We start from the raw sequence: 57671 nt of genomic DNA on the forward strand, positions 1-57671 counted from the left end.
GAACGATGAAGTCTGGCTGAATCCGGAACGGAAACCGCCAGAGCAATTAAGAAAAGCCGCATGACTTGACGCGACATCTTTGTTGACAACTACCGAGAAGCGTGGTCTGACGGAGGGTGACGCCTGCATTTCTCGCTGGCCCAACTCAGCCGCTCGGTGCCAACAGCAGTATCAAGGCTGTGGAATTCAGCCATTCAGCCGGCATGAAAACGCATCTACACCCACATCCCATTCTCAGCACATTGACGCTCACCGTATGTGCATGAGATTTTCAAGAATATCTGAAGCCCGAGGCGCCCATGCTTGCGAAGACATTCAAGTCAGGGTTGGCGTATGCGCTGATATTTGCAGCAGTCCCCCGTCGAGCATCAACCTCTTCAAGGAGCAATGGATGAACAAGAAACTGGCTACCCTGCTGTTTGCTATTGGTATCGGCGCCAGCACTTCGGTGTTTGCGTGGCAGGACGTTGAAGCGTGCGTCCGCGGCTGCGGCCAGGTACTGGACGCCTGCCTGCAATTGAGCACGAACGCCGAGGAATCGGCGCACTGCCGGCAAGAGTTCAACGAGTGCAGGGACTGGTGCGGCTTCTAAGGTCGCTGGCAAGACATGCCGTCCGGATGGGCGGCATTTTCCGGCACACGTTTTCGACTATCGTCGGATGCGCCCTGCTCCGCTAGGAACCAGGATGCAGAATCACCTTGGTCCAGCCGTGATCTCGCACGTCGAAGTGCTTGTAGGCGTCCGGCGCCTGGTCCAGCTTCAACTCATGCGACACGATGAACGAAGGTTTCGCTCGGCCGGCGTGGATCAGGTCGCGTAGCTGCCGGTTGTAGGCCTTGACGTTGCACTGGCCGGTGGCGACGCGCTGCCCCTTGAGCCACAGCTTGCCCCAATCGAGCGCGATCTTTCCTTCCTTTTCCAGGGCGTCCGGGCCGTTCGGGTCCTCCGGCACGAACACGCCCACCACGCCGATCCCGCCGGTGAACTTGACCGAATTGACCAGGTTGTTCATCGTGAGATTGGGCCGCTCTTGCCGGTGATGGTGGTGGTCGTGGCACTGGTAGCCGACGCACTCACAGCCCACGTCCGCGCCCTGCCCATGGGTCAGGTCCATCACCCGCTGCACCGGGTCTTCCCTGGAAAAATCGATCGCGATCGCGCCGATCGACTCGGCCAGCTTGAGCCGGTCCGAGTGGCAGTCGACCACCATCACACTGCACGCCTCCTTGATCATCGCAGAATGCGCGGCCATGAGGCCGACCGGTCCGGCGCCGTAGATCACCACCGCGTCGCCGGGCTTCATGCCGGCCAGTTCGGTCGCGTGCCAGCCGGTCGGGAAGATGTCGGCGCACATCACGTAGTCGGACTGCTTTTCCTCGGCGTCGGGCGGCAGCTTCAGGCACATGAAGTCGGCCCAGGGCACGCGCAGGTATTCGGCTTGCCCGCCCTGCCATGGTCCCATGTCGGCGAAGCCGAAAGCGCCGCCGGCCACGCCAGGTTCGTTCGCCTTGAGGCAATAGGCGGTCAGGCCGCGTTCGCAGTTCCTGCAATGTCCGCAGCTGATATTGAAGGGCATGCAGACCCAGTCGCCGGGCTTGAGCCGCTCGACCGCGGGACCGACTTCCATGACCACGCCGAGGTTCTCGTGGCCGAAGACGCGGCCCTGCTCGAAGTCGGTCCGCCCCTCGTACATGTGCAGGTCGGAGCCGCAGATGTTGGTGCTGGTGATTCGGACGATGGCGTCCGTCGGACGTTCGATCTTTGGATCCGGCACATCTTCGACGGCCACCTGGTTGGGGCCTCGATAGACAACAGCTTTCATAATCCACGCCTTGAGCTGCCAGGAAATAGCCTGCCCTGCGTGCCCAATGACGACACGCGGCAATCTGTTCCGGCAGTGGTTGGCGATATCCGCGAAAGGCGCCCGCGGAACCATCTGCCTGCCGCCGACGCATCGATGGTCGGTGGCAGAAGCGACACAGGTTAGACACGCGTTCGCCCCGCCGCAAGCGGCGATTCGATTGAAGCGAGCACAGCCGAGTCGCTTTATTTGGACGTCTTCACAAACTCGCGAAGCAGCCTTGCGGGGTGGTGGCGATCGGTGTAGCTTTGCGCATTCCATGTTCCGCCGGCGATCGGCGGCGTCCAGTTCTTGGGGTTCTTGCAGCGCACGCTGCTGTCTTCAGAAAAGAAGCGTCATGCGAATCACTGCCACGTTTCTCGCACTCGTCCTTGCCGGCGCCGGCTGGTCCGCCGCCACGGCAACGGCGCAAACCGAGGCGTCCGCCGCGCAGTCCGAGCACCGCCGGGCCGGCACGACGCTGCAGCAGGCTGCCCAGTTCGAACACCAGGTCACCGGCGTGACCGTGAGCGAACGGGGCCGGTTGTTCGTCAATTTCCCTCGCTGGACAGAAGACGCTCCGGTCTCGGTCGCCGAAGTCATGAAGGACGGCAGCCTGCGTCCTTATCCCAACGAGCAATGGAATGCCTGGCGCAATGTCCGGCGCGACGAGCTCGATCCCGCGCAGCACTGGGTCTGCGTGCAAAGCGTGGTCGCCGACGGCCGCGGCAGCGTATGGGTGGTCGATCCGGCGGCGCCTGCCGTGGACGGCCTCGTGCCGGGAGGACCGAAGCTGGTGCGCATCGATCTGGCGACCGACCGCGTGGCGCAGGTGATCCGGTTCGGCCAGGACGTCGCGATTCCCGGCTCCTACCTCAACGACGTGCGCTTCTCGCACGACGGCAGGCATGCCTTCCTCACCGATGCCGGGCAGCGCGGCGCCCTGGTCGTGGTCGACCTGGCCAGCGGCAAGGCGCGCCGGGTGCTGGACGGCCATCCGTCCACCCAGCCCGAGAAAGGCGTGGTGGTGCGCACCGACGGCAAACCGCTGCGCTATCCGGACGGACGCCCGGTGCTGTTCGCGGCCGACAGCATTGCCCTGTCGTCCGACGGCGCCTGGCTGTACTGGAAAGCGCTGACCGGCACCACCCTGTATCGCATCCGGAGCGCGGCGCTCATCGGACAGGGCCTGGCCGGAGAAGACCTTTCGAGCCAGGTCCAGCCCTACGGCCAGGTCGGGCCGACCGACGGCCTCTGGATCGGGCGCGGCGCCGACATCCTGTACCTCACCTCGATCGAGGACAACGCCATCAAGGCGCGCAGATTGTCCGAAGGCCCGGCCGGCGCAGTGCGCACGGTGCTGCAGGATCCGCGCCTGCGCTGGCCCGACACCTTCAGCGAGGGACCGGACGGCAGCCTGTACGTGACCACCTCGCGCATCCAGGATTCCGCCTTCTTCAACCGGGAGGCGCCGCTGGCGCTGCCGACCCAGCTGTGGCGCCTGCCTGCGCCGCGCAAGTGACATCCTCATGCGGCGCTCCGGCGCCGCCAACCTGCAACCAGTCCGCTCGGCGGGCAATCAGCAAGGGAGTTCAATCATGGCAAGCAGACACTCTGCCGCACCACCGGGCACGGCATCGCGAGCGGGTTCACACGCTGGGCCGTCGCACAATCTTGGCTGGATTCCCATCGCGTTGGGGGGCGCAGCCATCGTGGCCGGACTCGGCGGCCGCAGGAGAGGCGCCGCGGCGCTCGCGCTGAGCGCGGTCGCCGGCGCGGGCGCGCTGGGCGCGCTGCGCAGCACGCAGACCGGCCGGGTAAATGCCGGCGGCGCCCCGGAGGTCGAGCGCTCGATCACGATCGGCAAGAATGAAGACGAACTGCGCCAATACTGGCAAGACCCACGTACGCTGCCGCAGATCATGTCCGGCTTCGCGACCGTGCACGCCACCGGCGAAGGCCGCATGCACTGGAAGATCGAAGGTCCGCTCGGCCGCGCCTGCGAATGGGACACCGAAACGGTGGGCCATTCCGGCGCGGGCATGGGTTGGCGCGCGCTGTCCGATGGCGCGGTCTCGAACGAGGGGTGGATCCGCTTCCACCCCGCCCCGGCCGGTCGCGGCACCGTCGTGACGCTGCGCCTGCGCTTCGAGCCGCCGGGCGGCGCGCTCGGCGAGTGGCTGTTTGAATTGCTGGGCACCGTACCCCTGCGCCTGGTCGCCGATGGCGCGCTCAGGCGCTTCAAGAACCTCGTCGAAACCGGCGAGATCCCAACCACCGCGCGCCAGCCCGCTGCTCGCGCCAACACACACTGAAGGACAGGCCATGCGAGCACTTTACTGGAACGGCGTGAACGACCTGCGGGTCGGCACGGTGAAGGACCCCGAGATCGTGAATCCCCATGACGCCATCCTGCGCGTCAGCCTGTCGACGACCTGCGGCTCGGACCTGCACTTCATCGACGGCTATATCCCGAGCATGAAGGCCGGCGATGTGATCGGCCATGAGTTCATGGGCGTGATCGAGGAAGTCGGCCCGGCGGTCAAGCGCGTCAGGAAGGGCGACCGCGTCGTCGTCCCCTCGTTCATCGTTTGCGGACAATGCTGGTACTGCCAGCATTCCCTTTACTCCCTGTGCGACAACACGCACCCGAAGCCCGAGCTGCAGGAACCGCTCCTTGGCGGCTATCCGACGGCCGGCATCTACGGCTACACCCATGCCTTCGGCGGCTACGCCGGCGCGCACGCGCAATACGTGCGCGTGCCGTTCGCCGACAACGATTGCTTCAAGGTCCCCGACGGGGTGGCGGACGAGACCGCGCTGTTTCTGTCGGATGCGGCGCCGACCGGCTATATGGGCGCCGATTTTTGCGACATCCAGCCAGGCGACACGGTCGCCGTCTGGGGTTGCGGCGGCGTGGGCCTGATGGCGCAGCAAAGCGCGCGGTTGATGGGCGCCGAGCGGGTGATCGCGATCGACCGCTTCCCCGAGCGCTTGCAGATGGCGCGTGCGCACGCCGGTTCCGAGACCATCGACTACACGCAGGTCGACAGCGTGCTGGACGTGTTGAAGGAAATGACGGGAGGACGCGGCCCCGATGCCTGCATCGACGCGGTGGGCATGGAGGCGCACGGCACCGGGCCCCAATACGCCTATGACCGCGTCAAGCAGGCGCTGCACCTGGAGACCGACCGTGGACAGGCCCTGCGCGAAGCTATCATGGCCTGTCGCAAGGGCGGCACGCTGTCGGTGCTCGGCGTCTATGGGCTGATCGACAAGTTCCCGATGGGCGCCATCATGAACAAGGGAATGACGGTACGCACCGCCCAGCAGCACGGGCAAGCCTATATGGAGCGGTTGCTGACTCATGCACAGAAAGGCGAGCTGAACCCTGCCTATCTCGCCACGCACCGCTTTTCGCTGGAAGACGCGCCGCGCGGCTACGACATGTTCAAGCACAAGAAGGACGGCTGCGTGCGCGCCGTGTTCGCGCCGTAACGATTGACTTGGCTTGACTGCCACTCGTGGAGTGCCGGAATCTTTATCTCAAGGCACTTCACGGGCGTAGCGCTCGGTTTTCCCGGCGCGAGGCGGGAACGCGCGGATACCGTCACTCGACGAAATGCAATATGACTTAATCGCCACTCCACCAGTGGCGATTTGCTCTTGCCGCCAGCGACCTGCCCCGGGCGATCCAGTCAAGCATTCGGCGGCGGCATGAAAGCCGACAGCTTGACCTGGCTGAACTCCCGCAGCAAGGCGCCCGCCGCCTGCGCCATCGCCACCTCGAGCGCGCCATTGATCGCCTGTTCCTGGGCGCAGCCGGGATGATCGACATTCGCGCCAATGGCGAAGATCACCGGCTCCTCGAGCGCCTCGTAGACATCCAGCATCGTGATGCTGTCGGGGTCCACCGACAACACCCAGCCACCGTTGCGTCCCGCCGTCGATTGCACATAACCCGCATCGCGCAAACCACCCATCATGCGGCGGACCAGGACCGGATTGGTGTCCAGCACGACGGCCAGCTCTTCCGAACTCGTCGTGCCCTTGCGTCCGTGTATATGAACCAGCGCGTGCAGCATGCGCGCCAGCCTGAAATCAGCTCTCATCGATATCCTCCTGACGCGAGCATACCGCAACTCCGAAAGTATCGGAATAGCCAGCCGCAATCGCCACTCCAGAAGTTCTTATTTATCAGAGTACGTCGCCGCGCCCCTCCCCACCCGGTCGCCTCGATTGCAGCTCCTTCTCTTGGTGGCTATGGTGGGTAGTGTTATTTTGTCCGTAGTTCGCGGCTATGAGGATAATTTAATGGTTTGTTTGCTATGTTGGTTAGTTACGTTTTTTAATACGATAAAACAGCGCACCATTTCAAGCCACACCTTTCGGATGCCTGAACATTGCAGTCTGGTATTTATTGGACGACAATGATTGCGCAATCATCTGGCGGTGATCCCTTTTCGCTCACTCCGTCCGCTTCACGAGGCCCACCCGCGTGGGGCCACTTTTTTCAAGGTCATCATGATTTCTCCACGTACCCTGGCAGGCCTGGCATCGTTGGCCGCACTGGCGGCCTGCTCCGCTCCGGGCGGCCAACCCGATGTCGACGCCATATCGCCACAGGCCGCCCTCTTCGAACGCTTCAGCTACGAAGGACGGTCGCAGGAAACGGCGACCCCTAGCGCCACCCAGTACCGCAACCCGATCCTGTCCGGCTACTACCCCGACCCTTCCGTGCTGCGCGTGGAAGACGACTTTTACCTGATCAACTCCTCGTTCACGAACTTCCCCGGCCTGCCGCTGTTCCACTCGCGCGACCTGAGCACCTGGACCCAGGTCGCCAACGTGATCACCCGCCCCTCGCAGGCGAATTTCCAGGGCCTGCGCTCGTCGCGCGGCATCTACGCCCCCGATATCTCGTACCACGAGGGCGTGTTCTATGTGGTCACCACCTGCGTCGATTGCGGCGGCAATATGGTCATGACGGCCTCCAGGCCGGAAGGCCCCTGGTCCGAGCCGGTCAAGCTGGCCTTCGGCGGCATCGATCCTTCGCTGTTCTGGGATGCGGACGGCAAGGTCTACCTGGTCGGCAACGACGCGCCGGCCGGGAAGCCGCGCTACGACGGCCATCGCGCCATCTGGGTCCAGGAATTCGACCCGGCCGCACTGGCGGTCAAGGGCGAGCGCACCCTGCTCGTCAACGGCGGCGTCGACATCGCGGCCGAGCCCAGCTGGATCGAAGGACCGCACATCTTCCGCCGCGGCGCCTACTACTACCTGATCGCGGCCGAGGGCGGCACCGGCGACAACCACTCCTAGGTGGTGTTCCGCTCGACCAGCGTGCGCGGCCCGTTCACGCCCTACGCGCACAATCCGATCCTCAGCCAGCGCAAGCTCGATCCGGCGCGCCCGAACCCGGTGACCTCGGCCGGCCACGCCAAGTTCGTCCAGACCCCGGATGGGCAATGGTGGGCAACCTTCCTGGCCACCCGCCCCTACCGCGACGGCATGTACAACATCGGACGCGAAACCTTCCTGCTGCCGGTCAGCTGGAAGGACGACTGGCCGCTCGTGCTCGAGGACGGCAAGGCGATTCCCTTCGTCGCCGCCCGGCCGGCGCTGCCGGCGCAAGCGCGGCCCGCCTTGCCGCTGTCCGGCGACTTCGCCTATGTCGACGAATTCGACGGCGCCCGCTTGTCCGACGCCTGGATCGGCGTGCGCACCCCGGCGGCGCCGTTCCACCGCCTGGAAGCGGGCCGCCTGATGCTGGAGCCGCGCGGCCGGCTCGGCGACCTGGACGCCACGCCGGCCTTCCTCGCGCGCCGCCAGCAGCATCACATCGCCACGGTCGCTACCCGCCTGCGCTTTCGTCCCGCCGGCGAAGGCGACCGCGCCGGACTGGTTGCCTACCAGAGCGACGCTTCGCACCTGTTCTACGGGATGGCGCGGATGGGCCAGCGCGACGTGCTGGCCCTGACCGTGCGCGACAAGGGCGACGCCGACCGCCTGCTGGCCAGCGCACCCGTGGACGGCGACGCGATCGACCTGGAGATCCGCTTCGATGGCGGCCGCATGGACTTCTTCTACAGCGCCGGTGGCGTGCGGCGCGTGCTGCGCGCCGGGGTCGATGCCAGCTTCCTGTCGACCAGCAGGGCCGGCGGATTCACCGGCACGATCATCGGCCCTTACGTCTGGCGCTCCGGCGCGACAGGTCCGGACTAGTCGTATTGACGGGCTGATCGAGTGTTAACATTTTTTGTTATACGCCACCATTTAAAGTTAAGCAATGGTAGGCTTATCGGATAACGTACCTCGAGCATAACAATATCGACAGGAGGAGACTTGGAACGACATCCGCCAACATTCATGGCAGGCAGCCGCGCGCCCCGCGCCCTTGACGCTGCCTTTGCCGCCTGCCTGCTGGCCGCGGCGCTCGGCACGACGCTGGCGACACCCCCGGCCGCCGCCCAGCCGGCCACGCAGGTCGCGCCATCCGAGGGACGCCAGCGCATCGACTTCAACGACGGCTGGCGCTTCACCCTGGGCGACCCGGGCGGCGACTCGGCGCCCTACCTGTATGACGTGCGCCCCGAGGTCAAGAAGTCGGCCGACGGCAAGGACGCCGACGCCAGGCCCGATCAGGCGGTCCGGGTCGAGCGCGGCGGCGTGGCCCTGCTCAAGCCATGGATACTCCCGAGCGGCAATGCCTTCATCAAGGATCCGGCGCGCCGCCATGCGCGGCCGGCGCTTGACCCGGCCGTCGAAGCGCCGTACGCGCGCCTGGGCTTCGACGACAGCGCCTGGGCCAGGGTGCGCCTGCCGCACGACTGGGCGATCGCCGGCCCCTTCCTCGAAACCGGGCCATATGGCGGCATGGGCCGCCTCAAGACCTGGGGGCCGGCGTGGTATCGCAAGACGCTCGAGCTGAGCGCGGCCGACCGCGGCAAGCAGATCTTCCTCGACGTCGACGGCGCGATGGCCTATGCCAGCGTCTGGGTCAATGGCCGGCTGGCCGGCGGCTGGCCCTATGGCTACAACTCGTTCCGCATCGACCTGACTCCGTACCTGACGCCGGGCGCCAGCAACCAGGTCGCGATCCGCCTCGACAACACGCCCGAATCGGCGCGCTGGTATCCCGGCGCGGGCCTGTACCGCAACGTCTGGATCACCAAGACGGCGCCGCTGCACGTCGGCCAGTGGGGCGTGCAGGTCACCACGCCGCGCGTGTCGAAGCAATCCGCCCAGGTGGCCTGGCGCGTCACCCTCGACAACAAGGGCGCCGCGCCGGTCAAGGCGGAGGTCATCACCGAACTGCTGGAGCTCGACCCCCAGGGCAGGCCCACCGGCCAGCCGGTGGCGCGCGTGACGTCTCCCGCGTCGACTGTCATGCCGGGCGCCAGCGCCAGCGTGGACGGCACGGCGACCCTGGCCAGGCCGCGCCTGTGGGGGCCGCCGCCGACCCAGCAGCCCAACCGCTACCTGGCGGTGACCACGGTGCGCCAGGATGGCCGGGTGGTCGACCGCGTCGAGACGCCGTTCGGCATCCGCACGCTGCGCTTCGACGGCAAGGAGGGCGTGTTCGTCAACGGCGAAAAGATCGTGCTGCGCGGCGTGAACAACCACCACGACCTCGGCGCGCTCGGCGCCGCCTTCAACGTGCGCGCGGCCGAACGCCAGCTCGAACTGCTGCGGGAGATGGGCGCCAACGCCGTGCGCATGGCCCATAATCCTCCCGACCCGCAACTGCTCGAACTGACCGACCGCATGGGCATCCTGGTGGTGGACGAGGTGTTCGACTCGTGGCAGCGCAAGAAGACGCCGCTCGACTTCCACCTGATCTTCGACGACTGGCACGAGCAGGACCTGCGCGCGATGATCCGGCGCGACCGCAACCACCCGTCGATCATCATGTGGAGCATCGGGAACGAGGTCGGCGAGCAGTACACCGACCACGAGGGCGCGGCGCTCGCGCGTCGCCTGCATACGATCGCGCGCGACGAAGACCCGAGCCGCCCCACCACCTTGTCCATGAACTACGCCAAGCCGCACATGCCGCTGCCGGCGGAGGTGGACATCATCAGCCTGAACTACCAGGGCGAAGGCATCCGCCAGGATCCGGAGTTCGAGGGCACCGACCGCATCCGCACCCCACCGCAGTATCCGGGCTTTCACCAGGCGTTCCCGGACAAGGTGATCCTCACCAGCGAATCGGCGTCGGCGTTCAGCAGTCGCGGCGTGTATTTCTTCCCCGTCCATCCAACCGACAGCTCGATAGTGCGCGATGGCCGCGGCGGCGACTCTAAGCTGCAGCAGGTGAGCTCCTATGAGCTGTACGCGGTCGATTTCGGCTCGTCGGCCGACAAGGTGTTCGCCTCGCTCGACCGCCATCCCTACGTTGCCGGCGAATTCGTCTGGACCGGCTTCGACTACCTGGGCGAACCGACCCCGTACTACGGCGCGCGCAGTTCCTATACCGGCATCCTGGACCTGGCCGGCTTCAAGAAGGACCGCTTCTGGCTGTACCAGTCGCGCTGGCGTCCGAACCTCAAAATGGCCCACATCCTGCCGCACTGGACCTGGCCGGAGCGGGTCGGCCAGGTGACGCCGGTGCACGTGTTCACCTCGGGAGACGAGGCCGAGCTGTTCGTCAACGACAAGTCGCAGGGCCGCAAGAAGAAGGCGCCGTTCACCTACCGCCTGCGCTGGGACGAGGTCAGGTACGAGCCGGGCGAGGTGCGCGTGGTGAGCTACAAGGCCGGCCAGGAATGGGCGCGCGCGAGCGTGAAAACGGCGGGCGCAGCGGCTGCACTGCAGGCCGGCGCCGATCGCACCACGATCGCCGGCGATGGACGCGACCTGGCGTTCGTCACCGTGCGCATCGCCGACAAGGCCGGCGTCGATGTGCCGCGCAGCATGCAGCGGGTGCGCTTCACGGTCGAGGGCCCGGGCGAACTGGTGGCCACCGACAACGGCGACCCGACCAGCTTTGAGCCGTTCCCATCGGCGGAGCGCGCCGCCTTCAACGGGCTGGTGCTCGGCATCGTGCGCGCCAGGCCGGGCGCCAGCGGCCCGATCACGGTGCGGGTGACCGCCGAGGGGCTGGCGCCGGCGTCGGTGACGCTGCAGGCAAACCCGGCGAACGGCCCGATCCAGGCGCACCAAGGGCCGTGATCACCCTACAAGCGCGGCCTCCCGCCAACCGCAACGCGTGCAGTTGCAATCAGCGCTGCACGCCGCCGACTCAAGCCGTGGCGCGGGTGCGCTTCCGAAACTCGGCCGCCTTGTGCCGGTTGCCGCACAGCGCCATGCTGCACCAGCGCCGGCGGTGCGACTTGGTGCGGTCATAGAACCACAGCACGCAATCGGGATGCTCGCACTGGCGCACGTACTCGAACTGTCCGTTGGCCAGCAGCTGCGCCACCGACTCGGCCACTTGGCCCAGCGCCTGCCGCGGCGACGGCGCGGGTAGCCGGCGCGCGAGCCGGGGGCCGTCCTCGCCCCACTCCAGCACCGGCGCCGACTGCATCGCCGCCAGGTAACGATTGATCCGATCCGGGCTACCCCGCTCTCCCTCCTTGCGCCGCTCGACGAGTTCGCGTGCGATCGCCAGCTGGATGGATTCCCCGATATCGCTGAGTTAGGCAGCCCGCTGCCCGAGCCGGGCCAGGGCCGGACGAGCGCCGCGGCCGGCCGCGATCCGCATGCCATCGCCCAGCAGGCGGGCTGCCCAGCCGAAGACCGTGTTCTGGCTCACCACGCCGCGCATGGCGCGCATGCGGGCCATCTGTTCCTGGGGCGACATGTCCAGCGCGCGTCCGATGGCGCGGGCGATGCCGGCGATGTCGCGCGGCTCGACCAGCAGGGCCTGCTCCAGTTCGGCCGCGGCCCCGGCCTGGCGGCTGAGCACCAGCGCGCCGCGCAAGTCATTGCGCGCCGCCACGAATTCCTTGGCCACCAGGTTCATCCCGTCGTGCAGGCTCGTGACCAGGCACACGTCGCTGGCGCGGTAGCAGTCGCTGACGGTGGCCGCGTTGGCGCTGGCGGCATGCAGCACCACCGGCCGCCAGGCGCCATGGTCGGCATGATTACTGAAGCGGGCATTGATCCTGTCGGTCAGCGCCTTCACCTGGCGCGCGATCTCCTGGTAGGCGGGCAAGGCGCCGCGGCATGGCGCGCCGATCTGCAGCAAGGTCACCTGGCCCAGCAGTTCCGGGCGCTCCTCCAGCAGCAGTTCGAAGGCCTGCAGCCGCTCGGGAATGCCCTTGGTGTAATCCATGCGGTCGACGCCGACCAGCAGGCGCACCCCCGGCGCGATGCCGAAGCGGCGCCGGACCTCGTCGCCCAGTCCGGGCGCGGGCAGCTCCTGGCGGCCGGGCCAGGCGATCGAGATCGGATAGGCGTCGACGTGGGCGGCGCCAATATCCTGTGCGCAGGCGGCGCGCGCCAGCTGGAAGTTGGCCAGGTCGGCCGGGGTCTGCAGGCCGACCACGGTGCTGGCCAGCAAGCCCGCCATCACCTGTTCGCGCCATGGCAGGCGTGCCAGGCGCTGCGGCGCCGGGAACGGAATATGCCAGAACAGCACGATGACCGCCTCCGGCAGGCGCTCGCGCACCATCTGCGGCACCAGCGCCAGGTGATAATCCTGGACCAGCACCACCGGACGCGCGCTCGCGGCTTCGGCCACCACGGCCTCGGCGAAGCGGCGGTTGACCCGCACGTAATGCTCCCAATCGGCGGCGCGGAAGGTCGGCTCGACGTCGGTGCGGTGGCATAGCGGCCACAGGCCTTCGTTGGACAGGCCGTCGTAGTAGCCGGCGACCTCGTCCTCGTCCAGCCACAGGCGGCGCAGACGGTAGGGTGCGTCCAGGTATTGCTTGCGCACATGGTCGCGCTCGTCGCAGGTGGCGCGGTCGGCGTCGCCGCTACCGTGGGCGATCCAGCAGCCGCCCTCCTTGGCCAGCACGGCTTCGAGCGCCGTGACCAGGCCGCCGGCGGGACGCTGGGCCGCGATGCCGCCTGGCGTATGGGAATGGATGCATGGGGCCCGGTTCGAGACGACGATCAGGTCGTCGCCACAGCACAGCTGCTCGAGCAGGCGCGCCAGGTCGGCGCTGTCGCGCACGTCGTCCGGCGTGAGGAGGCCGGCCGGCGGTTGATGGTTGCGGCCGTGGCGGCCATCACCGGGCAGCTGCTCTGGAAGATGCGTCGGTAGATGCGCTGGATTGCCGCGCACCCGCGTGGTGGGGTGGGTTTGGTATCTCGCTGTCATGCAAACAGCTTAATATGTTAACGTTCCAACCCACCGTGCGCCAGCGTACTCAAACTGACAATTTACCTAGAAGCAACTCAGAGTCGGAAAATTCAGACCGGAATGTAATGGTCCAGCAGCAGCGCCGCGAATAGCAGCGCCAGGTACATGATCGACCAGGCAAAGGATTTACGGGCGATCCGGTCGCTGTAACGCTTGTGGACCAGCCAGCCGTAGCGCAGGAACACGGCGTTCAGCGCACAGGCGGCCACCAGGTAGACCACGCCGCTCATTCCCACCGCCCACGGCAGCGCGGCGCCGGCCGCCAGCGCCAGGCTGTAGCGCCACACCTGCAGGCCGGTGTGCGCCATGCCATGCGTGACCGGCAGCATCGGCAGGCCGGAGCGCGCGTACTCGTCGCGACGGTACATCGCCAGCGCCCAGAAGTGCGGCGGCGTCCACAAGAAAATGATCAGGACCAGCAGCCAGGCTTCCAGCGGCACCGTATTCGCGACCGCGGCCCAGCCCAGCGCCGGCGGCATCGCACCCGCGAAGCCGCCGATCACGATGTTTTGCGGGGTGTTCGGCTTGAGCAGCAGCGTGTAGATGAAGGCGTAGCCGACGAAAGTCGCCAGGGTCAGCCACATCGTCAACGGATTGACCCGGGTATACAGCAGCGCGGCGCCGGCGCCGCCCAGCACCAGCGAGAACACGACGGTGTGCAGCGGGCTCAGGCTGCCGCTGGCGGTCGCGCGGCGGGCGGTGCGCGCCATGCGGGCGTCGATCCGCGCTTCGAGCAGGCAGTTGACCGCGAAAGCGGCGCCGGCCAGCAGCCAGATGCCGGCGCCGCTGAACAGCAGCACGCTCCAGCCGGGGAATCCCTCGCTGGCCAGCAGGCTGCCGATGACGGCGCAGAACACGGTCAGCATCGTGACGCGCGGCTTGGTCAGCGCCCAGTACTGCGAACAATAGCGGGCCAGGCCGGCAGCGGCGCGGTCGCCCAGTTCCGCCGTTTCTACATCTACAACTTTAACGTTCGACATGATCGCTCGACCGCGGTGCGACAATGGCGGTCCTTTACCCAAAACCCGACATCCTAGAGGAAATCGCGGCGCAGACAAACGGGCAAAATGTCTCAGTTGCCGTACATGCCATGCAATTCAGGCCGGCTAAGCCGCTTCTTCGGGCACTGCCGCGGGCGCATGCACGACGCCGGGAACCGGTTTTGCCGGCATCTGATGCATGAAAACCACATGCTGGACCATGCACAGCGCGATATAGCCAAGCAGCTCGCACCATTCTTCGAACGTCTGGGCAGCGGGAATCACCCTGTCGAGATGACAAGACATATGGCCCTCGGCGCAGGTCGAGCCCATGGCAGTCGCCAGCAGGACTACCAGGGTGACCCACGGCAGGCGACGGGAAAACGCGGCCCGCAGCGGCCCGTCGATCCGGTAGTACACGGCGCTGAGCACCAGCCAGGCCAGCAGCACGGCGGCGCCGGGCTTGACCAGCGGCTCGATCTGGAGCGCCGTCGCGGCCATGGTCTCGCTGGCAGGGCCGGACAGCCATGCCCTCCCCCAGCTGAGTTCGCGCCCCGCAAGCAGCAGCCAGACCGGCGCGGCCCACAGCGCCAGCATGGCGACGCGCGCCGGCCGCGCGCGCAAGTACATCAGCAGCGCCAGCACGCAGCCGGCCCCCAGCACCAGCACCTGCAGGCTTTCCAGCAGCCCGCCCTCGCGCGACCAGGTCGCCGGCAGCACCAGGCTGGCCGGATAGCAGGCGGCCAGCGCCGCCAGCAGCGCCCATTCGCCGCGTCCGGCCGGCAACCAGGAAAGACTTCGTCGCATAAGCGCTCCATTCGCATGAGGCCGCGGCTCCCTGTCGGGAGACCCGTCGGCAATCAGGCGATTGTACGAAGCAGCATCACGCGCACGATTGGTTTACGTGAAAATCCTACCGGAGGTTGTTGTTTTCAGGTCAAGTACCGCTCAGTGGCCTGCGTGGGCCGGCCTGGCGGCGCTGTTCAGGGCTTTCACGGGCGCCTTGATCTCGACCTGCTCGCGCTTGCCGTCCTTGCCTTCGAATACCAGCGTCAGCGGCACCGTATCGCCCTCCTTCACCTGGGCTTTCAGGTTCATCATCATGATGTGATGGCCGCCCGGCTTGAGCTCCACCGTTTTGCCGGCGGGCAGCTCGACCGACTGCACCTGGCGCATGCGCATCACGTCGCCCTGCATCGCCATCTCGTGCACCTCGACCGTCGGGGTCAGCGGCGAGCTGACCGAGACGAACTTGCTGTCCTTGGCCGCCTGGAGCTGCATGAAGGCGCCGGTCGCCTTCTGTTGTGGAACGGTGGCGCGCACCCAGGCGTCCTTGACGGTGACGTTGGCCTGGGCTTGGGCGGAACTTGCGACGGCGGCCAGCATGGCGGCGGCGGCGACGGTGCGGATGAAGTGCTTCATGGTGTTCTCCTTGAATGGTCTGGATTGGCGGGGCTCAGGCGGCATGCAGCAGCTTGCGCACGTCGGCAGCGTACTCGATCGCCGACTGGCTGTGCGACAGTTTCAGGCGCAGCTTGCCCTTGGTGTCGTAGGCATAGGTGACCGAGGTATGGTCGACGGTGTAGGAATCGCCGGTCGGCACTTTCTGGTAGATCACCTTGAATTCCTTCGCGGTCTCGGCCAGGCGCTCCGGGTCGCCGTACAGGGCGAGGAAAGTCGGATCGAAGGCGGCCGTATAGGCGTTCAGGACCTCGGGCGTGTCGCGCTCCGGATCGACGCTGACGAACAGCACCTGGAGGCGGTCGCCGTCCGGCCCCAGCAGGGCCTTGACCTCGGCCGCGCGCGCCAGCGCGGTCGGGCACACGTCCGGGCACTGGGTGAAGCCAAAGAACACCAGCACGACCTTGTCCTTGAAGTCGGCCAGCGTGCGTTCCTGGCCGCTCGGATCCTTGAGGCGGAAATCCCGGCCGAAATCGGCGCCGGTGATGTCGGCGCCGTTGAAACTGACCGAACTGCCCATGCTGCAGCCGGCCAGCGCGCCCAGCGCGAGGACCGCGCCGGACAGCACGAAGGCGCGGCGCGAGGTATGACGTGAAACTCGTTGATGCATCTTGCTACTCCTGACTACTTGTACGTTGAGCGCGACCTGCGGGCGCGTCCCGATGGGCCACGCCGCGCTGCGCGCGTAAAGACTGCGCCGACCTTGCGCCGGCGCGAGAACGTCAGGAGTGCGCGGGCGGCCCGCGTGGCGGAAGCGGTGCGCCGGCAGTGGCGGCGACATGGAAGACGGCGGGCACATGCACCACCGCGGCGGCCGGCTGCGGCGGCGGAACGCATGGCGTCGCCAGCGGCGGCGGCGCGGTGGCGGGCAGGCACAGCGGGCAATCGAGGGTATGCCCCCTGGGTTGCACGGCGGCGCCGTCGCGGTCGACGAGCACGACCTTGACGCCACCGTCGGCGCATACCAGCGCCATCGAGACTGGCTGCACCATGGGTGCGGCGCTGGCGGCGCCCAGGGTAAGGACAAACCAGGCCAGAACCAGACGGACCAGCATCGACGATGTGCGCAGGATGTGCATGACCTTCGATTATTGGTGATGACTTCCACTCCCGTCAACGGCAAGCTGCATCCAGGATCGCTTTCATCGTGTGAATCATGACGCATGCGCTTGACAGGTATTGACGTGCCGGATATCTTAACGGCAAAAAGTTGCCTTAGAGCAATTAACCCTTGGTATCAAGGGGGGGCACCAGAAGACGGCCGCAAGGCACGCGGAAAAGGCAAGGCCTGCGCGGTGCGGATGGCGGTTGCCGCCGGCGCAGGATTCCCAATCAAGAATGGATAACCAAGGAGTATCAAATGAACCTACTGCCTCGCGGGCAGTCCTCAGGCCGTTACCGCATGCCCGGCCTCGCACTCGCGCTCACGATATTGCTTGCCGGTTGCGGTGGTGGAAATGGCGAATCGCCCATGTCTTCCATGCAAAGCGCCAGCAAGAGCCTGTTCAACGCCTTTTCCGCAGCGGCCGAGGGCCCGGAAATGCCCCTCACCCCGAAAGCCGCTACCGCCACGTCGCGCGAGCGCGACGACCTCGACGCCAGGTTCGCCATCGACGGCGACCGCAACACCCGTTGGGGCAGCCGGTTCACGGATGACCAGGACTTCACGCTCGAGTTCGCGCAGAACGTGGTCATCACCCGGGTCCGCATCGACTGGGAGAACGCGCACGCGCGCAAGTACGCGCTGCAGGTTTCCGAGGACGGCGACAGCTGGACCACGATCAAGACCGTGAACGACAGCCAGGGCGGCGTCGAGGACCTGACCGGCTTCGCCGGCGAGGGCCGCTACCTGCGCGTGAAAGGCATCGAGCGCGCCGGCCAGTATGGTTATTCGATCCTCGAGATCCAGGCCTTCACCGGCACCCCGTCCAACCCCGACGCGCCGACCGAACCCGCTCCCGGGATCCCGGTCGACCTGAGCAAGCCGGGCGTGCCCGTCAAGCCGGCCGGCGCGAGCTCGTCGCGGCCCGAGAACGGCGGCCTGGGCGCCTCGATGGCGATCGACGGCGAGCCGAACACCCGCTGGGCCAGCCACCAGGACGATGGCAATGGCGGCTGGATCCAGTTCGACTTCGCCGCGCCGACCCCGATCGGCTACATCAAGCTCAATTGGGAGAATTCCTACGCGAAGCAGTTCAAGCTGCAGACCTCGAACGACAACGTCAACTGGACCGACCTGCGCATCGTCGACAAGGGCCAGGGCGGCGTCGAGGAATTCTTCAACCTCAATACCGTCGCCAGGCACGTGCGCCTGCAGGGCCTGATGCGCGCCACGCAATATGGCTACTCGCTGTGGGAGGTCGAGTTCAAGACCCCGGGCAGCGATAACACCATCCCCGCGCAGCCGACTTCGGCGCACCCATTCCCGGCCAACGGCAACGGCTGGCCCCCTCTGCCGGGTTCGAACGACGCCCTCGAGTCGCTCCAGTTCACGCTGGCGGACGGCACCCTGGTGACCCGCTTCGGCGTCCGTGTCCAGGACCGCCATGGTCGCGAACGCGGCGAGGAGTGGAACGAGATCGGCTACGGCCCCAACGAGACGGTCGACCCCGCCACCGGCCTGCCGCGCGACAAGGGCCCGGGCCGGCACCTGACCTTCGTGCCGCAGTACCACCAGAACCGCACCTGGGGCGTGGAGATCATCGACCGCAGCCGCGTGCCGAACAACACCGGTCCGGTCCTGATCGTCAACCAGTACACGCAGGTGGACTTCCGGCCGGGCGAAGTCGCATTCTTCCGCGGCTTCGACCGGCCGGGGGTCACCGGTTTCGGCTGGATGAATCCGGGCCAGCTGGTCAACGACAAGGTCGCGATGTGCCCGGCGACGCCCTACCCGCGCAACAATACGCTGTACAACGCGAACCTGGCCAACGGCGACTGCGCCCTGCAGCACTGGAACTATCCGGGCCACGCCGAACTGAACGCCGACGGCTTCCCGAACGGCCGCAGCGTCCCGGCTAGGCCGCTGGTGGCCGGCGACGTGGTCGAGATCTCGCCCTCGATGTTCTCGACCACCGCGGCGATGCAGGCCAAGGGCGACTTCGGCGGCATCCGCTACTACTCGAACGAGTGGACGTATGTGGTCGGCCAGGGCCTGCGTCCGTGGTATGGCGTGCAGCCGCGCCTGATGAACGCGCCGCTGCCCCTCGACACCCTGTCGGGCGGCATCGGCTCGGTGTCCTATAACTACAGCGACAACGGCAGTTTCATGTACCAGCAGCCGCACAACAACACCGGCATGCAGAACATGCAGCGCTTCGTCGAAGGGCGCCGCCTGGTGCACACCAACTTCACCACCGGCAAGCACAACGAGCCGGGCAACGATCCGCATCCGAACATCTCCGGACTCCAGGGCCAGCGGTTCAACCAGGCCGCCTGTATCGCCTGCCATACGAATAACGGCCGCAGCCCGGCGCCCGAAGTGGGCCGGCGCCTGGACACCATGGCCGTGCGCGTGGCCACGACCGCGGCCGACGGCGCCCAGCTGCCGCACCCGACCTATGGCACGACGGTGCAGATGAACGCCTCCACTGCGGCCGGCACGCCGCAGAACTGGGGCGGCGTGCGCGTCAAGGAGTTCGACACGCGCACGGTCAAGCTCGCCGACGGCACCGACGTGCAGTTGCGCAAGCCGGTGCTGGTGTTCGACGGCCCGACGCCGGACACGGTGTCGCTGCGCGCGGCCCAGCCGATGATCGGCGCCGGCCTGCTCGAAGCGGTGCCCGAGGCCGACATCCTGGCGCGCGTGCGCAGCACGCCCGACCAGGACGGCGTCAAGGGTGTGGCCAACTTCGTGTTCGATCCGGAGACCGGCGCGGTGCACCTGGGCCGCTTCGGCTGGAAGGCCTCGAAGGCGACGTTGCGTCACCAGACCGCCAGCGCGCTGCTGCAGGACATGTCGGTGACCTCGCCGGTCTATCCGAACCGCAGCTGCGACAGCAACCCGGCCGGCTGCGCCACGGCGCCCAAGGAACGCGGCATCTCGGAAGCCGACCTGCAGCAGATCTCGAACTACCTGGCCCTGCTGGCCGTGCCTGCCCAGCGCAGCCTGCCGAGCGGCTTCCCGAAAGGCGTGTCGCCGATCGAGGAACTGGACGTCGACACCCGCCAGGTCGCCGCCGGCGCCAAGCTGTTCGAAGCCATGCGCTGCGTGGCCTGCCACACCGCCTCGATGAAGACCGGCTCGAACCACCTGTTCGCGGAGCTGCGCGACCAGACGATCCGACCTTACACCGACCTGCTGCTGCACGATATGGGTCCTGGCCTCGCCGACGACTACAAGGAAGGCCAGGCCAGCGGCCGCATGTGGCGCACGCCGGCGCTGTGGGGCCTGGGCTACACCGAAAAGGTGCTGGACCGCGAAGGCGCCGTCGGCTACCTGCACGACGGCCGCGCGCGCAACCTGACCGAAGCGATCATGTGGCACGACGGCGAAGCCGCCGCGGCGCGCAACCGCTTCGCCAGGTTGAGCAAGGGCCAGCGCGACGAGTTGATGGCCTTCCTGCGCTCGCTGTAAGCTGAACGCGGCAAGGCCAGGATGAATGGCGCCGGGAGCGATCCCGGCGCCATTTTTTACAGCAACCGCATTGACGGAATATATGGAACGTATATACTCAACATACGATTCATATATTGGAGTATCGCCATGGGCATCGTCAACATCGAGGACGACCTGCACGACCAGGTCCGCCTCGCCACCAGGGTTTCCTGCCGCTCGATCAATGCGCAAGCCGCATTCTGGATCAAGGTCGGCATGCTGTGCGAAACCAATCCCACCCTCAGCTTCAACGAGATCGTCGCGCGCGAGCTGGCCGCCGCCGGCGTGTCGGCGCCGCCCCTCACCCTGAGCGCGGCATGACCAAGCAACCGCATGAGCTGGCGCTGATGGCCGAGTCGGGCCGCCTGCTGGCGTCCGTGTTCGGGATGCTCGACCAGCTGTCCCTGGCCGGCATGACGACCCTCGAGGTCGATACGCTCGTCGAGCGCTTCATCGTCGATGAACTCGGCGCACGGCCCGCCAGCAAGGGCCAGTACGACTACGGTTTCGTGCTCAATTCCTCCATCAACCACGTGGTCTGCCACGGCGTGCCGTCGACGACCGACGTGCTGAAGGATGGCGACATCGTGAACTTCGACATCACGCTCGAAAAGAACGGCTATATCGCCGACTCCAGCAAGACCTATCTGGTCGGCCAGGTTGGCCTGGACGCGCGCCGGCTGGTGCAGACCACCTACGAGGCGATGTGGAAGGGCATTCGCGCGGTGCGGCCCGGCGCCACCCTGGGCGACGTCGGCTGGGCCATCGAGCGCCATGCCAAGCGCAATGGCTGTTCGGTGGTGCGCGAGTATTGCGGCCATGGCATCGGCCGCGAGATGCACGAGGAACCGCAGGTGCTGCACTTCGGATCAAAAGGAACCGGGCTGAAGCTGCGTGAGGGCATGGTGTTCACCATCGAACCCATGCTCAACCGGGGTGGACGCAGCGTGCGCACCGAGGAGGATGGCTGGACGGTGGTGACGCGCGACGGGTCGCTGTCGGCGCAGTTCGAGCACACGGTGGCCGTCACGGCCACTGGCGTCGCGGTGCTGACGCTGCGTCCCGAAGAGCGCGCGATGGTCGCGCTCTAGAACACCAGCATGCGCCAGCCCGGCGCGCTGCCTTGCTCGACGAACGAGACCATGCCTTCGACACCGGCGCATTGCGGGGCCAGCATGGCGCGATCAACGCCGCTGGCATGCAGCGCCTGGGTGCAGGCGCGGATCTCCACGCCAAGATCAAGGCTGGCCTCCAGGTGACGTGCGATCGCCCACTGTTCGGCGCCGAAGCCGGTCAGGCGCGCCGCATTGTCAGCCAGCAGCCACTGGACCGACTGGCTGGAAAACAGCATCTTGACCCGCATGTCGAGCGCCGCCGCCGCTTGCGCGGCCATGAACGGCGTGGCAAGCAGTTCGGGACGCGACAGGTCGCAGGACCAGACCAGGATGGCCAGCCCACGCTCTCCCATGCTCACGGCTTGATCCAGTCGTCGCTCGGCTCGAGCCGCATGCGGCGCTCGGCCTGTTCGGCCAGGGTGGCGCCATGCGCCAGCCGGGCACGGTCGCGCTCCCAGTCGCTGGCCTGGACCACGGAGATCCAGCCCTTGCCGTACGGGTCCTGGTTGATGAGTTCGGGCTTGTCTTCGAGCAGCTCGTTGATCTCGACCACCGTGCCGGAAACCGGCGTCTTGATCGTCACCACCGTCTTGCTCAGCTCGACGACGCCCATGGTCTTGCCCTGCTCGAGCTCGGTGCCGACCGACTTCGGCCGGCACATATAAAAGTAATTACCGCTGATCTTGACGCCGAAGGCGCTGACGCCGACCTGCATGCGGCCGTCACCCAGGTCACGGCACCACATATCGTTCTCGAGATCGAAATAGCAGTCGTCCGGATAGTCGAAGCCGAGAATGAGCATGGTGTTGGTTTGGGGAAGGATCTAAGGGGCAACTGCATGGCGGAAGGATGCGGGAGTCGAACCCACCCGGCGACGCATGGCGCCACCAACTGGGTTTGAAGCCCAGCCGCCCCACCAGGGACGATTTCCTTCCGATGAGCACGCATTTTACCGCGTGCGGGCAATTCAATCCAGTGCCGGGCTGGAACGACGCTCCAGGATCTGCAGTTTGCCGAGCACGCTCGCCACCTTGGTGGTGATGACGTCGATCGCCGGGCCGTTGGCGCCGTGCGGCAGGATCATGTCGGCCTTGCGCCTGGTCGGCTCGATGAACTGCTTGTGCATCGGACGCACCGTGTCCAGGTACTGGCCGACGATGCTGTCCAGCGAACGGCCACGTTCGGCGACGTCGCGCTGCAGGCGGCGGATGAAGCGCACGTCGGGCGCGGTGTCGACGAAGATTTTCAGGGACATCATGTCGCGCAGGTCGGCATCGTACAGGGCGAACAAGCCCTCGATCACGATCACCGGGGCCGGCTTGACGGGAATGGTCTGGTCGGTGCGGTTGGACACGGTGAAGTCATAGATCGGCATCGCGATCGATTCGCCGTTGCGCAAGGCGCGCACGTGCTCGACCAGCAACGGCCAGTCGAAGGCTTGCGGGTGATCGTAGTTCTGCTCGCGCCGCTCTGCCATGGTGAGATGGGTCTGGTCGCGGTAGTAGTCGTCCTGCATGACGACAGAGACGAGATCGGCGCCGAACGACGACAGCACTTGCTGCGTCACCGTCGACTTGCCACTGCCGCTGCCGCCGGCGACGCCAATGACGAAGGGTACAAAAGGTTGCGAAGGGTTCTGATTCATCCCGCCATGATACCGGAGCGGCGGGGGTTTCGACAGGGGCGACGCGGGTTCGCGCGCCCGCGTGTCATGACATCGTCATGCACGTCGCTTACCTTGGCGAAGTTGCAAGCCATGTCGGCACGACAACACACAGCGGCACAGTTTGTTGCCCAATCGCAATCGAAAATTTCCGGACAGATCTCATGACTTCACGCCGCAGATTCCTGAGCAGCAGCGCCCGCGCCGGCATCGCCGCCGCCACCTACGCCGCCTTCCCGCCCGCCATCCAGCGCGCGCTGGCCATCCCCGCCAACAATGCCACCGGCACCATCCGCGACGTCGAGCACGTGGTGATCCTGATGCAGGAAAACCGCGCCTTCGACCATTACTTCGGCACGCTGGCCGGCGTGCGCGGCTTCGGCGACCGTTTCCCGATTCCGCTCCCGGAGGGCCGCAGCGTGTGGCAGCAGCGCATGGGCAACGGCAACCTGATGATGCCCTTCCACCTCGACGGCAGCAAGGGCAATGCCCAACGCGCCAACGGCACGCCGCACGACTGGCTCGACAGCCAGCTGGCCTGGGACAACGGCCGCATGGACCAGTGGCCGCGCTACAAGAATCCGATCTCGATGGGGTATTTCAAGGAGAGCGAAATCCCCTTCGCCTTCGCGCTGGCCAACGCCTTCACCCTGTGCGACGCCTACCACTGCGCGATGCACACCGGGACCGACGCCAACCGCTCGTTCTTCCTGACCGGCACCAATGGCGCGGTGCCGACCGGCACGGCCTTCGTCACCAACGAGTGGGATGCGATCGACGGCCTGCCGGGCGGCGTCAATACCGGCTACACCTGAACCACCTATGCCGAACGTCTCGAAGCGGCCGGCATCAGCTGGATCAGCTACCAGAACATGCCCGACGAGTGGGGCGACAATATGCTGGGCGCCTTCCGCCAGTTCAGGCGCGCCAATATCGCGTCGGGCTACCCGGTCTCGAGCGGCGGCGCGCCTGGCCAGCCCTACACCAATACCGGCCAGTCGCTGCCCTATAAAGCCTATGACGCGGCGACCGACAACCCGGACAATCCGCTCTACAAGGGCATCGCCAACACCTTGCCGGGGACCCGGCCCGAGCAGTACCTGGACGCCTTCAGGCGCGACATCCGCGAGGGCAAGCTGCCGCAGGTATCGTGGATGAACGCGCCATCGATCTACTGCGAGCATCCAGGCCCATCGAGTCCGGTGCAGGGTTCCTGGTTCCTGCAAGAGGTGCTGGACGCCCTGACCGCCAACCCCGAGGTCTGGAGCAAGACCGTCCTGATCGTCAACTTCGACGAGAACGACGGCTACTTCGACCACGTGCCCTCCCCCTCGGCCCCGTCACCCGACGGCAAGGGCGGCTACGCCGGCAAGTCCACGCTGGCGCCCGGCGACCTGGCGCACGAGTACTACACGCATCCACGGCCGCCCGGCAGCACCAAACAGCCGGCGCCGGACGGCCGCGTGTACGGCCCCGGCCCGCGCGTGCCGATGTACGTAATCTCGCCATGGAGCCGCGGCGGCTGGGTCAACTCGCATGTGTTCGATCACACCTCGGTGCTGCGCTTCCTGGAAGCGCGTTTCGGCGTGAAGGAGCCGAACATCAGCCCGTTCCGGCGGGCGGTATGCGGCGATCTCACCAGCGCCTTCAACTTCGTGTCGCCCAACGACGAGGCGTTGCCGGTGCTAACAGGGCGCAAGACGAAGAGCGAGGCGGATGCCCTGCGCGCCTCCCAGCAACGGCTGCCGCAGATCCCGGCGCCCGCCGCGCCGCAAATGCCCGTCCAGGCCGCGGGGACGCGACCCTCGCGCGCGCTGCCGTACGAGCTGGCGACCACCTGCGAGGTGCAGCCGGGCGCCACGATGGCCGCAGCGCGGGTGGCGCTCACCTTCATCAACACCGGCCGCCAGGGCGCGGTGTTCCACGTCTACGACCGCAAGAACCTGGCCGCCATCCCGCGCCGCTACACGGTCGAGGCGGGCAAGTCGTTGTCGGACGTGTGGACGCCGGCGGTCGGCGGCGCCTACGACCTGTGGGTGCTGGGGCCGAACGGCTACCACCGCCATTTCACCGGCAGCGCGCTGCGCGCCGTAGCGGCGGGCCAGCCGCGTCCCGACGTCCAGGTGCGCTGCGACGCCGCTGCCGGCGAACTGGTGCTGCGCCTGGTGAATGGCGGCGCGGCGCCCTGCACCTTCAACCTGGGCGCCAACGCGTATGCAGCGCTACGGCAACAGCACACGCTGGCGCCGCGCACCGAACTCACGGTGCGCATCCCGGTCGCCGGCAACGATTACTGGTACGACTTCAGCGCCACCGTCTCCGGCCAGCCCGACTACCTGCGCCGCTTCGCCGGCCGCGTCGAGACCGGCCGCCACACGGTCAGCGACCCGGCGCTGGGCCGCATCTAGACAACCATCGAAAGGAATTCTCATGCAATCGATCATTCGCAACTTGGCGGTCGGCGCCGCCATCGCGCTGTGCGCTCCGTTCGCCGCGGCCGCGGTGCTGGACTTCGACGACATCGTTGGCCCAGACGGCTTTGCCGCCGTGCCCGGCAACTATGGTGGCCTGGACTGGTCGGCGTCCGGCCTGAATGTCTTTACCGCGCAAGGAGCGCCTTTCACGCCGCACTCGGGCCTGGGCCAGGTCACGACCGACTGGATCGACGGCGGGCCGATCGCGAGCACGATCCGCTTCCTCGCGCCGACGGTATTCAACGGCGCCTGGTTCTCCGGGTATGAGGACGGCAGCGTGCACTTCGACCTCTACTTCGGCGACCGCCTGGTCGCCAGCTCGGCGTCCCTGCAACTCTCGGGCGTGTCGGCCTTCCTCGACGCCGGATGGGATGGCGCGATCGATTCGGTGGTCGTGCGCACCGGCGCCCAGGGTTCATACGCGATGGACGACTTCACTTTCGCGGATCCGGCCCAGGTGCCGGAGCCGGGCATGCCGGCCCTGATGCTGGCCGGCCTTGGCGGCCTGCTAGTCCTTCGGCGGAAACAGCAAGGTCCCCGGCCGTAGCAGGTGCACGTCGCCGACCCGGCGCAAGAAGCCGATGCGGTCGAAGAATTCCAGGATCTGGATCGCGCGCTTGCGGCCCAGGCCGGTCTCGTCGCGGAAACGCCCTGCCGTGACCTGTCCCTGGGCATCATCGCGCGCCAGGCGGCGCACCAGGTCGGCCGCCTCCTGCATCACGGCCGGGTGGTAGAACAAATCCTTGACCACCTGGTAGACGTCGCCGCCGCGCGCCATGCGGCCCAGCACCTGGCGCACCTGCGCTTCGGGCAGGCGCGCGGTCTGGGCGATGTCGCGCACCCAGGGTGGATCGAAGCGGCCGTCCAGCAGTTTCGGCAGCGCGTGCTCGGCCACCACCTGCTCGGCCGCGCGCAGCGCCACGCCGTGCTCCGGCAAATGCAGGAAGCCGTTGCGGCGGTTGACGCTGCCGGCCGCGATCATGTGGCCGGTCAGCTGCAGCCACAATGCCTCGGGCATGCGCGGCGCGGCCAGGCGGCGCGCGCGCAGCAGGTCGGGGCCGATCTCGTCGGGATACTTCGCATGGAAGTCGCCCAGCGCCCGCAGCAGGCCGGCCTCGTTCTCCTGCAGGCGCGCACGTGAAATCAGCCACTCGCCGCCGGCGCCGACCACGATGTCCGGCACCTTCTCCAGGTCGAACGGCCAGCGCGCCAGGCCGCTGCTCCTCAGCCAGGTCGCGCCGTTGACGCCATACGGCGCCTGGGCCAGCGCGCCCAGCAGGCGCGTCAGGGGTTCGTCGGCGCGCTGGGTCTCCAGATAGGCCAGGCGTTCCGGCGTCTGGCGATAGCGCACCGGCCCGAGGGGATCGAGCACCGACCCGCCGGCGACGGTGCGGATCGCCGAGGCGTCGCGCAAGATGAAACGGTCGCCGTGCCAGACGTTGGCCGGCTTGTGCAGCACCAGTTGCGCCGGCGCCGCCGCGCCGGGCGCGATCGACGGCTGGCCCAGCACCGCCACGGTGGCCAGGCAATCCTGGGTCGCGGCGTGCAGGTGCACCAGGGTGCCCGAGCGCAGCGCGCGCTCTTCGGTGGCCGCCACCTGCAGCCAGACGTCGATGCGCTGCGTCGTCAGCGCGATCGCCGGGTCGCACAGCACCTGGCCGCGCAACTCGTCGCTGCGTTCCAGGCCGGCCAGGCCGACCGCGCAGCGCTGGCCGGCGTGGGCTTCCTGCGCCGCCCGGCTGTGCACCTGCAGGCTGCGCACGCGATATTCCCTGTCCGGCGCGGCGGCCAGCGACAGGCCGTCGCCGATGCCGACCTTGCCGCTCGAGACGCTGCCCGCGACCACGGTGCCCACGCCATCGAGCGTGAACGCGCGGTCCAGGCCCATGCGAAAGCCCGCGCCGGGCGCGCCGTCGATGGGCGCCGCCTGCAGCTCCCGCACCAGCAGTGCGCGCAAGGCGTCGATGCCGTCGCCGCGGATGCTCGACACTTTCAGTACTGGGTAATCCTCGAGACCCGCGCTGGCCAGGAGGCCGGCGACCGCTGCCTCGGTCTCGGCCAGGCGCTCGGCGTCGACGCGGTCGATCTTGGTGATCACGGCGGCGCCGCGCCGCACGCCGAGCAGCGACAGGATGGTCGCGTGCTCGATCGTCTGCGGCATCGGACCGTCGTCGGCCGCGATCAGCAAAAGGCCGAAATCGATGCCGCTGGCGCCGGCGACCATCGTGCGCACCAGCTTTTCGTGGCCCGGCACGTCGACGAAGCCGATCCGGGCGCCATCCTCGAGAGGCATCCAGGCATAGCCCAGTTCGATGGTGATGCCACGCTTTTTCTCTTCCGGCAGGCGGTCGGCGTCGATGCCGGTCAGCGCGCGCACCAGCGCGGTCTTGCCATGGTCAATGTGTCCGGCGGTGCCGACGATCATGCGAAATCCTTTAGGTTCTTATGCTTCGACGAGCGCCGCGCGCAATGCGCCCAGCTGCCGCAGCAGCTCGGCCGGGTCGTCGACGCAGCGGCAGTCGAGCAGCAGGCGGTCGTCGGCGATGCGGCCGATTACCGGCAGCGGCAGCGCGCGCAGCGCTTCGGCCAGGGCGTCGAGCGCCGTGCCCATGCCACGCTTGCTGGAGAGGTTCGGCGCGATCGCCAGCCCGCTCGACGGCAGGCGGTCGATCGGCAGCGAGCCGGAACCGATCTGGCTCACCATCGTCTCCAGCGTCACCGTATAGCGCGGCGCCAGCGCCTCGCGCAGCGGCGTCAGGATGGCGTTCGCGGTGGCGCCCACCTGCTCCTGGGTGCGCGTCAGCCAGCGCAGGGTCGGCAAGTCGCGCACCAGCAGCTCGGGCTGCAGGTACAGCCGCAGCGTCGCTTCCAGCGCCGCCAGCGGCAGCTTCGACAGGCGCAGCGCGCGCTTCATCGGGAAGGTGCGGATGCGGGTGACGAATTCCTTCGAGCCGACGATCAGGCCGGCCTGCGGCCCGCCCAGCAGCTTGTCGCCCGAAAAGGTGACCACGTCGCAGCCGGCCGCCAGCATCTGCTGCGGCGTCGGTTCCTGCGGCAGGCCGTATTTGCCCATGTCGATCAGCGAACCGCTGCCCAGGTCGCTGACCAGGGCCACGCCGCGGGCGCGCGCCAGGGGGGCGAGTTCCGCCTCCGACACCGCGCTGGTGAAGCCCTGCACCGCGTAATTGCTGGTGTGAACCTTCAACAGGAGCGCGGTGCGCTCGTTGATGGCGCGTTCGTAGTCGGCCAGGTGGGTGCGGTTGGTGGTGCCGACTTCGACCATGTGGGCGCCGGCGCTGGCCATTACGTCGGGCATGCGGAAGGCGCCGCCGATTTCCACCAGTTCGCCGCGCGAGACGATCGCTTCGCGTCCGCCGCCCAGCGCCGCCAGCGACAGCAGCACGGCGGCGGCGTTGTTGTTGACCACGGTCGCGGCTTCGGCGCCCGTGATCTCGCACAGCAGGCCTTCGACGATGCTGTCGCGATCGCCCCGGCTGCCCCTGGCGAGTTCGTATTCGAGGTTGTTCGGGCCGGCCATCATCGCCACCAGGTGGTCGATTGCCGCTTGCGGCAGGACGGCGCGTCCGAGATTGGTATGGATGACCGTGCCGGTCAGGTTGATCACCCGGCGCATGTTCGGCGCCAGGCGTCCGGCGATACGCCCGGCCAGCATGTGGCCGAGCGCCTCCGGCAACAGCGCGCTCGCGGGGAGCGCGCCGGCCAGGGCCTGCGCGCGCAGGTTGTCCACTTGCGCGCGCGCTTCCAGCGCGACCAGGGTATGGCCGTGGCTGGAAACCAGCGCCTGCACGGATGGCAGGCGCAGCAGTTTATCGATCGAAGGCAGATCCTTGACTGTCGCCTTCGAGCCGTGGACCACGGACTCGTCAAGCGACATGGTCAGTTCCTCGTTCGTTCGTCGGACTCGCCAGCGTCCTCTTCACCGCCCGTGAGCAGCAACAAGTTGACGCCATGCGGCTGGAAGCCTGCTTCGGACACCAAAATATCCAGTGTCAGCGTGGCCACGTCGTCCGCCACCGGATCGACGTGGAGATCTCGCTCCATGCGCACGATCTTGAGGTAGTGGCCGCACTCGTCGCAAGTTTCGGCCTGGACCGATGCCTGCGCCGTATCTTCCTGCGCGCCATCGGTGGCCACCGCCTGCAGCGAGTGGTAATGGATGCCCTTGGTGGACTGGCAGTGGCTGCACTTGACCCGCACCATATGCCACTGTGTCGAGCACAGCGCGCAATTGAGGTAGCGGAAGTTGCTGCCGCTGGCGTCCAGCCTGGTGACCGACGAGGTCGGCAAGCTGCCGCAGCACGGGCACAGGGTCACGTCGAGCGTGCGCCCGAACGGTTCCTGGCGCGCCGCGCCGTGGGCCTGCTGAATGGCCAGCACCATATGGGTCCAGTAGACCTGCAGGCCGGCCGCCACCAGCGGCGCCGCGCTCATGTCCAGGCCGGCCGCGCCTTGCAGCAGCAGTTCGGCCTGGCCCTCGAGGTGGGCGTCGTCCTGGGCCAGCAAGGCCTGCACGGCCGCCTGGGCCGGGCTGCCCGCGAGGCGCGGGACCAGCAGCTCCAGCATGCGGCGGAAAGCCGCACGCCAGGCCGGGTCACGCGGCCACAGCGGCGCCGGCAGCGGCGCCTGGGCGGCGCGGCCGGCGGCCAGCAAGTCGTCGCTGCTCGGCAGCGCGACTTCCGGGTAGTCCTGCAGGACTTCATGCTGCACATGCGCCAGTTCGGCGGCGAACAGCAGGAAGTCGCGCATCGCATGCCCGGCCGCCAGCTCGCGCAGGCGGGTTTCACGGGTGGCGAACAGCTCTGCCCGCACCGGGAGGTGCAGGTAGGGCATCTGCTGCCCGGACCGGACCGCGATTTCTTCCGGGCTGAGCAGCGGTGTTGCTTTGGTAACACTCATAGAGCAGTGAAGTCCTTAACGTTTCTTGCGCGAGGCATTGTCTTGCGTGACTTCCTTATACCACAATGGATGGTGCGACTTCGCCCAGTCCTCGTGCACGGTGCCACGGGTCATGGCGCGGAACGAGCCCTTGACCCAGATGGCGGCGTACACGTGGATGATCACGCTCAGCACCAGCGCGAACGCTGCCACGGCATGGACCAGCATCGCGGCGCGGCGCAGCGGAATCGAGAAGAAGTCCGCGAACCACGGCTGCCAGAACATGAACCCGGTGATCAGGAGCAGCACGAGGCTGATCGCGAACACCCAGAACACGCCCTTCTGGCCGGCGTTGTACTTGTGCACCGGCGGCATGCCGTGCTCGTCGCCTGTGGTCACCATGTGCGGCGCCTTCTTGACCCATTCCGTATCGGACTTGGTCCAGAAGTTGTCGCGCACCACGGCGAAGAACAGGAACACGAAGCCCAGCACCATGAACAGCCCGAAGAACGGGTGCAGGATGCGGGTCCACTGTCCACCGCCGAAGAAGGCGCTGAAGAAGTACATCGAAGGATGGAACAATGCCAGCCCGGTCAGTCCCGCGCAGATGAACAGCAGGGCCACGGCCCAGTGGTTCATCCGCGTGCGGTCACGATAGCGAGTGATAAACATGTTCTTCTCCTTAAACGCGCGTATCTTCGCGCTGGTCTGCGTCGGGCGTCGGCTGCACCGGCGGTTCGTCCACATGGGTCTCGATCGGACCCACTTTCATGTAGTGGAAGAAACCGGCCACGGCGGCGCCGATCATCGCGGCCACGCCCAGCGGCTTGGCCACGCCCTTCCACAGCGCCACGGTCGGGCTGATGGTCGGGTTTTCCGGCAGGCCCGAGTACAGGTTCGGCTTGTCGGCATGCTGCAGCACGTACATGACGTGCGTGCCGCCGACGCCGGCCGGATTGTACAGGCCCGCGTTCTGGTAACCGCGCTCCTTCAGGTCGACCACACGGTCGCCCGCGTATTCGATCATGTCTTCCTTGGTGCCGAAACGGATGGCGCCAGTAGGACAGATCTTCACGCAGGCAGGCTCCATGTTCACTGCCACGCGGTCCGCGCACAGCGAGCACTTGTAGGCCTTCGAGTCCACCTTGCTGATGCGTGGCACGTCGAACGGGCAGCCGGCGACGCAGTAGCCGCAGCCGATGCAGTTCTCGCTGATGAAGTCGACGATGCCGTTGGTGTACTTGACGATCGCGCCCGGCGCCGGGCAGGCCTTCAGGCAGCCCGGCTCGTCGCAGTGCATGCAGCCGTCCTTGCGGATCAGCCACTCGAGGCGGTCACCTTCGTCAGGCGTCTGGGTGACGACTTCCGAATACTTCATGACCGTCCACGACTGCGGCGTCAGGTCGCGCGGGTTGTCGTACGTGCCGTGGTTTTCGCCGACTTCGTCGCGCAGGTCGTTCCACTGCATGCACGCCACCTGGCATGCCTTGCAGCCGATGCAGCTCGAGACGTCGATCAGCTTGGCGACCTCGGCCTTGTGGGTACGCGCCACCGGCGTCGTCGCGGTCGTCGCCGACCGCTTCGCGATATCGAGAGATTGAAGCGAAGACATGGTATTAAGCCCTTTCGATATTGACCAGGAACGACTTGAACTCAGGCGTCTGGGTATTCGCGTCGCCCACGAACGGGGTCAGCGTGTTCACCAGGAAGCCCGGCTTGGTCAAACCGACGAAGCCCCAGTGGTTCGGCAAGCCCACCGTATCCACCTTCATGCCATCGCAGTCGAGCTGCGGAATACGCTTGGTCACGACGCACTTGGCCTTGATGTAGCCGCGCATCGACGAGACCTTGACCATGTCGCCATTGGCGATGCCCTTGGCCTTGGCCAGCTCTTCGCCGATCTCCACGAACTGCTGTGGCTGGATGATCGCGTTACTCTGGACGTTCTTGGTCCAGTAGTGGAAGTGCTCGGTCAGACGGTAGCTGGTCGCGACGTACGGGAAGTCCTTCGCGGTGCCGAATGCTTCCATATCGCCCTTGAACACACGCGCCGCCGGATTGGCGCGGGCTTTCGGGTTCTTCGGGTGCATCGGGTTGACCGGGAACGGCGACTCGAACGGCTCGTAGTGCTCAGGCAGCGGACCTTCGGCCATGCCGGTCGGCGCGAACAGGCGCGACACGCCTTCGGCCGTCATGATGAACGGCTGCACGCGGTCTTCGTCGCCCGGATTCGCATCGGGACGGATGTCCGGAATGTCGGAACCGGTCCAGCTGCTGCCGTTCCATGCGATCAGGTTGCGGTGCGGATTCCACGGCTTGCCGGTCTTCGGATCGGCCGAAGCGCCGTTGTACAGCACGCGGCGGTTCGCCGGCCATGCCCAGGCCCAGCCCAGCGTATTGCCGATGCCGTACGGGTCGGCATTGTCGCGGTTGGCCATCTGGTTGCCGGCCTCGGTCCAGGCGCCGGCATAGATCCAGCAGCCGCTGGCGGTCGAGCCATCGTCGCGCAGCACGCCGAAGCCCGGCACCTGCTGGCCCTTCTTGAGCAGCAGCTTGGACGGATCCTTCGGATCGTACAGGTCGGCCAGCGCCTTGCCGTTGAACTCCTTGGCGAGTTCCTCGGCCGACGGGCTGTGCGGGATCTTGTACGGCCAGGACAGGTTCACCATCGCGTCAGGGAATGCGCCGCCATCCTTGATGTAGGCATTCTTCATGCGGGTGAACAGGTCGGCGATGATCTCGATGTCCGGCTTGGCCTCGTACGGCGCCTCGGCGCCCTTCCAGTGCCACTGCAGCCAGCGCGACGAGTTCGACAGCGAACCGTCTTCCTCGGCGAAGCAGGTGGTCGGCAGGCGGAACACGGTGGTCTGGATCTGGGTCGGATCGACGTCGTTCGACTCGCCGAAGTTTTGCCAGAATTCCGAGGTCTCGGTGTTCAGCGGATCCATCGTCACCAGGAACTTCAGCTTCGACAGGCCGGCGATGATCTTCTTCTTGTTAGGGAAGGAACCAACCGGGTTGAAACCCTGGCAGATGTAACCGTTCAACTTGCCTTGGCCCATCAGCTCGAAGGCCTGCAGCACGTCGTACAGCTTGTCGATCTTCGGCAGGTAGTCGAAGGCCCAGTTGTTTTCCGCGGTCGCGGCATCGCCCCACCAGGCTTTTTGCAGGCTGACGAAGAACTTGGGATAGTTCTGCCAGTAGCTCATCTGGTTCGGACGCAGCGGCTTGAGCGCGCGCGGCTTGTAGTAGGTCTCCAGGTCCTGCTCGTTGTCGGTCGCCAGGGACAGGTAGCCCGGCAGCGAGTTCGACAGCAGGCCCAGGTCGGTCAGACCCTGGATGTTGGAGTGGCCGCGCAGTGCGTTCAGGCCACCGCCGGCGACGCCGACGTTACCCAGCAGCAGCTGCATGATGGCGCCGGTACGGATGATCTGGCTGCCCTGGCTGTGCTGGGTCCAGCCCAGCGCGTACAGAATGGTCATGGCGCGGCCCGGAACGGCGGTCGACGCGATGTATTCGCACACTTTCAGGAACTGCTTGACCGGGGTGCCGGTGATCTTGCTGACTTGCTCGGGGGTATAGCGCGAGTAATGGCGCTTCATCACCTGCAGGACGCAATTCGGGTCTTGCATGGTCGGATCGACCTTGGCGTAACCGTCTTCGCCCATGGCGTAGCCCCACGACTTGTTGTCGTAGCGGCGCTTGGTTTCGTCGTAGCCCGAGAACAGGCCATCCTCGAACTTGAAGTCCGGGCCGACGATGAAGCTGGCGTTGGTATAGCTCCGGACGTATTCGGTCTGGATCTTGTCATTGCTCAGCAGATAATTGATGACGCCGCCCAGGAAGGCGATGTCGGAGCCAGCGCGGATCGGCGCGTAATAGTCGCTCATGGCGGCCGAACGCGTGAAGCGCGGGTCGACCACGACCAGCTTGGCTTTATTGTGATGCTTGGCTTCGATCACCCACTTGAAACCGCAAGGGTGAGCTTCGGCGGCATTGCCGCCCATAATCAGTACTACATCGGCATTCTTGATGTCAACCCAATGGTTGGTCATCGCGCCACGTCCGAACGTCGGGGCCAGACCGGCCACCGTAGGTCCGTGTCAAACGCGAGCCTGGTTATCGAAGACGAGCATGCCCATCGAACGCATCGCTTTGTGCGTGATGTAGCCCGTTTCGTTGCTCGCCGCGGACGCACACAGCATACCGGTGCTGGTCCAGCGGTTGACGAGTTTGCCTTCGGCGTTGTTGACCACGAAGTTCGCATCGCGGTCGTCCTTCATGAACTTGGCGATGCGCGACATCGCTTCGTCCCAGGACACGCGCTTCCATTCCTTGCTGCCAGGCTCGCGCACTTCCGGGTACTTCAGGCGGTTCGGCGAATGCACGAAGTCGAGCAGACCCGCGCCTTTCGGGCACAGGGTGCCGCGGTTCACCGGATGGTCCGGGTCGCCTTCGATATGGATGATGTCCGAGGTGACGTTCTTTGCGCCGTCGCCGATGCTGTACATCAGCAGGCCGCAGCCCACCGAGCAGTACGGACACGTGTTGCGCGTCTCCTTGGCCTTTGCCAGTTTATAGTGCCGGGTCTCGGCCATTGCCGGCAGCGGCGAAAAGCCGAGCGCGACGATAGTAGACGCGGCCAGTCCCGCCCCGCTCACGCGGAGGAACTGCCTACGATTCATGCCCATCTAGGTTCTCCTACTAGTAATGGATTGCGCACGCCGCAAAAGGATCTGCCGGGGTCGAGGCCCCGGCATCTTTGCCGATCGCGACGTTGCCACGGTCAGTGGCGTGCGCGCCTTGCTACGTCGCCGGTCGTGTTACCTGGCCGGCGGCGTCGTTGCCTGGGTGGCGCCATCGCCACCGGTCGGTTCCGAAGCACCGCTGTCGCGGGGCTTTTCCGCATCCTGGCCGGCGACCACGCCGCCGATCGCGGTGCCGCCTTCGCCCGGACCGGTGCCCGGGACCGTCGACGGCGCGGTGGCCGGCTCGGCCACGATAGCGGCGTGCGGATCGGGATTCTGGGTGGCGACAGCTGCGGGCGACGCGGGATCGGTCGGGGCCGGGGAGGCCTCGACGTCCGACTTCTTGCCACAAGCGGACAGGGCGAGCACGGCGGCCAACACGCCGGTGCTCAACAGGATGCGATTCTTGCTATATGAGTTATGTTGCATTGCAATATCCGTTGACCTTGAGATATATCGGGAATATATATGAATTCATGAACGCTACAAATAAGTATTTTACGCAATGTATACAATTTCTGCGTGACATTAGGTGAGAATTGTCCCGCGATTGTCGTGCTAACCTCAGCGCGCCTGCTAATGTAAAGACGCCTCGCCGCCATCGCCCTTGCGCGCGGCGCGCCGGCGCGCCGCGGACGGCAGGTCCGCCTGCGGCCGTTCGCCCTCGTGTGCGCCGGCCGGTGGCGCCGTCCTTGCGGCGACATCGAGCAGGCGCGTCTCGCCCAGCCGCCACCCCTCCTCTCCCATGCGCAGCAGCGTGCGCCCCTTCATCCGCACCAGTTGGCCCTCCACCTCGGCTTCGCTCGCATGCCAGCGCAGGCTGGCCTGGCCGGCGCCCTCGATCGTGATCACGTCCGGCGCCACCAGGCCGCCGGCCATGCGCGCATGGCCCGGCAGGTACGGCATGGCCTGGGCCAGGCGCTCGCTGGGCCTGGCTCCCATCATGCCCACCTGTTCGGCCAGCGCCTGCCACAGCGCGCCGGATTGCGCGCGCAGCGCCAGGTAGCGCCGGGCCTGCTCGCGTCCGTGCGCCAGCAAGGCCTGGGCCAGCTGCGGATCACGGTCGAACTTCGAGAACAGTCCCAGCTCCTTGCGCACTGCGGCGCCGACCGCCTCGCCGTCGAGCACGATGCGCACTACCTCGATCGGCTTGTCGTGGGGACGCGAGCGCTGGCCCGGATCGTCCAGCCGCCCGTTCACGGCTTCGATGAAGGCCACTTCCTGGTTCAGCGACAGGTTGCCGGACAGGGTGTCGCGACGATGCCACAGTTCGTCGCCCGACTGGGCGTTGCCCGGGCCGGCGAACTTGCCGCTGAAGTCGTAGCGGTCCTGGTTGATCTGCAGGATCCACAGTCCGTCCGGCTTCTTGGCCGGATCCACGCCCGACGAGATGAAATTCTTGATCGGCGGGTTTTGCGAGAACAGGCCGTCCCAGCACGCCATGCGGCGCGGCTCGTGGGTTTCGGGGTCGAGCGCCTGGATCGATTGCGCCATGAAGACCCACGGCAGCGAGGCCGAGGCCACCACCGCGTCGAGGGTGATGCCGGCGTCGATTGGCGCGCGCTCGGAGCTGAAGGCAACGAAGGCGCCGCTGTCGATGTCCACCGCGCCGACCAGCAATTGCGGCAGCGCCCGGGCGGCGTCGCGCACCGCCTGCGCCAGGCGGCCCAGGGCGTCCGCCTCGAAGCGCAGCTCGGGCAGCTCGAGGGTCTCGAAGGTGGTGCACAGCAAGGTGCCCGGCGCCAGCCGGTGCGCCCGCGACCAGGCCGCGATCCAGCCGCTGGACGCCAGCCGCGCCCGCAGGTCGTGCTCGATCGCGGCCTGGCGCGCCTGCAGCCGTTCGCGCTCGCGCGCGCTATCGGCCATGCGTTCCTCGAGGGCGATCGCCTGCCAGCGTTTGATTTCTTGCGGAATGCTGCAAAAGTCGCCGATGGCCCCGACCAGGTCGAAGTCGACGTGCGGCGCGATCGACTCGCGCAGCTGGAAGTAATGACCGCGGATCCAGCCGCCCAGCGGCGGATACATCGTGGTCAGCATCGGCCAGGTGGCGGTGGCGAAGCGCTCGATCTCGCGCAGCGGCGACAGGTAGGGACTCAGCTTCAGGTCGACCTGGGTCAGGCCGCCGACCCACTGGCCGATGTCGTTCAGCAGGCGTTCACCGGGCGCGCTGGCGCAGTTCGCATCCCAGAAGCGCTCGAGCCCGGCCCTGGCGGCCTCGGGGCCGCCCAGCAGGTAGCCATACCAGGCCAGCAAGGCGCTGATGGCGCCGCCCGAAGTGCCGCTGATGCCGGTCAGCTGCAAGATGTCGGCAGCCCCGTCCGCCAGCGCCCGCCCGCGCGCGGACGCCAGCTCGGCATTGCGAAACTGCGGCAGCAGCGCCGGCAAGGCGCCGGCGGCATAGGCCGCGTGGCTGCCGCCGCCCTGGCAGGCGATGGCGATGTTTTTGATAGGCATGATCTCCTCCCTCGTCCAGATCGACAATCGAGGCAGGCATTCGCCCATGGATGAAGTGCCAGGCACCGGTAAACGCCGGCCTGTCGCTTTTAGGCAGTTGGCGGCGCGCACAGTTCCATGTCCGGCCCGGCGCCAGCCCGGAAACGTCGCGTCATGATAACGATTTCATCAAAACCGCAACGTTATCAATAAATATTTACGACAAGCCCATTCAGCCAATGATTGCGCCTAACATTAGATGTTATATTTACTGACAGATTGCGCGATTGCCATCGTCCGGCGGTCGCCGATCCCGGCAGCACCAGATAAGGGACCCCATAGATGGGTTCTTCAAACAAAGACGGAGACACAATATGAGACAGTTGAACAAGTCGGCCATTGCCGTGGGCGTCGCACATCTGTGCTGCTTGTCCGCGGCTTTTGCTCAGCAAGCAGCGCCAGCGGCGAGCGCGGCTCCCCAGGTGGTCACGGTCACCGGCCAGCGCGCCGCCCTCGACAGCGCCCAGCAGCTCAAGAAGAACTCGGACGAAGTGGTCGATTCGATCGTCGCCGAAGACATCGGCAAGCTGCCCGACAAGTCCATCACCGAAGTGCTGCAGCGCATTCCCGGCGTGACCATCGACCGCACCATGTCGCGCGCCGACCCCGAGCACTTCTCGGTCGAAGGGTCGGGCGTGTCGATCCGTGGCCTGAGCTGGGTGCGCTCGGAGCTGAACGGCCGCGATTGGTTCTCGTCGACCGGCGGCCGGGCCCTGAATTTCGAGGACGTGCCGCCCGAGCTGATGGCCGGCGTCGACGTCTACAAGAACCCGTCGGCCGAGCAGATCGAGGGCGGCATCTCGGGCCTGGTCAACCTGCGCACCGCCCTGCCCTTCGACATCAAGGGCCAGCGCATCTCGGGCAGCATCGAAGGCGCCTACTCCGAGCTCAAGAAAGGCAAGACCCACCCCGCCGGCTCGCTGCTGTACTCGAACCGATGGCAGACCGGCATCGGCGAGATCGGCGCGCTGGTCAATTTCGCCAGTTCGCGCAGCGTGACCCGCACCGACGCCTTCCAGGTCGAGCCGTATTATCCGGTCGCCGGCGCCGAGCCGGGCCGCACCGTCTGGATCCCCAAGGGAGCGCAATGGCGCACGCTCGACTTCGACCGCAAGCGCCAGGGCGCCTATGGCGCGCTGCAGTGGAAGAAGGACAATACCCTCAAGAGCCACCTGACCTGGTTCCGCTCCAAATACGATATGCGCTGGGACGAGAATGCGCTGTTCTCGGCCGAGGGCACCCCGACCAACCTGCGCGTGACCAACGGCGTGTATGACGCCAACGGCGCCTTCCTGAGCGGGACCATCACCAACCCGACCGCCGGCAGCATCGAGTACGCCAACAATGCGCGCACCGCGACGCGCGACTCGGTCACCACCGACATCGCCTGGAACGTCGAATGGAAGCCCTCCAGCAACTGGACCTTCACCTCCGACTTCCAGCACGTGAAGGCGCGCTCGGAAGGCTTCGATTCGACGGTGGCCCTCGGCACCCTGATGCCGGAACTGAACCTCGACGTAACGGGTTCGCTGCCGCGCATCACGTTCAGCCCGGCGCAGGCCGCGGCGATGAGCGATCCGAATAACTTCTTCTGGGCCTTCTCGCAAGAGCACCTCGACCGCAGCGTGGCCGAGCAGAAGGCGTGGAAAGGCGACGTCAAGTACGATTTCGACCACCCGGTGCTGCGCGATCTGCGGGTCGGCGTGCGCCTGACCGACCGTGACGCCAAGACCATCAATTCGAACCCCAACTACCACTGGGTCGGCATCTCGCAGCGCTGGATGATGCCGTGGCAGATCAATAACCTGGCCTACCTGAGCGACCCGCGCTTCCAGGCGCCGACCACGGTCAACCAGTTCAACAACTTCTTCAACGGCGACGCCAGCGTCCCCGCGATCATCTTCCCGGCGGCGTCGGTCACGGCCGGTTTCCCCGGCAGCTATGCTCAGCTGCACGGCTTCCACGACATCCTGTGCGCGGAGGCAGGCAACAGCTGCACGCCGTGGACGCCGGCCGCCTTCGGCGAAGCCAACCCATCGGGCGACAACGAGCAGGCGGAAAAGACCAGGGCGATCTATGGCCAGCTGCGCTTTGCCTTCGACAACCTGCGCTTCCCCGTCGACGGCAACGTCGGGCTGCGCTACGTGAAGACCGAATCCGACTCGTACGGCTACACCGTGTACAACTCGACCTTCATCGTTCCGCCGGGCGGCACCACCGGCCTGCCGGTGCCGGTGATCGCGCCGTTCGCCGGCCGCGAGGACTATGAGAACAGCTACCACAACTGGCTGCCGAGCCTGAACCTGCGGCTGAAGGCCAGCGACGAGCTGCAGTTCCGCTTCGCCATCGGCAAGGGCATGTCGCGGCCGAACTTCGACCAGCTGCAGGCCTATACCACCCTGAGCCAGAACGTCAGCAGCACGACCACCGGCACCGGCGCCGGGCAGGTCACCAACGTCACTTCGGTCGGCCATACCGGCGAGGCGATCGGCAATCCCATGCTGCGTCCGGTCACCTCGCGAAATATCGACCTCACCGCCGAATGGTATTTCGCCAAGGCCGGCTCGCTCACCGTCGGCCTGTTCGACAAGCGCCTGCGCGACATCATCATCAAACAGAGCCGGTCCTATCAATTGACCGACTCGGCCGGACGTGCAATCGATTTCACCGTCGCCACGCCGGTGAACGGCGCGCGCGGCAGCGCCCGCGGGGTCGAAGTCGCCTACCAGCAGTACTTCGATCGCCTGCCGGGCTGGCTGGCGGGCTTCGGGGTGCAGGCCAACTACACCCACGTCAAGACCAAGCGCGACCTGTACAGCCCGGTGTTCTCGCCGTGGTGCACGGCCGGCAACAACGCCGCCAACCTCAACCTGAACCTGAACGGTTGCGATACCGACGGCCGCACCTTCGGCGACCTGCCGCTGGAATACATGTCGCGCAACTCGTATAACCTGGCGCTGCTGTACGACCGCGGTCCGTGGTCGGCGCGTCTGGCGTGGAGCTGGCGTTCGAAGAGCCTGCTGGGCAACAACAACAACGGCACCAACGGCACCAACGGCGTCGACACCAATCCGGACAGCCCGACCTTCGGCCAGAACGTGGTGGCCTGGGGCTTGCCGATCTGGGCCGACGACTATGGCCAGCTCGACGGCGGCGTCAGCTACAAGTTCAACGACAACTACCGCATCGACTTCCAGGCCCAGAACCTGACCGACGCCAGGTACAAGCAGATCATGACCCATCACGTCGGCGACAAGGGCCGCGCGTGGTTCGTGACGGGGCCGCGCTACAGCGTGCGTCTCGGCGTGACGTTCTGAGGTCGCGAACCGGCCGCGCCTCCGTCCAGGGCGGCGCGGCCATCAAACAAGAATCCAAGGAGACAAGAGTATGCAGCATGCTTTGCCGAACGCCCGCTGGGCGATTGCCCTCGCCGCCGCCTGCGCCGTCCAGTGCGCGCAAGCGGCCCCCGACGCCGCCCAGCAACGCGCAGCAAAGCTGGTGAGCCAGATGACCCTCGACGAGAAGATCGGCATGGTGTTCGGCCAGTTCGGCGCCGAATTCCAGGGCAAGCAGCCCCCTGGCGAGGCGCTGGTGCAGTCGGCCGGCTATATCAAGGGCATCGAGCGCCTGGGCATCACGCCGCAGTGGCTGACCGACGCCGGCATCGGCGTCGCCTCGCAGCCGGGCAAGCAGACCCGCGAGCGCACCTCGCTGCCGGCGGGGATCGCCACCGCCGCCACCTGGAACCCGGCGCTGGCCTACAAGGGCGCGGCCATGATCGGCAAGGAGGCGCGCCTGTCGGGCTTCAACGTGATGCTGGGTGGGAGCGTCAACCTGGCGCGCGAGCCGCGCAACGGCCGCAACTTCGAATACACCGGCGAAGACCCGCTGCTGGCCGGGATCATGGCCGGCGAGCAGATTCGCGGCGTGCAGTCGAACCACGTGATCTCGACCGTCAAGCACTATGCCTACAACGACCAGGAAACGGGCCGCAACCACCTGAACGTCAAGATCCAGGACGCCGCCGGGCGCATGTCCGACCTGCTGGCCTTCCAGATCGCCATCGAACGCGGCAACCCGGGCGCCGTCATGTGCTCGTACAACCGCATCGGCGGCGTGTACGGCTGCGAGAACGACCACCTGCTGAACAAGGTGCTCAAGCGCGACTGGGCCTATCAAGGCTATGTGATGTCGGACTGGGGCGCCGTGCACTCGACTATTCCCGCAGCGCTGGCGGGCCTCGACCAGCAGTCCGGCTACCCCTTCGACAAATCTCCCTACTTCGACGGCGCGTTGAAAGAGGCGGTGCAGAACGGCCACGTGCCGGAGGGGCGCCTGGACGATATGGTGGCACGCATCCTGTGGGCGATGAGCGCGCACGGCGTGATGGACAATCCCGTGAAGGTGCGCGACAAGGAGATCGACTACGCCGACCACGCCCGCATCTCGCAGGAAGACGCCGAGGAAGGCATCGTCCTGCTCAAGAACGCGGGCAATGTGCTGCCGCTGGCCCCGGGTTCGAGGCGCATCGCCATCATCGGTGGCCACGCCAACAAGGGCGTGCTGTCCGGCGGCGGCTCGGCCCAGGTCTATCCGCGCGGCGGCATGGCGGTGCCCAACGAGGGACCGGCGGCCTGGCCGGGGCCGATGGTCTATCTGCCAGGATCGCCGATGCAGGCCCTGGCCCGCCGCAGCAAGGCGAAGCTCGACTGGCATGACGGCAAGGATGCGGCTGGCGCCGCGAAAGTCGCCGCCGGCGCCGACGTGGTGCTGGTGTTCGCGACCCAGTGGACCTCGGAGGCGAACGACGTGCCGAATCTGTCGCTGCCGAACGGGCAGGACGCGCTGATCGCCGCCGTTGCGAAAGCCAATCCGCGCACGGTGGTGGTGCTGCAGACCGGCACCCCGGTGACGATGCCGTGGGTCGACCAGGTGGCTGGCGTGGTCCAGGCCTGGTATCCGGGCACGAATGGCGGCGAGGCGATCGCGCGCGTGCTGAGCGGCGAAGTGGATGCCTCGGGACGCCTGCCGCAGACCTTCCCGCTGGCCGAGAACCAGCTGCCGCGGCCCAGGCTCGATGGCCTCGACCTGCCCAAGGACAGCCGCTTCGACGTCGACTACGACGTCGAGGGAGCGGCGGTCGGCTACAAATGGTTCGACCTGAAGGGGCACAAACCGCTGTTCGCCTTCGGCCACGGGCTGTCGTACATCAGCTTCACCTACACCAATCTGAAGGCCGAGGCGGCGGACGGCGGCATCCAGGTCAGCTTCGACACACTGAACAGCGGCGCGCGCGCCGGCAAGGCGGTGCCGCAGGTGTACGTGTCGAAGGTCGGCGCCGGCTGGGAGGCGCCGAAACGGCTGGGCGGCTGGGACAAGCTGGCCCTGAACGCCGGCGAGCGTCGCGCCAGCAAGGTGGCGGTCGACCCGCGCACGCTGGCGGTGTTCGACGCCGCATCGAACCGCTGGAAGATCGCGGCCGGAGAATACCGGGTGATGCTCGCGACGGCGGCCGACGCTCCGGTGCAGACGGTGACCGTGCGCCTGCCGGCGCGCGAGTTCGCGGCAGGCGCTCGCTGACAGTTCGCCATGCATGCCTTCCAACGCCGGGCGCTGCTGGCCCTCCTGGCGCTGCTCGCGGCTAGCCTGGTGCTGGGCACTGCCTGCTACCGGCGCAGCTTCCTGGACGTCGCGCTGTTGAGCGGCCCGGGCGACGGCCAGGCGGCCTGGCGCGTCCACCCGGGTGGCGACGCCTCGGCCGGCGGCGCATCGAACGTGCGGGTGCTCGACGACGGCCGGCGTCTGCGCATGGCGCTGAACGTCGCCAGCGGCACGACCTATCCCTACGCGGAAGCCAACCTGTTCTTCCTTGGACCGAACGGTGAGCCGGCGCACGCCGACCTGACGCGCTTTGCCTCGGTGTCCTTCATCGCCACCTGCGCGCCACAGAACACCTTGTCGCTGGTGGCGCCGACCTTTGAGGAGGGCCTGTCCCGGCGCGGCGACCCGGCCAGCTACCGCGCTCCATCGAGCTTCTTTTCCTGCAACGAGCAAGGCAGCCGGGTCGAACTGGACCTGACGCGCATGGAGACGCCGCAATGGTGGTTCGCCCATGCGGGACTGCCGCTGTCGCGCCAATCCTACCGCCTGGACCAGGTGCCCAAGCTGGCCATCGGCAGCACCTTCCAGACACCGCGCGACGTGGCGCTGGTGGTCGACGTGAGCAGCCTGACCCTGCATGGCCGCGACCTGCGCTGGATCATCATGCCCGGCGCGTTTCTTCTGCTCGCCTGGGCCGGCTTCGGCCTGTGGCTGTTCCGCGCCCACGCGCACGCCCTGCGCCGCGAGCTGCAGGACAAGCTGCAGAAGGACTTGCCGATCGTGGCCTACCAGCAGCTCTCGCTCGAACTCCCGCTCGAGCCGCGCCGCGACCGCGAAAAGGCGGCCATCCTGCAGGCGATGGCGAGCCGCTATGCCGAGGCCGACCTGGACCTGGACGCCGTGGTGCAGGCGGCCGGCGTCAACCGCAACAAGGTCAACGAGATCCTCAAGGCCGAACTGGGCTTCACATTCACCGGCTACCTGAACAAGCTGCGCCTGGCCGAGGCGGCGCGCCTGCTGGCCGAGAAGGGATCGGCCACGGTCTCCGAGGTCGCCTACACGGTCGGCTACAACAACGCCTCTTACTTCAACAAGCTTTTCAAGGAGGAGTATGGGTGCACGCCGAAGGCGTTCCGCGCCTCGCTGGCCGGCGCCCCGGGCATGGCGCCTGAACCTGACACGTCCGGCACGATTGCTTCAACTATCCGCATGGCGCATGCCATGGCGGGTGGCGCACCGTATGCTTGCGCTTCACCAGGCTCACCACGGGAATTCGATCCATGAGACACACGCCATTCGCCCGGGCCCTGCTGGCCGCGGCGCTCATTCTGCCAATCAGCGCGCTCGCGCAGCAGCGCAACATCGACGTCGACGTCACCCAGGTCCAGGGCAAGCTCGACCGCATGTTCAACCTGTCGGTCGGCGCCGGGCGCGCCAACGAAGGCTTGCGCGCCGACTGGCAGCAGCAGCTGGCCGAGATCCGGCGCGACGCGGGCTTTCGCTACATCCGCTTCCACGGCCTCCTGACCGACGACATGGGCGTGTACAAGATCGACGCCCAGGGCAAGGAACAGTACAACTTCCAGTACATCGATGCGTTGTTCGACTACCTGCTCTCGATCGGCATCAAGCCCTTCGTCGAGCTGGGCTTCATGCCGAATGCCATGGCCAGCGGCGCCAAGACCATCTTCTGGTGGCGCGGCAACGTCACGCCGCCACGCGACTACGGCCAGTGGGAGCGCCTGATCGAGGCCCTGACGCGGCACTGGACCGAACGCTATGGCAAGGAGGAAGTCGCGAGCTGGTACTTCGAAGTATGGAACGAACCGAACCTGGACGGCTTCTGGGCCGGCACCCAGGACGAGTACTTCCGGCTGTACGCCCACGCGGCGCGCGCCATCAAGCGTGTCGATTCCTCCTACCGGGTCGGCGGCCCGGCCACCGCCGGCGCGGCCTGGATTCCCGAAATGATGGCCTATGCCGACAAGAACAAGGTGCCGCTCGACTTCGTCAGTACCCACTCGTATGGCGTCGGTGAAGGCTACCTGGACGAATTCGGCACCAAGGGCACGGTCCTGAGCCGCGACGAGATGGCGGTGGCCAGCGACGTGCTCAAGAACCGCAGGGAGATCGCCGCCTCGAGCATGCCGAAGCTCGAGCTGCACTATACCGAATGGAGTTCGTCGTACACCCCGGCCGACCCGACCCACGACAGCTATCACCAGGCCGCCTACATCCTGAAAAAGCTCAAGCAGAGCAGCGGCGCGGTGCAATCGATGTCGTACTGGGTGTTCACCGATATCTTCGAAGAGCCCGGTCCGCGCTTCGAGGCCTTCCACGGCGGCTTCGGGCTGATGAACACGCAGGGCATCAAGAAGCCGGCCTATTTCGCCTACCAGTTCCTGAACCAGCTCGGCCACACGGAGCTCAAGAATGCGGACAAGGATTCCTGGGCGACCGTCGACGACAAAGGCAATGCCCAGGTCCTGCTATGGGACGTGACCCAGACGCTGCCCGACAAGGTCAACAACCAGCAGTTCTACATCAAGGACTTGCCGCCGAAGGCCAAGGGCCAGGTCGCCGTGACGCTGCGCGGCCTGAAGCCGAGCGCCTACGCCATGACGGTGTCGCAGGTCGGCTACAAGCAGAACGACGCCTTCACCGCCTATATCGGCATGGGCTCGCCAAAGCAGTTGACCCGGCAGCAGGTCGCCACGCTCAAGGCGCAAGCCACCGGCAAGCCGTCGCAGCAGAAGACGGTCACCGTCGGCGCCGATGGCCGCCTGGCCACCAGCCTGCCGCTACGCGAGAACGACGTCTACCTGCTGCAGTTCGCTCCAGCGAAATGATGGGTCAGCCTTTCGCCAGGATGGCGGCGATCGCCGCATCGGCGCGTTTGTAGAACGCCGGCCATTCCTGGTCATAGCTTGCCCGCGCCTTTTGCGTGAGCGCGCTGCGCGAGGTGAACATGTGCAGCACGCTGCCGTCGCGCTGGACGACGACCTCGGGCGTGACGATCTCTGACTCGATGACCTTCTCGCCCGGGTTCTTCACGATCGGCGCGAAACGGTTGGGCACTTCATAGACCTGGACCCGGCCGTCCGCCCCCTGCTTGACGTGGATGATTTTGGTCTCACCCGGTCCCATCGCGTCGCGCAGCCGCACCACGCCGGCATGCGCCTCGCGCGCGGCGCGGACATCGAAGCCTCTTTGCAGCATGTCGACCACGACGCCGAAACCGCCAAGGTATTTCCCGATGGCCGGGTCGATCGGTTGCGGCCGCTGGAGGCCTTGCCACGCCATGCCGAGCATGTCGACGACGGTCGCGCTATCGAGCCCGGCCGCGACGACGGCCGCCGGCGCCTTCGCCAGGTCGGGCGTGGGAGCGGGAGCGGGAGCGGGAGCGGAAGTGTCGGCCGGCCCGGCGGGCGCTGTCTGACCGGCCCCGCCAGGCCCGACATCGGGGATGCGCGGGAATGTTTCCGGACCGCCTGCGGTATTGCTTGATGACTGCTCCCCAGGCTTTCCGCCCGCATTGGCCGTTGACTGCGGCCACCAATCGAATGCTGCGCAACCCGACAGCCCGAGGATCGAGCCGACGAGCATTGTGCGCGCCAAGAGCAATTTCATCGCGACCTCCCTGAATCTGCGTCGATAGAGAGCGTATGATGACGCGCACCGCGGGCGGCTTTTTATATCTATAACAAGCCGCAGACCGGTTAGCCCGTCCTCGCCGTGAAGCATTGGCGTCGATATACGGCTACGTTAGAATCGTGCAACGCTGCTCGCTCCAATCCAGTGTTCACTGATCACGCAACATTACGGGAATCGATATGGCAAAGAAGGAAGAAGAACTGGACGAAGAAACCTTGGCGTTCATCCAGTGGTGCATCGAAGTGGAAGGTTTCCTGGTCGCCGGCGGCGCCACCGTCAAGCAGGCCCAGGATCACATCGAAGAACAGATCGAGTGGTTCACCGACCAGTTCTACGATTCACTGACGCCCGAAGAGGCGGCGAAGGAAGCGCTGGCCTGAACCCGGTTCAGCGCGGGTAGGTGAAGCCGGTGCGGATATCCATCGGCGCCAGGCTGTCCCGGGTGCGCACCATCAGGCGCTGCGGCGGCTCCTCGCCGGCCAGGGCGCCGGGCGCGAACGGCAATCCTTCCGCCTTGCGCACGAGCGCATCGCAACGCTCGTAGACGTTCGGGCAGCCGGTGGCGGCCAGCAGCGCCTGCACCACCGGCACCTTCCACAGGTCGACGCCCCCGGCGTTGAACTGGCAGACCAGGTAGCCGTCCGGGCCGCCATAGCCCTGCACCACCAGGCCGGGCAGGCCATCCTTTTCCCCGTCGACCAGCTGGACCAGCGCATCCGGTCCGACCGCGCGCCAGGTGTCAAGCCGCCGTTCGATGGCGGCCTGCACCCGGCGCTTGATGAGCGCATGGTCGACCGCTTCATCTTCGCGCAAGGTCCAGACGCGGGCCGCGATCTGCGACCTGGCGTTGTAGGCGGCGCGCGCCAGGAAGCGGCGCGACGACGATTGCACCAGCGCCGTCACGCCGATCTTGTTGCGCTCGTGCGGCTTGCCGTCGACTTTGTCGATCGCGGACTGGTAGATCCAGGGGTCGCCGGCAAGGATCGCTTGTTCCTTGCCCTGCTTGATGGTGATGATGAGCATGTGCGGCTTTCGTAACGAAGGCCGGCATGATACAGCACTACCCCTACCACCCCATTCTTTGCCGCACGAAAGTGGTCAGCAAGTCCGCATTCGCCTGGTGCTGCGCCACGCGCGGATGCTTGCCATAACCCGTGAACGGAAAGAACAGCGTGTCGATGCGCGCGTCACCGGCCGAGCGCAGGTTCCTGACGGCGGTCTCGACATACCCTGGCCAGGGCGATCCGGCCCTGGTCGCGTCCATGCTGCCGAGCGCGCACACGATATACGCCTTCGGGTACAGCGACCTGACGCGCGCGACGAAAGCCTGGTAGGCCGCGATCCGCTGCGCTTCATCGGGCTCGGGCTGCAGCTTGTGGTCGCGGCCGATCAGCCAGCTATCGTTCTGCATCAGGTTCACCACCACCACGTCGGGCGTCCAGCGCGAAAAGTCCCAGCGGCTGTCATTGTCGCCGACCGCGCTCAGCTGGTCGTAAAAGTCCGGCATCGTGAACGGGAACCAGCTGATCATGATGCCGATGCCGCCCTGCGAGGTGAAATGCGCTTCGGCGCCGAGCTGGCGGGCGGCGATCGCGGCGTAGGACCGATAGTTGTTCTTGTCCTTGCCGTGATGATCCTCGCCATCGTCAGGCGCCTCGTTGCCCATGCCGCTGGTGATCGAATCGCCGAAGAACTCGATCCTCCGGCCCGGCCTGGCCGGCGGCGCCTGCAATGCCGCCTTGTCGTCCAGCGCCAGGCCGAGGAACACGGTGGCGCCCTCCTCGCCCTCGGTGCGCTTGGTGAGCAACACCCGATGCGCGCCGGGCGCGAGCCCGTTGGCCACGAGGTAGCTCTTCTTCCCCTTGTCGAGCTGCAGGATGATCGGCCGCCCGGTATCGCCGTCGAGGAAGACGTTGTAGTAATTCTTGCCGTGCTGGTCGTCGAGGACGATGGACAGCGAGGTGCCGGTGAAGGTGGCCGCCACCGACGTGCCCGGCCAGCTCAGCACCGGCGTGCGGCGGTCGCTGAAATCGATGCGGCCCGTGTACTGCAAGTGCTGGTGGTCGGGCGCGACCGTCTCGAGCGCATGGGCGGGTGCCAGGTGGAGCAGACCGGCCAGGGCCAGGCAGGCCGCGTAAGAGAAGATGTTCATGGGTGTCGACTGAAAATGCCGGGCACGCGCACGTGCCCGGCGGGTAATCACAGCTTGATGCTCACCGGCTTGCCCTCATACACCACCGACTTGTCCGACGCATCCATATCGGCCGCGGTCGACACCCCCGGCTTGATCACGCGCACCCGGAACTCGCGCTTCTCGACCATGCCCTGGTAGCGGCCGACGCGCTCGCCGATCTGCACCACGCCGGCCTTGTCGTCGTAGCTGATCGGGATGCGGCTGGCTTCGCCGCGCTGGTAGGCGTTCGTCACGCCGTCGTCCTCGTACAGGGTCGCGAGGCCGTTGGCGCCGGCATACACGAACAGCGTCAGCGGCGCATCGGGCTTCTCGTCCACGTACTGGGTCACGGGACCGGCCGTGATCACCGAGCCGGCCTTGACGAACAGCGGCATGCGCTCGCGCGGCGCCTGGATGGTGCGGGTCGCGCCGCCCCGGTGGCGCTCGCCGGTATGGAAGTCGTACCAGTCGGCGCCGGCGGGCAGGTAGACCTGGCGCTGGCGCGCCTTGTACTCGTACACCGGCGCCACCAGGAACGAAGGGCCGAACATGTACTGGTCCTTGACGTTCTTCGCCTTGTCATCGAGCGGGAAGTCCATCGCCAGGCCGCGCATCATGGTGCCCGAGCGGTAATGGGTGTCGGATGCGATCGTGTAAATATACGGCATCAGGCGGTAGCGCAGCTTCAGCCACCAGACCATATTGTCGCGCATGGCGTCGTCGCCGGCGGCGATGTTATAGATCTCGCGCTTGACCACCTCGCCGTGCGAACGGAACAGCGGCGTGAAGGCGCCGAACTGGAACCAGCGGTGGTTCAGCTCGCGCCACTCTTCCATGTCTTCGGGATTGGCTTTGGCGCGGCTGGTGACGCGGTTTTCCTGGGCCGAGCCGACGTCGCCGCTCTGGAACCGCACTTCCTGGGCATAGCCGCCGATGTCGTGGGTCCAGTTCGGGACGCCCGACATCGACATATTGGTGCCCGACGCGATCTGGTCGTACAGATTGTTCCAGCGTCCCACCGTGTCGCCGCTCCACACCGCCACGCTATTCCTCTGGATGCCGGCGAAGCCCGAGCGCGACAGGATGAACTGACGCTTATCGGGCTGGTCACGCTTGAGGCCATCGATCATGGCGCCCGTGCTCACCAGGCTGTAGGGATTGAAGGTGATCTCGCCGGCGCCATACACGGTCGGTCCGATCAGCTGCTTGAAGTCTTCCAGCCGGCTGTTCGACAGCACGTCGGGTTCGGTATTGTCCATCCACCAGGCGTCGAAGCCCAGGTCGACCAGCTTCGGTTTAAGCTGGCGGTAATAGATCTCGCGCGCCTCCCTGGTGTACGGATCGTAGTGGCTGTTGAGGTAACCCTTACCGACCCAATCGCGCGAACCATTCTCCACGTTCTTGGTCCACATATACCCCTTCGATGCGAACTCCTTGTAGTTGTCGGTATTGGCGTAGAACTTGCCCCACACCGACAGCATGATGCGCGCATTCTGCTTGTGGACGGCGTCGACCAGGCCCTTCGGATCAGGGAAGCGGGTCTTGTCGAAGTCGTGCGAGCCCCAGCCATCCTCGGGCCAGTAGAACCAGTCCTGGACGATGTTATCGAGCGGCCAGCCGCGCTTGCGGTATTCGCCCAGGGCGTCGAGCAGCTGTTGCTGGGTCTCGTAGCGCTGGCGCGACTGCCAGAAGCCGTAGGCCCATTTCGGCATCATCGGCGCCTGGCCGGTCAGGTGGCGGTAGCCGGCGATCGCGCCGTCCATGCTGTCGGCGCTGATCACGTGGTAGTTGATGGCCTCGGCGATCTCGGACGACATGGTCAGCGAATGGCGCTCGGGCGCCGGGAGCGGATTGTTGTGGGTGATGGCCACCATGCCGCCCGACGGCTTCCATTCCAGGTGCAGCTTGACCGGCTTGTTCTTGTCGAATTTGACCTCGAAGTTGTGGTACCACGGGTTCCAGCCCATGCGCCACACGTCCATCACTTCCTTGCCGTCCACCGTCAGCCTGGCGTAGTCCGAGGAATAGAGCTGCATCTTGTGCACGCCCGGCTTGTCGCTGCTCATGGTGCCTTCCCATACCACGCGCACGTTCTTGAGGTCCTTGGCCGGCTTGAGCTCCTTGGGCCAGTTCTCGTCCACGTCCTTCAGGTACTGGTAGTCGATGTCCTTCTCCTGGCGCGTCAGCGCCAGCTTGCCGTCGACGTAGTAGCGCGCGGTCAGGCCGGCCTGCTTGCCGTCAAGGCTGCGCAAGACCAGGTCGCGCGACATGTGGTCGTAGGGCGTGGCGTCGCCGAAGCGCGAGATCGAGTTGTTGTCCCACAGCAGGCCATAGCCCTTGTCCGACACCACGAAGGGCACGGCGGCGATCATATTGTGCTGGGCCAGCAGCACGTCTTCGCCGTTGTAGTTCATCTGGTTGTTCTGGTGCTGGCCCAGGCCGAAATAGGCGTCGCGCGTGCCATGATTGAAGCCCTGCTTGATCGCCAAAAACGGCTTGCCGCCGACGTCGACCGGCTTCATCGACTCGGACGCCTGGGCCAGGAAGCGCTTGCCGGCGCCGTCGAAGAACTGGACCTGGCCGTCTTTCAGCGACACGGTGGCCGATATCTTGCCCGCCTTGAGCTGGACGTTGTCCGTCGTGGGCGTGACCGTGAACGTGCATTTGTCGGCGCACGGCGCGGCCACCGTCATGAGCGAGGGCGTGAGCGTCCTGTTCTCCTCGGCGAGCTTCACGACCTGGATGATGTTGTCGCTCATCAGGTTCAGGCGCACCACCTTGGCGCCGCTATCGGGCCGCACTTCGATGCCGGTGGCGGTCTGTTGAAACGTGCCCGCATGGGCCTGGAGCCCGGAGGCGAGGAACAGCGCCGCGGCTGCCACCTGTGTCATACGCATTTGCATATCTCCTGTCTTCATCGTTGTTATTCCTGGTACGTCCCGAGCTTGACCTTCAGCACCACCGGCGCCGCCGGCAGGTTCAGGCCATAGTCGGTCTGGTCGCCGTTCCAGTTGCGCTCCATGACCCAGCGGCCATTGGCGTCGAAACGGCCTTCCTCCACCCGCCCCAAGAGCGAGGGCTTGCCCGCGTTCGCGCCATCGCCCGCGAACTTCACGCGCGCCTGCTGGCCGACGAGCACGAACTCGTTCTCGCCGACCTGGGCGATGGCCACGCCGCCGCCGGGCTTCTCGGTTCCTTCCTTGAACTCGCTCTTGTCCTTCAGGTACTGGCGCTCGCCGAACTGGAATTCGCGGAACGACACGGTCGCCTTCCAGCCCTCCAGCGCCACCGTCTGCGGCGCACGGTCGTCGCCCTCGGCCACGCCGTGGGTGCGGCCCTCGAAGGCCCAGCGCGCCCACTGGCGCTGCATCGGCGCGAACGCCCCGTACACGGTGGCGAAGGGCTCGACCATGCGGCGGTCTGTGAACTTCGAGCCCAGCGGGTAGTTGCTGTAGTCGAAGTAGTCGAGCCCGAACGGCGCCACGCCCAGCGCCCCCATGCCGACGATCTGGTACACGTAGCGCGCATAGCCCGCCGCATTGCCCATCTCCGGCACCATCAAGGCGTTGTCCGGCCGCTGGTACGATTTCAGCACCGCCGTCACCTTGTTCGACTCGGGCATATAGATGTCGGGCGCCGCCAGGTCGATGTGCGGCGCCGCCGCCTTGTAGATGTCGATCACGTCCCAGGTCGGCCCGCCGCTGGCGAAGTTCGCTTTCCACGGCGCCGCCGGCTTGCCGTCGAGCGAAGGCTCGCGCAGGGCGGCGTTGACGAACATCGGCAGGTCGTACACCGCGCGCCCCGCGCTGGCGATCGACTCGATATAGCTGGCGATGGCCCAGGAATGGAAGTACTGGTCGGCGTAGTCGCCATACACCTGGCGCCAGCTGCCCTGGGTCACGCCCGCCACCTTCGGCTTCTGGCGCGCCAGCACCGCGGCCGGCACCTGCTGGCGGAAGGCCGCCTCGGCGCGTTCGCCATGGTCGCGCGGGACGCCATAGGTGCCCACCTCGTTCTCGACCTGCACCATGATCACGGTGCGGTGGCCGCTGTCGATCTTCCTGATGTGCTCCATCATCCTGACGAAGGCGCGCCGGTCGGCCGCCAGCGTCTGCTCGCCGAACGGCGAATGGCTGTAGACCGTCTTGCCGTCCTTGTCCTTCATGCGCGGGAAGCGCCGGTTGTCGAACTTGACCCATTCCGGCAGGTAGCCCGGCCCCGTGTTCTTCCAGGTGCCGAACCAGACGATGACGAGCCTGATATCGTTTTCACGCGCCTGCGAAACGAGGGTGTCGAGGAAGCTGAAGTCGAACTCCCCTTCCTTGGGCTCCACCTGTTCCCAGGCGACCGGCATCTCGAGGGTATTGGCGTGCGCGTCCTTCAGCGCCGCCCAGACCTTGGGCAAGGCGCCCGGATAGTTGCTGGAGTTATGGGCCTGACCCGCGAGCATCAGGAACGGCGCGCCGTCCACCATCAGGGCGTGCCGGCCATCCTTTTCGACGAGGCGCGGCAGCTCGGGGGCGGCAGTCGCCGCGCCGGCGCTGGCCAACAACAGGCAGAGGCACGCAAGCCTGCGGGCGAGTGGTTTCAGGGTCATGCTGTTCGTCTCCTTCGTTGTCATTCTTGTCGTTAGCGCAACTGCGCCGGGTCCAGGCTACGGCTCTGCCCTGTCGCCAGGTCGATCTCGATGCGTTTCGCGCCGTAGCGGATCTTGACGGGACCGTCGTTCCCGGCCACCGCACGCACCGTGACGCCCTGCAAGCGGCCATCGGCCCAGCGCAGATCCACTTCATATCCGCCACGCGCGCGCAATCCCTTCACCGCGCCGCGCGCCCACGCCGACGGCAGCGCCGGCAACAGGTGCAATTCACCGCCCTGCGATTGCAGCAGCATCTCGGCGATCGCCGCGGTGGCGCCAAAATTGCCGTCGATCTGGAACGGCGGGTGGGCGTCGAGCAGGTTCGGATAGGTGCCGCCGGCGTTGTTATGTTCCGAAAAGACGCCGGCCTGTTCGGCCGCGCGCGCGCCCGGCGCCGCCAGCAGGCCGCGCAGCATGCGGTGGGCGCGCTCGCCGTCGTGCAACCTGGCCCAGAACGCCATCTTCCAGGCCATCGACCAGCCGGTGCCGGCGTCGCCGCGCGCTTCCAGCGTGCGGCGCGCGGCGCGGGCCAGGTCCGGCGTGCGCACCGGATCGATCTGGCGCCCCGGGAACAGCGCGAACAGGTGCGACACGTGGCGGTGGGTGTCGCGCGGCGTGTCGAGCACCGGGTCCTTCTTTTCTTCCAGCCATTCGAGCAACTGGCCCCAGCTGCCGATGCGCGGCCCGGCCAGGCGGTCGCGCATGGCGGCTAGCTGCGCGCGCAGATCCGGATCGACCCGCAGGATGCCGGCCGCCTCGACCGTGTTGTTGAACAGGTCCCATACGATCTGCTGGTCGTAGGCGACGCCATCCTCGACCGGACCGTGTTCCGGCGACCAGCCCTGCGGCGCGACCAGGCGCCCGTCCGGCAGCGCCTTCAGGTAGTCTTGCCAGAAGGCGCTGGCCTCCTTCATCACCGGATAGGCCACCTCGCGCAGGAAGCGCTCGTCGCGGTTGAAGGCGTAGTGTTCCCAGAAGTGCTGGGCATACCAGGCGTTGCCGGTCTTGTTCCACAGGTAGTCCATGGCGCCGAAGGGATTCGATTCGGTGCGCAGGGTCCAGCCCCGCACCGGCTGGCCATCGGCGCGGCGGAATTCCTCCGTGGTGGCGCGCCGCCATACCGGGGCCATGCCGTTCACGAAATCGAAGAACGGCAAGGCCGATTCTCCCAGGTTCGTCACCTCGGCCGGCCAGTAATTCATCTGGACGTTGATGTTGGTGTGGTAATCCGCATTCCACGGCGGCGTGAGGCTGTTGTTCCACAGGCCCTGCAGATTGGCCGGCAGCGAGCCGCGCGAACTGGAGGCCAGCAGGTAGCGGCCGTACTGGAAGTACTGGGCCTCGAGTTCCGGATCGCCGCCCGCTTTCGTGTAGGCCAGCAGGCGCGCATCGGTCGGCAGTGCGCGGCGAGCGGCCGGCGTCTCGCCCAGGTCGATAGCCACCCGCTGCATCAGGCGTCGGAAATCCTCGACGTGTTCCTCGAGGAGCGCTGCGGGAGCACGCGCCGCGGCCTGGTCCACCTGTGCGGTCACGCGCGCCAGCGGATGCCCGCCCTCGAAGCGGCGCGCGGCGTCGAGCACGTAGCTGGTGCCGGCGCCCAGGATCAGCGTCAGGCCGTCGGCGCCCGCGAAGGCGATGCGCTGGCCATCGGCCGTCAACTTGCCGCCATCGCTGATCACCTGCGCCTGGCTGGCGTAGGACATCACGTTGCCGCTCGGCGCCTGGTCGGGCAGCGCGAAGCCGGCCAGCGTACCGGTCGCATGCAGCCGGCCATTGGCCACCGCGAGATGGGCGCCGTGACGGTCCGTCAGGGACACGGCGCCGCTGTAGCGGCCGGGCCGGTCGGCAGTCAGGCGCAGCACGATCACCTGGGCCGGGAAGCTCGCCCAGGCTTCGCGCCGGTAGCGCACGCCGCCATGCGTATACGTCACCGTGTGCACGCCGCGCCCGAGGTCGAGCGTGCGGCGATAGTCGGTCACCCCGCTTTCGTGGCCGGGCAGCTCGACCAGCAGGTCGCCGAAGGGCTGGAAGGCGCCCATGGTCTTGTCGTCGCCGGTCCACAAGGTGATGTCGTTGAACTGCAGGTGTTCGCGGCCCGGCTGGCCGAACACCATGGCGCCGATGCGGCCATTGCCGATGGGGAGCGCCTCTTTTTCCCAGCCCTGGTCGTCGTCCCGGGCCGGCCGATCGTAGCGCAGCATCATCTCAGGCGCGGCGGCGCTGATTGCCGCCAGCGAGAAGGCGCAGGCGCCCAGCAGGATGCGCAGGCTGGAGAACATCTTCATATCGGTCCCGGCCTTCCATAGACGATGCCGCGGCCGGCGGTGCTCATGTAGACCACGCCAAAGCGGTTCATGTCGCCGACGATGAAGTGGCCGTCGCCGGGGCCGCCGTACTGGTGGGCGTCGTCGTTGATGCGCTGCCAGCTGCGCCCCAGGTCGAGCGAACGGTGGACGCCGCGCACGCCCTTGACGCTGCCCCAGATGTAGACGGTCGGCTCGCGCTTGCCCGGTGCGGCCTTGCCGAAACCGACCGCGCCGCAGTAGCCGACGCCGGCCAGCGGCGCGAAGCTGGCGCCGCCATCGCGCGAGCGCACCAGGCCGCCGTCCTTGAGCGCCACCCACAGGTCGCCCTCGCGGCCCGCCAGCGGACGAATCAGTCTGGAGCCGCCCGGCGGCAGGCTGGCGCGCGGTGCGAAGCTGGCGCCGCCATCCACGCTTGCCATCAGGGCCTTGTCGTCGTAGGCGTAGAACACTTTCGGGTTGACCGGATCGGCGACCGCGCGCAGGTCGCGCCCCGCCAGGCCCGCCACCTGGGTCCAGCTGGCGCCATCGTCGGCCGAGCGGTACAGGGCCGCCGATCCCTGCGGCGCATGCACGAGCGTCGCCCCGTCGCTCGACATCGCGACGCGCCCGCGCTTGCCCTGCAGCGCCGGCGTCCGGGTCCAGGTGTCGCCGCCGTCGCGCGTGACGAGCATGGCGTCGCCCACCCGCACCATGCTGCCGGGACGGCGGGCGGCGCCATCGAGCCCGGTGGTGGTGCCGATCTCGGGCTGGTGGATACGGCCCGGGCGCGCCGGGTCGTCGTGCACGAAGCCGTCGTAGTCGCCGATGGCCGAGACCAGCGGCGCGCCCGGCAGGCTGACCAGGCCGAGCGGCACCGTCTCTTCCAGGCCCTTCACCGTGAAAGTCCAGGTGGCCGGCGTGGCGTCGATGTCGGGCGTGCGGAACACGCCGTTGCCGGACGTGACCCATACCGCGCGCGGATCGAGCGGATCGAATTCGACCGAGCCGGCCCAGTGGATCGCGTGACCCTCGAGCCAGGGCACGCCGGCCGCGTCGCGCCGGAAGCCGCGCGCGATGACGTCGACCCAGTTGGCGCCGCCATCGTTCGACAGATAGACGCGGTCGCCGCGCGCATCGCCCTGGGCGATGAAGGTATTGATGGTGGAGACCACCAGCCGCCTGGGGTTGCGCGGGTCGACGCTGATCCCGGCGAACGGCCGGTTCGATCCCACCGGCGTCACGTTGCGCCATGCCCCGCTCGCGATCTCGTATTGCCACACCTGGCCGCGGTCGATCGGCTCGCTGCCGCTCTTGTCCGGGTGCGGACCGGCGCCGTTGGCATAGGTGATGTACAGCTTGCCGGCGCCGTCGAAGGCCGCGCGCTGCGGCATCAGGCCGGACGGGCTTCCCGCCACCGGCACGAAGGTCGCGCCGGCATCGTCGCTGCGGTACAGGTTCGGGCCGACGCTGCCGAAGCGCGACACGCCGACGAACAGCCGCTGCGCGCGCCCCTGCCTGACGCTGGCGGGGTCCGGCAACACGATGTTCAGGCCGACGTCGTTGGGCGTGGTGGTCACCGCCAGCGCCGGATTGCGCTGCCAGCTGCGTCCACCGTCGGCACTTTCGAACAGGCCGTCGCGGCGCGAGCCCAGGTAGAGGCGCTTGCTCGGCCCCGGATCGACGGCCAGCCGTTCGCCGCCCTGGCGTCCGAAGCCGTTGCCATGGGTCTTGAACTGG

The 57671-nt window shown here is 66.8% G+C and carries 42 protein-coding genes, 1 tRNA gene and 2 pseudogenes (1 of these 45 running past the window's edge); 17 read left to right on the forward strand and 28 right to left on the reverse strand.

From position 1 onward, the window contains the following. Window positions 1-391 precede the first annotated feature (391 nt). Window positions 392-592 carry a hypothetical protein gene (locus ABIB42_RS13195; RefSeq protein ID WP_005670960.1) on the forward strand — a complete coding sequence of 67 codons (201 nt, stop codon included), beginning with the start codon at window positions 392-394 and terminating at the stop codon, window positions 590-592. 82 nt (window positions 593-674) lie between these two features. Here ABIB42_RS13195 and ABIB42_RS13200 read toward each other — a convergent pair whose 3' ends face one another. Next, window positions 675-1823 (reverse strand): glutathione-independent formaldehyde dehydrogenase, encoded by a 1149-nt coding sequence (locus ABIB42_RS13200; RefSeq protein WP_429248441.1) that lies wholly within the window; start codon window positions 1821-1823, stop codon window positions 675-677. Window positions 1824-2199: 376 nt separating this feature from the next. On the opposite strand from ABIB42_RS13200, the gene ABIB42_RS13205 reads away from it, so the two are divergent. The 3 genes from ABIB42_RS13205 (at window position 2200) to ABIB42_RS13215 (ending at window position 5339) form a co-directional block, all read left to right on the forward strand. Further along, window positions 2200-3363, forward strand: a complete 1164-nt coding sequence (locus tag ABIB42_RS13205) for an L-dopachrome tautomerase-related protein (RefSeq protein WP_005670964.1) — start codon at window positions 2200-2202, stop codon at window positions 3361-3363. Between the two features lie 190 nt (window positions 3364-3553). Beyond that, window positions 3554-4156 carry an SRPBCC family protein gene (locus tag ABIB42_RS13210; RefSeq protein ID WP_143054583.1) on the forward strand — a complete coding sequence of 201 codons (603 nt, stop codon included), beginning with the start codon at window positions 3554-3556 and terminating at the stop codon, window positions 4154-4156. 10 nt (window positions 4157-4166) lie between these two features. Next, entirely contained in the window at window positions 4167-5339 is a 1173-nt protein-coding gene (locus ABIB42_RS13215) for a zinc-dependent alcohol dehydrogenase (RefSeq protein ID WP_071362922.1), read from the forward strand. A gap of 200 nt (window positions 5340-5539) precedes the next feature. Here ABIB42_RS13215 and ABIB42_RS13220 read toward each other — a convergent pair whose 3' ends face one another. Next, the gene (locus ABIB42_RS13220; protein ID WP_071362923.1) at window positions 5540-5953 is read right to left on the reverse strand and encodes an Rrf2 family transcriptional regulator; all 414 of its coding nucleotides are present in this window, start codon (window positions 5951-5953) and stop codon (window positions 5540-5542) included. A 412-nt stretch (window positions 5954-6365) separates the two neighbouring features. On the opposite strand from ABIB42_RS13220, the pseudogene ABIB42_RS13225 reads away from it, so the two are divergent. The 3 genes and pseudogenes from ABIB42_RS13225 to galB form a co-directional block, all read left to right on the forward strand. Further along, a pseudogene (locus tag ABIB42_RS13225) lies at window positions 6366-7400 on the forward strand (glycoside hydrolase family 43 protein); the annotation flags it as partial. 15 nt (window positions 7401-7415) lie between these two features. After that, window positions 7416-8066: a hypothetical protein gene (locus ABIB42_RS13230; protein ID WP_429248511.1), complete on the forward strand. Its 651-nt coding sequence runs from the start codon at window positions 7416-7418 to the stop codon at window positions 8064-8066. A 144-nt stretch (window positions 8067-8210) separates the two neighbouring features. Further along, entirely contained in the window at window positions 8211-11015 is a 2805-nt protein-coding gene (gene galB, locus ABIB42_RS13235) for a beta-galactosidase GalB (RefSeq protein WP_429248442.1), read from the forward strand. Window positions 11016-11085: 70 nt separating this feature from the next. Here the strand turns inward: galB and ABIB42_RS13240 are convergent, their stop codons facing one another. The 7 genes from ABIB42_RS13240 to ABIB42_RS13270 form a co-directional block, all read right to left on the reverse strand. Beyond that, a complete protein-coding gene (locus ABIB42_RS13240; protein ID WP_429248512.1) occupies window positions 11086-11472 on the reverse strand; it encodes a CGNR zinc finger domain-containing protein in 387 nt (128 codons plus the stop codon). A gap of 9 nt (window positions 11473-11481) precedes the next feature. Continuing rightward, window positions 11482-13113 (reverse strand): alpha,alpha-trehalose-phosphate synthase (UDP-forming), encoded by a 1632-nt coding sequence (locus ABIB42_RS13245; RefSeq protein WP_429248443.1) that lies wholly within the window; start codon window positions 13111-13113, stop codon window positions 11482-11484. A gap of 92 nt (window positions 13114-13205) precedes the next feature. Continuing rightward, a complete protein-coding gene (gene cyoE, locus ABIB42_RS13250) occupies window positions 13206-14135 on the reverse strand; it encodes a heme o synthase (protein ID WP_429248444.1) in 930 nt (309 codons plus the stop codon). Window positions 14136-14261: 126 nt separating this feature from the next. After that, window positions 14262-14942 carry a hypothetical protein gene (locus tag ABIB42_RS13255; protein ID WP_429248445.1) on the reverse strand — a complete coding sequence of 227 codons (681 nt, stop codon included), beginning with the start codon at window positions 14940-14942 and terminating at the stop codon, window positions 14262-14264. Window positions 14943-15083: 141 nt separating this feature from the next. Continuing rightward, window positions 15084-15557: a copper chaperone PCu(A)C gene (locus ABIB42_RS13260; RefSeq protein WP_429248446.1), complete on the reverse strand. Its 474-nt coding sequence runs from the start codon at window positions 15555-15557 to the stop codon at window positions 15084-15086. A 34-nt stretch (window positions 15558-15591) separates the two neighbouring features. Further along, window positions 15592-16206, reverse strand: coding sequence for an SCO family protein (locus tag ABIB42_RS13265; protein ID WP_429248447.1), 615 nt, complete (start codon window positions 16204-16206; stop codon window positions 15592-15594). A 112-nt stretch (window positions 16207-16318) separates the two neighbouring features. Continuing rightward, entirely contained in the window at window positions 16319-16675 is a 357-nt protein-coding gene (locus ABIB42_RS13270; protein ID WP_429248448.1) for a DUF2946 domain-containing protein, read from the reverse strand. A gap of 281 nt (window positions 16676-16956) precedes the next feature. On the opposite strand from ABIB42_RS13270, the gene ABIB42_RS13275 reads away from it, so the two are divergent. From ABIB42_RS13275 to map, 3 genes are all read left to right on the forward strand, one after another. Then, window positions 16957-20172, forward strand: a complete 3216-nt coding sequence (locus ABIB42_RS13275; RefSeq protein WP_429248449.1) for a di-heme oxidoredictase family protein — start codon at window positions 16957-16959, stop codon at window positions 20170-20172. A 129-nt stretch (window positions 20173-20301) separates the two neighbouring features. Then, on the forward strand, window positions 20302-20514 hold the full coding sequence (locus tag ABIB42_RS13280) for a ParD-like family protein (protein WP_184236298.1): 213 nt from the start codon (window positions 20302-20304) through the stop codon (window positions 20512-20514). Beyond that, window positions 20511-21284 carry a type I methionyl aminopeptidase gene (map, locus tag ABIB42_RS13285; RefSeq protein WP_429248450.1) on the forward strand — a complete coding sequence of 258 codons (774 nt, stop codon included), beginning with the start codon at window positions 20511-20513 and terminating at the stop codon, window positions 21282-21284. Before ABIB42_RS13280 ends, map begins: the two co-directional genes overlap by 4 nt. Here map and ABIB42_RS13290 read toward each other — a convergent pair. The 4 genes from ABIB42_RS13290 to udk all read right to left on the reverse strand — a co-directional run bounded on the left by ABIB42_RS13290 (window position 21281) and on the right by udk (window position 22953). Beyond that, complete coding sequence (locus ABIB42_RS13290; RefSeq protein WP_157225740.1) at window positions 21281-21667, reverse strand: DsrE family protein; 387 nt, start codon at window positions 21665-21667, stop codon at window positions 21281-21283. The genes map and ABIB42_RS13290 overlap by 4 nt on opposite strands. Continuing rightward, window positions 21664-22110, reverse strand: coding sequence for a glycine cleavage system protein H (locus ABIB42_RS13295; RefSeq protein WP_005671002.1), 447 nt, complete (start codon window positions 22108-22110; stop codon window positions 21664-21666). The genes ABIB42_RS13290 and ABIB42_RS13295 overlap by 4 nt, the downstream gene beginning before the upstream one ends. Before the next feature lie 37 nt (window positions 22111-22147). Further along, window positions 22148-22243, reverse strand: a tRNA-Sec gene (locus ABIB42_RS13300). A 32-nt stretch (window positions 22244-22275) separates the two neighbouring features. Next, window positions 22276-22953: a uridine kinase gene (gene udk / locus ABIB42_RS13305; protein ID WP_005671004.1), complete on the reverse strand. Its 678-nt coding sequence runs from the start codon at window positions 22951-22953 to the stop codon at window positions 22276-22278. 182 nt (window positions 22954-23135) lie between these two features. Between udk and ABIB42_RS13310 the strand changes: the two are divergent. Both ABIB42_RS13310 and ABIB42_RS13315 read left to right on the forward strand, forming a co-directional pair. Beyond that, window positions 23136-25379: pseudogene (locus tag ABIB42_RS13310) on the forward strand (phosphocholine-specific phospholipase C). Window positions 25380-25401: 22 nt separating this feature from the next. Continuing rightward, window positions 25402-25992 (forward strand): PEP-CTERM sorting domain-containing protein, encoded by a 591-nt coding sequence (locus ABIB42_RS13315; protein WP_184236309.1) that lies wholly within the window; start codon window positions 25402-25404, stop codon window positions 25990-25992. On the opposite strand, the gene selB is transcribed toward ABIB42_RS13315, so the two are convergent. The 8 genes from selB to ABIB42_RS13355 all read right to left on the reverse strand — a co-directional run bounded on the left by selB (window position 25954) and on the right by ABIB42_RS13355 (window position 37543). After that, the gene (gene selB, locus ABIB42_RS13320; RefSeq protein ID WP_429248451.1) at window positions 25954-27870 is read right to left on the reverse strand and encodes a selenocysteine-specific translation elongation factor; all 1917 of its coding nucleotides are present in this window, start codon (window positions 27868-27870) and stop codon (window positions 25954-25956) included. The genes ABIB42_RS13315 and selB overlap by 39 nt on opposite strands. A gap of 18 nt (window positions 27871-27888) precedes the next feature. Continuing rightward, a complete protein-coding gene (gene selA, locus ABIB42_RS13325) occupies window positions 27889-29340 on the reverse strand; it encodes an L-seryl-tRNA(Sec) selenium transferase (RefSeq protein WP_429248452.1) in 1452 nt (483 codons plus the stop codon). Window positions 29341-29342: 2 nt separating this feature from the next. After that, complete coding sequence (gene fdhE / locus ABIB42_RS13330; protein ID WP_005671014.1) at window positions 29343-30362, reverse strand: formate dehydrogenase accessory protein FdhE; 1020 nt, start codon at window positions 30360-30362, stop codon at window positions 29343-29345. Between the two features lie 15 nt (window positions 30363-30377). Further along, window positions 30378-31013, reverse strand: a complete 636-nt coding sequence (locus ABIB42_RS13335) for a formate dehydrogenase subunit gamma (RefSeq protein WP_005671016.1) — start codon at window positions 31011-31013, stop codon at window positions 30378-30380. A gap of 10 nt (window positions 31014-31023) precedes the next feature. After that, complete coding sequence (gene fdxH, locus ABIB42_RS13340; protein WP_184236321.1) at window positions 31024-31953, reverse strand: formate dehydrogenase subunit beta; 930 nt, start codon at window positions 31951-31953, stop codon at window positions 31024-31026. A gap of 4 nt (window positions 31954-31957) precedes the next feature. Next, on the reverse strand, window positions 31958-35032 hold the full coding sequence (gene fdnG, locus ABIB42_RS13345) for a formate dehydrogenase-N subunit alpha (RefSeq protein ID WP_157225741.1): 3075 nt from the start codon (window positions 35030-35032) through the stop codon (window positions 31958-31960). Window positions 35033-35164: 132 nt separating this feature from the next. Beyond that, entirely contained in the window at window positions 35165-35518 is a 354-nt protein-coding gene (locus tag ABIB42_RS13350; protein ID WP_005671024.1) for a hypothetical protein, read from the reverse strand. Window positions 35519-35665: 147 nt separating this feature from the next. Beyond that, the gene (locus ABIB42_RS13355; protein WP_429248453.1) at window positions 35666-37543 is read right to left on the reverse strand and encodes a patatin-like phospholipase family protein; all 1878 of its coding nucleotides are present in this window, start codon (window positions 37541-37543) and stop codon (window positions 35666-35668) included. Window positions 37544-37896: 353 nt separating this feature from the next. Between ABIB42_RS13355 and ABIB42_RS13360 the strand changes: the two genes are divergently transcribed. The 4 genes from ABIB42_RS13360 to ABIB42_RS13375 all read left to right on the forward strand — a co-directional run bounded on the left by ABIB42_RS13360 (window position 37897) and on the right by ABIB42_RS13375 (window position 46032). Further along, window positions 37897-40899 carry a TonB-dependent receptor gene (locus ABIB42_RS13360; RefSeq protein ID WP_429248454.1) on the forward strand — a complete coding sequence of 1001 codons (3003 nt, stop codon included), beginning with the start codon at window positions 37897-37899 and terminating at the stop codon, window positions 40897-40899. A gap of 70 nt (window positions 40900-40969) precedes the next feature. After that, on the forward strand, window positions 40970-43162 hold the full coding sequence (locus tag ABIB42_RS13365) for a beta-glucosidase (RefSeq protein ID WP_429248455.1): 2193 nt from the start codon (window positions 40970-40972) through the stop codon (window positions 43160-43162). A gap of 9 nt (window positions 43163-43171) precedes the next feature. Then, window positions 43172-44467: a helix-turn-helix domain-containing protein gene (locus ABIB42_RS13370; protein WP_005671034.1), complete on the forward strand. Its 1296-nt coding sequence runs from the start codon at window positions 43172-43174 to the stop codon at window positions 44465-44467. Next, window positions 44464-46032: a GH39 family glycosyl hydrolase gene (locus ABIB42_RS13375; protein WP_429248456.1), complete on the forward strand. Its 1569-nt coding sequence runs from the start codon at window positions 44464-44466 to the stop codon at window positions 46030-46032. Before ABIB42_RS13370 ends, ABIB42_RS13375 begins: the two co-directional genes overlap by 4 nt. A 4-nt stretch (window positions 46033-46036) precedes the next feature. Here ABIB42_RS13375 and ABIB42_RS13380 read toward each other — a convergent pair whose 3' ends face one another. Beyond that, window positions 46037-46813, reverse strand: coding sequence for a hypothetical protein (locus tag ABIB42_RS13380; RefSeq protein ID WP_005671038.1), 777 nt, complete (start codon window positions 46811-46813; stop codon window positions 46037-46039). A gap of 203 nt (window positions 46814-47016) precedes the next feature. Here ABIB42_RS13380 and ABIB42_RS13385 point away from each other — a divergent pair, with 203 nt between their 5' ends. Then, window positions 47017-47217, forward strand: coding sequence for a hypothetical protein (locus ABIB42_RS13385; RefSeq protein ID WP_005671040.1), 201 nt, complete (start codon window positions 47017-47019; stop codon window positions 47215-47217). A 7-nt stretch (window positions 47218-47224) separates the two neighbouring features. On the opposite strand, the gene ABIB42_RS13390 is transcribed toward ABIB42_RS13385, so the two are convergent. The 6 genes in view from ABIB42_RS13390 to ABIB42_RS13415 are tightly spaced (at most 47 nt apart) and all read right to left on the reverse strand, a layout consistent with a single transcriptional unit that may run on beyond the window. After that, window positions 47225-47860, reverse strand: coding sequence for a hypothetical protein (locus ABIB42_RS13390; RefSeq protein WP_005671042.1), 636 nt, complete (start codon window positions 47858-47860; stop codon window positions 47225-47227). Between the two features lie 43 nt (window positions 47861-47903). Continuing rightward, window positions 47904-48989 (reverse strand): SGNH/GDSL hydrolase family protein, encoded by a 1086-nt coding sequence (locus ABIB42_RS13395; protein ID WP_429248457.1) that lies wholly within the window; start codon window positions 48987-48989, stop codon window positions 47904-47906. A gap of 47 nt (window positions 48990-49036) precedes the next feature. Continuing rightward, window positions 49037-51907 (reverse strand): TIM-barrel domain-containing protein, encoded by a 2871-nt coding sequence (locus ABIB42_RS13400; RefSeq protein WP_429248458.1) that lies wholly within the window; start codon window positions 51905-51907, stop codon window positions 49037-49039. A gap of 26 nt (window positions 51908-51933) precedes the next feature. Next, complete coding sequence (locus tag ABIB42_RS13405; RefSeq protein WP_429248459.1) at window positions 51934-53607, reverse strand: DUF5597 domain-containing protein; 1674 nt, start codon at window positions 53605-53607, stop codon at window positions 51934-51936. Window positions 53608-53639: 32 nt separating this feature from the next. Then, entirely contained in the window at window positions 53640-55934 is a 2295-nt protein-coding gene (locus ABIB42_RS13410) for a glycoside hydrolase family 95 protein (protein WP_429248460.1), read from the reverse strand. Then, window positions 55931-57671: the 3' portion of an exo-alpha-sialidase gene (locus ABIB42_RS13415; RefSeq protein WP_429248461.1), read on the reverse strand. The gene runs 449 nt beyond the window's last position; 1741 of the gene's 2190 nt are visible here — the last part of the coding sequence; its start codon lies beyond the right edge, outside the window; it ends in the stop codon at window positions 55931-55933. The genes ABIB42_RS13410 and ABIB42_RS13415 overlap by 4 nt, the downstream gene beginning before the upstream one ends.

This window comes from Massilia sp. UYP32 (genome assembly GCF_050434365.1).
In the GTDB taxonomy this organism is placed as follows: domain Bacteria; phylum Pseudomonadota; class Gammaproteobacteria; order Burkholderiales; family Burkholderiaceae_D; genus Telluria; species Telluria timonae.

Coding starts and splice junctions, on each gene's coding strand:
- ABIB42_RS13195 (WP_005670960.1), top strand. CDS start 392: ATGAACAAGAAACTGGCTACCCTGCTGTTTGCTATTGGTATCGGCGCC.
- ABIB42_RS13200 (WP_429248441.1), bottom strand. CDS start 1,823: ATGAAAGCTGTTGTCTATCGAGGCCCCAACCAGGTGGCCGTCGAAGAT.
- ABIB42_RS13205 (WP_005670964.1), top strand. CDS start 2,200: ATGCGAATCACTGCCACGTTTCTCGCACTCGTCCTTGCCGGCGCCGGC.
- ABIB42_RS13215 (WP_071362922.1), top strand. CDS start 4,167: ATGCGAGCACTTTACTGGAACGGCGTGAACGACCTGCGGGTCGGCACG.
- ABIB42_RS13220 (WP_071362923.1), bottom strand. CDS start 5,953: ATGAGAGCTGATTTCAGGCTGGCGCGCATGCTGCACGCGCTGGTTCAT.
- galB (WP_429248442.1), top strand. CDS start 8,211: ATGGCAGGCAGCCGCGCGCCCCGCGCCCTTGACGCTGCCTTTGCCGCC.
- ABIB42_RS13245 (WP_429248443.1), bottom strand. CDS start 13,113: ATGACAGCGAGATACCAAACCCACCCCACCACGCGGGTGCGCGGCAAT.
- cyoE (WP_429248444.1), bottom strand. CDS start 14,135: ATGTCGAACGTTAAAGTTGTAGATGTAGAAACGGCGGAACTGGGCGAC.
- ABIB42_RS13255 (WP_429248445.1), bottom strand. CDS start 14,942: ATGCGACGAAGTCTTTCCTGGTTGCCGGCCGGACGCGGCGAATGGGCG.
- ABIB42_RS13260 (WP_429248446.1), bottom strand. CDS start 15,557: ATGAAGCACTTCATCCGCACCGTCGCCGCCGCCGCCATGCTGGCCGCC.
- ABIB42_RS13265 (WP_429248447.1), bottom strand. CDS start 16,206: ATGCATCAACGAGTTTCACGTCATACCTCGCGCCGCGCCTTCGTGCTG.
- ABIB42_RS13270 (WP_429248448.1), bottom strand. CDS start 16,675: ATGCACATCCTGCGCACATCGTCGATGCTGGTCCGTCTGGTTCTGGCC.
- ABIB42_RS13275 (WP_429248449.1), top strand. CDS start 16,957: ATGAACCTACTGCCTCGCGGGCAGTCCTCAGGCCGTTACCGCATGCCC.
- ABIB42_RS13280 (WP_184236298.1), top strand. CDS start 20,302: ATGGGCATCGTCAACATCGAGGACGACCTGCACGACCAGGTCCGCCTC.
- map (WP_429248450.1), top strand. CDS start 20,511: ATGACCAAGCAACCGCATGAGCTGGCGCTGATGGCCGAGTCGGGCCGC.
- ABIB42_RS13295 (WP_005671002.1), bottom strand. CDS start 22,110: ATGCTCATTCTCGGCTTCGACTATCCGGACGACTGCTATTTCGATCTC.
- udk (WP_005671004.1), bottom strand. CDS start 22,953: ATGAATCAGAACCCTTCGCAACCTTTTGTACCCTTCGTCATTGGCGTC.
- ABIB42_RS13315 (WP_184236309.1), top strand. CDS start 25,402: ATGCAATCGATCATTCGCAACTTGGCGGTCGGCGCCGCCATCGCGCTG.
- selB (WP_429248451.1), bottom strand. CDS start 27,870: ATGATCGTCGGCACCGCCGGACACATTGACCATGGCAAGACCGCGCTG.
- selA (WP_429248452.1), bottom strand. CDS start 29,340: ATGTCGCTTGACGAGTCCGTGGTCCACGGCTCGAAGGCGACAGTCAAG.
- fdhE (WP_005671014.1), bottom strand. CDS start 30,362: ATGAGTGTTACCAAAGCAACACCGCTGCTCAGCCCGGAAGAAATCGCG.
- ABIB42_RS13335 (WP_005671016.1), bottom strand. CDS start 31,013: ATGTTTATCACTCGCTATCGTGACCGCACGCGGATGAACCACTGGGCC.
- fdxH (WP_184236321.1), bottom strand. CDS start 31,953: ATGTCTTCGCTTCAATCTCTCGATATCGCGAAGCGGTCGGCGACGACC.
- ABIB42_RS13350 (WP_005671024.1), bottom strand. CDS start 35,518: ATGCAACATAACTCATATAGCAAGAATCGCATCCTGTTGAGCACCGGC.
- ABIB42_RS13355 (WP_429248453.1), bottom strand. CDS start 37,543: ATGCCTATCAAAAACATCGCCATCGCCTGCCAGGGCGGCGGCAGCCAC.
- ABIB42_RS13360 (WP_429248454.1), top strand. CDS start 37,897: ATGAGACAGTTGAACAAGTCGGCCATTGCCGTGGGCGTCGCACATCTG.
- ABIB42_RS13365 (WP_429248455.1), top strand. CDS start 40,970: ATGCAGCATGCTTTGCCGAACGCCCGCTGGGCGATTGCCCTCGCCGCC.
- ABIB42_RS13370 (WP_005671034.1), top strand. CDS start 43,172: ATGCATGCCTTCCAACGCCGGGCGCTGCTGGCCCTCCTGGCGCTGCTC.
- ABIB42_RS13375 (WP_429248456.1), top strand. CDS start 44,464: ATGAGACACACGCCATTCGCCCGGGCCCTGCTGGCCGCGGCGCTCATT.
- ABIB42_RS13380 (WP_005671038.1), bottom strand. CDS start 46,813: ATGAAATTGCTCTTGGCGCGCACAATGCTCGTCGGCTCGATCCTCGGG.
- ABIB42_RS13385 (WP_005671040.1), top strand. CDS start 47,017: ATGGCAAAGAAGGAAGAAGAACTGGACGAAGAAACCTTGGCGTTCATC.
- ABIB42_RS13390 (WP_005671042.1), bottom strand. CDS start 47,860: ATGCTCATCATCACCATCAAGCAGGGCAAGGAACAAGCGATCCTTGCC.
- ABIB42_RS13395 (WP_429248457.1), bottom strand. CDS start 48,989: ATGAACATCTTCTCTTACGCGGCCTGCCTGGCCCTGGCCGGTCTGCTC.
- ABIB42_RS13400 (WP_429248458.1), bottom strand. CDS start 51,907: ATGCGTATGACACAGGTGGCAGCCGCGGCGCTGTTCCTCGCCTCCGGG.
- ABIB42_RS13405 (WP_429248459.1), bottom strand. CDS start 53,607: ATGACCCTGAAACCACTCGCCCGCAGGCTTGCGTGCCTCTGCCTGTTG.
- ABIB42_RS13410 (WP_429248460.1), bottom strand. CDS start 55,934: ATGAAGATGTTCTCCAGCCTGCGCATCCTGCTGGGCGCCTGCGCCTTC.